Source organism: Primorskyibacter sedentarius (assembly GCF_004342065.1).
GTDB lineage: Bacteria > Pseudomonadota > Alphaproteobacteria > Rhodobacterales > Rhodobacteraceae > Primorskyibacter > Primorskyibacter sedentarius.
In genome coordinates this window covers 1-57,671 of sequence record NZ_SLZU01000004.1, presented here as the reverse complement: position 1 = coordinate 57,671, position 57,671 = coordinate 1, and the positions used below count along the sequence as shown (strand labels likewise).

Annotated in this window: 46 protein-coding genes and 2 pseudogenes (1 of these 48 running past the window's edge); 27 read left to right on the top strand and 21 right to left on the bottom strand. The window is 62.1% G+C overall.

Going from position 1 to position 57,671, the window contains the following annotated elements:
* A protein-coding gene (locus EDD52_RS08385; protein WP_132243814.1) for an NAD(P)H-dependent oxidoreductase subunit E crosses the window boundary here: on the bottom strand, positions 1 to 1,126 show its 5' portion. 566 nt of this gene lie to the left of the window's left edge; 1,126 of the gene's 1,692 nt are visible here — the first part of the coding sequence; it begins with the start codon at positions 1,124 to 1,126; its stop codon lies off the left edge, out of view.
* Between the two features lie 152 nt (positions 1,127 to 1,278).
* On the opposite strand from EDD52_RS08385, the gene EDD52_RS08380 reads away from it, so the two are divergent.
* Positions 1,279 to 1,506, top strand: a complete 228-nt coding sequence (locus tag EDD52_RS08380) for a sulfurtransferase TusA family protein (protein WP_132244128.1) — start codon at positions 1,279 to 1,281, stop codon at positions 1,504 to 1,506.
* 3 nt (positions 1,507 to 1,509) lie between these two features.
* Here the strand turns inward: EDD52_RS08380 and EDD52_RS08375 are convergent, their stop codons facing one another.
* From EDD52_RS08375 to EDD52_RS08360, 4 genes are read right to left on the bottom strand one after another with little or no spacing between them, the layout of a single operon-like run.
* Complete coding sequence (locus tag EDD52_RS08375; RefSeq protein WP_165907486.1) at positions 1,510 to 3,642, bottom strand: molybdopterin-binding protein; 2,133 nt, start codon at positions 3,640 to 3,642, stop codon at positions 1,510 to 1,512.
* Positions 3,639 to 4,133: a molybdopterin-guanine dinucleotide biosynthesis protein B gene (gene mobB, locus EDD52_RS08370; RefSeq protein ID WP_132243812.1), complete on the bottom strand. Its 495-nt coding sequence runs from the start codon at positions 4,131 to 4,133 to the stop codon at positions 3,639 to 3,641. The genes EDD52_RS08375 and mobB overlap by 4 nt, the downstream gene beginning before the upstream one ends.
* Complete coding sequence (gene mobA / locus EDD52_RS08365) at positions 4,130 to 4,759, bottom strand: molybdenum cofactor guanylyltransferase MobA (protein ID WP_132243810.1); 630 nt, start codon at positions 4,757 to 4,759, stop codon at positions 4,130 to 4,132. The genes mobB and mobA overlap by 4 nt, the downstream gene beginning before the upstream one ends.
* The gene (locus EDD52_RS08360; RefSeq protein ID WP_243651877.1) at positions 4,756 to 5,628 is read right to left on the bottom strand and encodes a formate dehydrogenase accessory sulfurtransferase FdhD; all 873 of its coding nucleotides are present in this window, start codon (positions 5,626 to 5,628) and stop codon (positions 4,756 to 4,758) included. The genes mobA and EDD52_RS08360 overlap by 4 nt, the downstream gene beginning before the upstream one ends.
* Here EDD52_RS08360 and EDD52_RS08355 point away from each other — a divergent pair.
* Positions 5,627 to 6,205: a DUF2478 domain-containing protein gene (locus EDD52_RS08355; protein ID WP_341539836.1), complete on the top strand. Its 579-nt coding sequence runs from the start codon at positions 5,627 to 5,629 to the stop codon at positions 6,203 to 6,205. The genes EDD52_RS08360 and EDD52_RS08355 overlap by 2 nt on opposite strands.
* A gap of 27 nt (positions 6,206 to 6,232) precedes the next feature.
* Here EDD52_RS08355 and idi read toward each other — a convergent pair whose 3' ends face one another.
* Entirely contained in the window at positions 6,233 to 6,751 is a 519-nt protein-coding gene (idi, locus tag EDD52_RS08350) for an isopentenyl-diphosphate Delta-isomerase (RefSeq protein WP_132243804.1), read from the bottom strand.
* Positions 6,752 to 7,083: 332 nt separating this feature from the next.
* Here idi and EDD52_RS08345 point away from each other — a divergent pair, with 332 nt between their 5' ends.
* From EDD52_RS08345 to EDD52_RS08330, 4 genes are read left to right on the top strand one after another with little or no spacing between them, the layout of a single operon-like run.
* Positions 7,084 to 7,701: a CDP-alcohol phosphatidyltransferase family protein gene (locus EDD52_RS08345; RefSeq protein ID WP_132243802.1), complete on the top strand. Its 618-nt coding sequence runs from the start codon at positions 7,084 to 7,086 to the stop codon at positions 7,699 to 7,701.
* 44 nt (positions 7,702 to 7,745) lie between these two features.
* Positions 7,746 to 8,936, top strand: a complete 1,191-nt coding sequence (locus EDD52_RS08340; RefSeq protein WP_132243800.1) for an ABC transporter substrate-binding protein — start codon at positions 7,746 to 7,748, stop codon at positions 8,934 to 8,936.
* Positions 8,933 to 10,639 carry an ABC transporter permease gene (locus EDD52_RS08335; protein ID WP_207905989.1) on the top strand — a complete coding sequence of 569 codons (1,707 nt, stop codon included), beginning with the start codon at positions 8,933 to 8,935 and terminating at the stop codon, positions 10,637 to 10,639. Before EDD52_RS08340 ends, EDD52_RS08335 begins: the two co-directional genes overlap by 4 nt.
* Entirely contained in the window at positions 10,636 to 11,301 is a 666-nt protein-coding gene (locus tag EDD52_RS08330; RefSeq protein WP_132243796.1) for an ATP-binding cassette domain-containing protein, read from the top strand. Before EDD52_RS08335 ends, EDD52_RS08330 begins: the two co-directional genes overlap by 4 nt.
* 21 nt (positions 11,302 to 11,322) lie before the next feature.
* On the opposite strand, the gene EDD52_RS08325 is transcribed toward EDD52_RS08330, so the two are convergent.
* Together EDD52_RS08325 and EDD52_RS08320 are read right to left on the bottom strand one after the other, a co-directional pair.
* On the bottom strand, positions 11,323 to 13,836 hold the full coding sequence (locus tag EDD52_RS08325; protein ID WP_132243794.1) for a cation:proton antiporter: 2,514 nt from the start codon (positions 13,834 to 13,836) through the stop codon (positions 11,323 to 11,325).
* Positions 13,837 to 14,010: 174 nt separating this feature from the next.
* Positions 14,011 to 15,237, bottom strand: a complete 1,227-nt coding sequence (locus EDD52_RS08320) for an acyl-CoA dehydrogenase (protein WP_207905988.1) — start codon at positions 15,235 to 15,237, stop codon at positions 14,011 to 14,013.
* A 249-nt stretch (positions 15,238 to 15,486) separates the two neighbouring features.
* On the opposite strand from EDD52_RS08320, the gene EDD52_RS08315 reads away from it, so the two are divergent.
* From EDD52_RS08315 to infB, 5 genes are all read left to right on the top strand, one after another.
* On the top strand, positions 15,487 to 18,699 hold the full coding sequence (locus EDD52_RS08315) for a 2Fe-2S iron-sulfur cluster-binding protein (RefSeq protein WP_132243792.1): 3,213 nt from the start codon (positions 15,487 to 15,489) through the stop codon (positions 18,697 to 18,699).
* 150 nt (positions 18,700 to 18,849) lie between these two features.
* Positions 18,850 to 19,416, top strand: coding sequence for a ribosome maturation factor RimP (gene rimP / locus EDD52_RS08310; protein ID WP_132243790.1), 567 nt, complete (start codon positions 18,850 to 18,852; stop codon positions 19,414 to 19,416).
* Positions 19,417 to 19,421: 5 nt separating this feature from the next.
* Positions 19,422 to 21,062 (top strand): transcription termination factor NusA, encoded by a 1,641-nt coding sequence (gene nusA / locus EDD52_RS08305; RefSeq protein ID WP_132243788.1) that lies wholly within the window; start codon positions 19,422 to 19,424, stop codon positions 21,060 to 21,062.
* Positions 21,063 to 21,087: 25 nt separating this feature from the next.
* Positions 21,088 to 21,723 (top strand): RNA-binding protein, encoded by a 636-nt coding sequence (locus EDD52_RS08300; protein WP_132243786.1) that lies wholly within the window; start codon positions 21,088 to 21,090, stop codon positions 21,721 to 21,723.
* 9 nt (positions 21,724 to 21,732) lie between these two features.
* Positions 21,733 to 24,219, top strand: a complete 2,487-nt coding sequence (gene infB / locus EDD52_RS08295) for a translation initiation factor IF-2 (RefSeq protein WP_132243784.1) — start codon at positions 21,733 to 21,735, stop codon at positions 24,217 to 24,219.
* A gap of 384 nt (positions 24,220 to 24,603) precedes the next feature.
* On the opposite strand, the gene mutT is transcribed toward infB, so the two are convergent.
* From mutT to EDD52_RS08280, 3 genes are all read right to left on the bottom strand, one after another.
* Positions 24,604 to 25,002 carry an 8-oxo-dGTP diphosphatase MutT gene (gene mutT, locus EDD52_RS08290; RefSeq protein ID WP_132243782.1) on the bottom strand — a complete coding sequence of 133 codons (399 nt, stop codon included), beginning with the start codon at positions 25,000 to 25,002 and terminating at the stop codon, positions 24,604 to 24,606.
* A 73-nt stretch (positions 25,003 to 25,075) separates the two neighbouring features.
* Positions 25,076 to 26,305, bottom strand: coding sequence for a bifunctional glutamate N-acetyltransferase/amino-acid acetyltransferase ArgJ (gene argJ / locus EDD52_RS08285; RefSeq protein WP_132243780.1), 1,230 nt, complete (start codon positions 26,303 to 26,305; stop codon positions 25,076 to 25,078).
* Positions 26,306 to 26,308: 3 nt separating this feature from the next.
* The gene (locus EDD52_RS08280; protein ID WP_132243778.1) at positions 26,309 to 27,160 is read right to left on the bottom strand and encodes a peptidylprolyl isomerase; all 852 of its coding nucleotides are present in this window, start codon (positions 27,158 to 27,160) and stop codon (positions 26,309 to 26,311) included.
* 177 nt (positions 27,161 to 27,337) lie between these two features.
* Between EDD52_RS08280 and secA the strand changes: the two genes are divergently transcribed.
* Both secA and EDD52_RS08270 read left to right on the top strand, forming a co-directional pair.
* On the top strand, positions 27,338 to 30,082 hold the full coding sequence (secA, locus tag EDD52_RS08275; protein WP_132243776.1) for a preprotein translocase subunit SecA: 2,745 nt from the start codon (positions 27,338 to 27,340) through the stop codon (positions 30,080 to 30,082).
* 146 nt (positions 30,083 to 30,228) lie between these two features.
* Positions 30,229 to 31,785, top strand: a complete 1,557-nt coding sequence (locus tag EDD52_RS08270) for a phosphate ABC transporter substrate-binding/OmpA family protein (protein ID WP_132243774.1) — start codon at positions 30,229 to 30,231, stop codon at positions 31,783 to 31,785.
* Between the two features lie 58 nt (positions 31,786 to 31,843).
* Here EDD52_RS08270 and radC read toward each other — a convergent pair whose 3' ends face one another.
* A complete protein-coding gene (gene radC, locus EDD52_RS08265; RefSeq protein ID WP_132243772.1) occupies positions 31,844 to 32,608 on the bottom strand; it encodes a RadC family protein in 765 nt (254 codons plus the stop codon).
* A 121-nt stretch (positions 32,609 to 32,729) separates the two neighbouring features.
* Between radC and EDD52_RS08260 the strand changes: the two genes are divergently transcribed.
* Positions 32,730 to 33,488, top strand: coding sequence for a sulfite exporter TauE/SafE family protein (locus tag EDD52_RS08260; RefSeq protein WP_132243770.1), 759 nt, complete (start codon positions 32,730 to 32,732; stop codon positions 33,486 to 33,488).
* 79 nt (positions 33,489 to 33,567) lie between these two features.
* Here EDD52_RS08260 and lpdA read toward each other — a convergent pair whose 3' ends face one another.
* From lpdA to EDD52_RS08225, 7 genes are all read right to left on the bottom strand, one after another.
* Positions 33,568 to 35,334: a dihydrolipoyl dehydrogenase gene (lpdA, locus tag EDD52_RS08255; protein ID WP_132243768.1), complete on the bottom strand. Its 1,767-nt coding sequence runs from the start codon at positions 35,332 to 35,334 to the stop codon at positions 33,568 to 33,570.
* 12 nt (positions 35,335 to 35,346) lie between these two features.
* Positions 35,347 to 36,609 carry a dihydrolipoyllysine-residue acetyltransferase gene (gene aceF / locus EDD52_RS08250; RefSeq protein ID WP_132243766.1) on the bottom strand — a complete coding sequence of 421 codons (1,263 nt, stop codon included), beginning with the start codon at positions 36,607 to 36,609 and terminating at the stop codon, positions 35,347 to 35,349.
* A 27-nt stretch (positions 36,610 to 36,636) separates the two neighbouring features.
* Complete coding sequence (aceE, locus tag EDD52_RS08245; RefSeq protein WP_132243764.1) at positions 36,637 to 39,294, bottom strand: pyruvate dehydrogenase (acetyl-transferring), homodimeric type; 2,658 nt, start codon at positions 39,292 to 39,294, stop codon at positions 36,637 to 36,639.
* A 369-nt stretch (positions 39,295 to 39,663) separates the two neighbouring features.
* Positions 39,664 to 40,836: a DNA recombination protein RmuC gene (locus tag EDD52_RS08240; RefSeq protein ID WP_132243762.1), complete on the bottom strand. Its 1,173-nt coding sequence runs from the start codon at positions 40,834 to 40,836 to the stop codon at positions 39,664 to 39,666.
* On the bottom strand, positions 40,833 to 42,674 hold the full coding sequence (mutL, locus tag EDD52_RS08235; RefSeq protein WP_132243760.1) for a DNA mismatch repair endonuclease MutL: 1,842 nt from the start codon (positions 42,672 to 42,674) through the stop codon (positions 40,833 to 40,835). The genes EDD52_RS08240 and mutL overlap by 4 nt, the downstream gene beginning before the upstream one ends.
* Before the next feature lie 132 nt (positions 42,675 to 42,806).
* On the bottom strand, positions 42,807 to 44,132 hold the full coding sequence (locus tag EDD52_RS08230; protein ID WP_132243758.1) for an ammonium transporter: 1,326 nt from the start codon (positions 44,130 to 44,132) through the stop codon (positions 42,807 to 42,809).
* Positions 44,133 to 44,162: 30 nt separating this feature from the next.
* Positions 44,163 to 44,501 carry a P-II family nitrogen regulator gene (locus EDD52_RS08225; RefSeq protein WP_132243756.1) on the bottom strand — a complete coding sequence of 113 codons (339 nt, stop codon included), beginning with the start codon at positions 44,499 to 44,501 and terminating at the stop codon, positions 44,163 to 44,165.
* A gap of 254 nt (positions 44,502 to 44,755) precedes the next feature.
* Between EDD52_RS08225 and EDD52_RS08220 the strand changes: the two genes are divergently transcribed.
* Positions 44,756 to 46,930 (top strand): transglycosylase domain-containing protein, encoded by a 2,175-nt coding sequence (locus EDD52_RS08220; RefSeq protein WP_132243754.1) that lies wholly within the window; start codon positions 44,756 to 44,758, stop codon positions 46,928 to 46,930.
* A gap of 142 nt (positions 46,931 to 47,072) precedes the next feature.
* Here EDD52_RS08220 and EDD52_RS08215 read toward each other — a convergent pair whose 3' ends face one another.
* Entirely contained in the window at positions 47,073 to 47,660 is a 588-nt protein-coding gene (locus EDD52_RS08215) for an MlaC/ttg2D family ABC transporter substrate-binding protein (protein WP_132243752.1), read from the bottom strand.
* A 4-nt stretch (positions 47,661 to 47,664) separates the two neighbouring features.
* The gene (locus tag EDD52_RS08210) at positions 47,665 to 48,429 is read right to left on the bottom strand and encodes an MlaA family lipoprotein (protein WP_132243750.1); all 765 of its coding nucleotides are present in this window, start codon (positions 48,427 to 48,429) and stop codon (positions 47,665 to 47,667) included.
* A 185-nt stretch (positions 48,430 to 48,614) separates the two neighbouring features.
* Here EDD52_RS08210 and EDD52_RS08205 point away from each other — a divergent pair, with 185 nt between their 5' ends.
* The 12 genes and pseudogenes from EDD52_RS08205 to tnpC form a co-directional block, all read left to right on the top strand.
* Positions 48,615 to 50,348, top strand: coding sequence for a type I secretion system permease/ATPase (locus EDD52_RS08205; protein ID WP_132243748.1), 1,734 nt, complete (start codon positions 48,615 to 48,617; stop codon positions 50,346 to 50,348).
* 1 nt (position 50,349) lies between these two features.
* Complete coding sequence (locus EDD52_RS08200) at positions 50,350 to 51,657, top strand: HlyD family type I secretion periplasmic adaptor subunit (protein ID WP_132243746.1); 1,308 nt, start codon at positions 50,350 to 50,352, stop codon at positions 51,655 to 51,657.
* A 242-nt stretch (positions 51,658 to 51,899) separates the two neighbouring features.
* The gene (locus EDD52_RS08195; RefSeq protein ID WP_132243744.1) at positions 51,900 to 52,364 is read left to right on the top strand and encodes a RidA family protein; all 465 of its coding nucleotides are present in this window, start codon (positions 51,900 to 51,902) and stop codon (positions 52,362 to 52,364) included.
* Positions 52,364 to 53,122, top strand: a complete 759-nt coding sequence (locus EDD52_RS08190) for a glycerophosphodiester phosphodiesterase family protein (RefSeq protein WP_207905987.1) — start codon at positions 52,364 to 52,366, stop codon at positions 53,120 to 53,122. Before EDD52_RS08195 ends, EDD52_RS08190 begins: the two co-directional genes overlap by 1 nt.
* A gap of 45 nt (positions 53,123 to 53,167) precedes the next feature.
* The gene (locus EDD52_RS08185) at positions 53,168 to 54,352 is read left to right on the top strand and encodes a GNAT family N-acetyltransferase (protein WP_132243742.1); all 1,185 of its coding nucleotides are present in this window, start codon (positions 53,168 to 53,170) and stop codon (positions 54,350 to 54,352) included.
* On the top strand, positions 54,349 to 54,645 hold the full coding sequence (locus EDD52_RS08180; RefSeq protein ID WP_132243740.1) for a 4a-hydroxytetrahydrobiopterin dehydratase: 297 nt from the start codon (positions 54,349 to 54,351) through the stop codon (positions 54,643 to 54,645). Before EDD52_RS08185 ends, EDD52_RS08180 begins: the two co-directional genes overlap by 4 nt.
* Positions 54,646 to 54,648: 3 nt before the next feature.
* Complete coding sequence (locus EDD52_RS08175; RefSeq protein WP_132243738.1) at positions 54,649 to 55,503, top strand: mechanosensitive ion channel family protein; 855 nt, start codon at positions 54,649 to 54,651, stop codon at positions 55,501 to 55,503.
* 93 nt (positions 55,504 to 55,596) lie between these two features.
* A pseudogene (locus EDD52_RS23835) lies at positions 55,597 to 55,797 on the top strand (recombinase family protein); the annotation flags it as partial.
* Positions 55,798 to 55,884: 87 nt separating this feature from the next.
* Entirely contained in the window at positions 55,885 to 56,286 is a 402-nt protein-coding gene (tnpA, locus tag EDD52_RS08165) for an IS66-like element accessory protein TnpA (protein ID WP_132243736.1), read from the top strand.
* Positions 56,283 to 56,636 carry an IS66 family insertion sequence element accessory protein TnpB gene (gene tnpB, locus EDD52_RS08160; RefSeq protein WP_132243734.1) on the top strand — a complete coding sequence of 118 codons (354 nt, stop codon included), beginning with the start codon at positions 56,283 to 56,285 and terminating at the stop codon, positions 56,634 to 56,636. The genes tnpA and tnpB overlap by 4 nt, the downstream gene beginning before the upstream one ends.
* Positions 56,637 to 56,691: 55 nt before the next feature.
* Positions 56,692 to 56,829, top strand: a complete 138-nt coding sequence (locus tag EDD52_RS23640) for a hypothetical protein (RefSeq protein ID WP_165907485.1) — start codon at positions 56,692 to 56,694, stop codon at positions 56,827 to 56,829.
* Between the two features lie 48 nt (positions 56,830 to 56,877).
* Positions 56,878 to 57,671 (top strand): annotated as a pseudogene (gene tnpC, locus EDD52_RS08155) (IS66 family transposase); the annotation flags it as partial.

Here is a 57,671-nt window from a genome sequence, read left to right as displayed (position 1 = left end):
AGTGCAGGGTTTCGATATTATGGACCAGCGTCGGCAATCCGAAGATGCCATCCTGCGCGACATAAGGCGGGCGCAGGCGAGGGATGCCGCGCTTGCCTTCAATCGATTCGATCATCGCGGATTCCTCGCCGCAGATATAGGCACCCGCGCCGCGACGCAGGTCGATATATCCGGGCTCCACGATGCCCGCCGCTTCCAGCGCGGCAATCTCGGTGGCGAGGATCTTCAGAACGGCGGGGTATTCGTCGCGCATATAGAGGTAAATGCGCTCCGCCTTGACCGCCCAGGCGGCGATCAGCATGCCCTCCAGCACCAGATGCGGCGTGCGTTCGAGGTAATAGCGATCCTTGAAAGTGCCCGGTTCGCCCTCGTCCCCATTCACGGCCATCAGGCGGGGGCCGGGATTGGCGCGCACGAAGCCCCACTTTTTGCCCGAGGGGAAGCCCGCGCCACCCATTCCGCGCAGACCTGCACTCGCCAGATCGTCCTGCACCTTTTCCCAGTCGCCATTCGCACGCAGGGCTTTCAACTCGGCATAGCCTCCGCCCGCGACATAGGCGTCAAAATCTTCGTAATCCGGGATCACGGGGTGGAAATCCCCCGCGTCGATGGTCGCTTCGATGGACGCAAACGTTGCATGGTCCACATGACGGTGGCCGATCTCTACCACGGGCGCGGTATCGCAACGCCCCATACATGGCGCGCGCAGCACCCGGACGCGGGACGGATCATGCCCATCGCTCAGCGCCTGATACAGCGCCTCGGACCCGGCCAGTTCGCAGGACAGGGAATCGCAGACACGGATGGTCAGGTCGGGTGGCGGCGCCTCGCCTTCGCGCACAGTGTCGAAATGGGCGTAAAACGTGGCAACTTCCCAGACCTCGGCCATGGAAAGGCGCATTTCTTCCGCCAGCGCGCGCAGATGCGCGGCAGACAGGTGACCGTACCGATCCTGTATCAGGTGCAGAAATTCGATCAGAAGATCGCGCCTGCGGGGGCGATCACCCAACAGCGCGCGGACCTCTTCCCATGCCGCATCGTCAAGCTGTCTTCCCTTGGGCGTGGCGCGGCCCTTGCCGCCACCCCGGCCAGATTTCCAGACGCCTTTTTGCTCATCCAATGCCATCTTGTCGCGTTCCACCCGTCAGAGATCATCTTGTGGACCAAGCCCACAGGTTACCCTTATGGTCAATATCGAAATTCCGTCATTCAATAGAGATACTCTATCAAACATGGCAGCGATGGACAGCCCCGCCCGGCAGCCATATGTCTGTGCAGATGGAATGGGATCAAGAACTCGACGCCAGCGGATTGCTGTGCCCGCTGCCCGTGCTCAAGGCACGCAAACGCCTGCAAGCCATGGCGCAGGGGGAAGTCCTGCGATTGCTTGCGACCGACCCTGCCGCCGTGATCGATGTGCCGCATTTCTGCACGGAATCAGGGCATGAACTGGTCGGCACCGAGGATGATGGCGAAACACAGATCTACCTGATCCGCCACGCCTGAGCCTCAGGTCAATCCGAGACTGGAATAGGGCAAGTAGCGTACCGGCGTGCCGGGCGTGATCTGAACGGCCCCGTCAGGCAATTCGACCAATCCATCAGCCCATGAAAGCCCGCTGATCCGCCCCGATCCTTCCGAGGCAAACACCTCTGCCGCGCCGTCCGCATTCAGGCGCGCCCGCAGGTATTCCCGACGTCCCGGCTTCTTGGATTTGGAAAAGGCCGCGGGCACGGTAAAGCCTTGCGGGTTCAGCCAGCCCGCCCCCGCCATCAGAGAAAACGCCGGCCGTGCGAAGATCAGCGCACAAATCAGGGCGGCCACGGGGTTGCCCGGAAGGCCGAAAACCGGCGTACCCTCCCAAAGCGCCAGAGCCAGAGGACGCCCCGGTTTCAATGCGATGCGCCAGCTTGACAGCGTGCCACGGGCGCGCAGCAGGGCCGAGACGTGATCCTCGTCCCCTGCCGATGCGCCGCCAGATGTCAGGATCACATCCGCCCGTTTCGCGCCATCGCTCAGCCGCGCGGCAATCTTTTCGGGATCGTCCGTCGCATGGCCCAGATCGACCGCTTCATAACCCCAGTTCCGCGCCAAGGTCAGCAGCATCGGGCGGTTGGCGTCCCAGATCTGATGCGGCAATGCTGGCAGGTGGGGGGCGGCGATGATCTCGTCCCCGGTAGAAAGCACCCCCACGCGCAGGGGCCGGAATGTCTGCACCTCGGCAACGCCAAGCGCCGAGAGCAACGCGATATCGGGCGCGCGCAGACGGTGACCTGCGGGGAGGGCCAGCGCGTCCTCCATCACATCTTCGCCCGCCTTGCGCGTGTTGGAGAAGGGCTTTACCGGCCCATCAAAGACAACCGCCGCACCATCGCTGGCAGTGTCTTCCTCCAGCACGACAGTGTCCACGCCGTCGGGCAGGATCGCGCCCGTCAGGATGCGGACGGCAGCGCCCTGCGGAACCGTGCCATCATAGGGTTGGCCAGCGGCGGCACGTCCATCAACCAAGGGCAGGCGCTGCGGCCCTTCACTCGTCGCGGCATGGGCAAAACCATAGCCATCCACAGCAGAGTTGGGCCGGGGCGGGTTTGACCGGCGGGCAAAGCAGTCCGCGGCAAGAACGCCCCCGGCCGCGTCGCCGATGCGGCAGGTTTCCTGCGTCGTGATCGGCTTCAACGCGATGCGCAAGCGCTCCAGCGCCTCGTCCACGGGCACCCAATCAACCCCCTGCGGCATGGCAAAGCAATCGTCCCGCAGACGCGGGGGCTCTTGCATGGCAGGGACCGCGCGTCGCAGCGCCAGCTGATGACCGGCGCCAAGTATCCACCCTTCCTCTACCAGCAGCTTCGCATCTTCCCGCAGGTCCATCAGTTCAGCCGTGTCTGACAGGTTCAGAAGAGCTGAGGCCAGCACCCGCACCTGAGCCTCGTCAGTGACCATGTCGGGGTTGGACGCGCAAAGCGCCTTGCATTCGGCAGATAGCATCGAGGGGTAAACCTCGGCCACGGTGACGGGTGCATTGGCCTCTTCGAACGGCCAGACGAAGAGATGCTCTGGATACCGCAGCCGCAACCGGTGCAGCATCGCCATGCCCATCAGGCCCTGCGCACCGACCGCCCCGGCACCGGAAAGCTGCCAGGTGGATTTGGGCCGGGAGCCGGGGCCAGTCGCTGCAATCTCTGTCCGGCGTGCGGCAGACAGACCTTCGGGCAATTCGGGCCTGGTGCGCGGAAGGCCTGCCACGTCTTCCTTGCGCCCATTGCCCCAGAACGGGCCCTGCCCCGCAAAGGCGGCGTTGGCCTCTGCCGCGACGTGGGGCAGGTTGTGGGCATTGTCAGACCCGTCCGTCACCCGCGCGGCCAGCCATTCCCAGACCGGCGCTGCGCGCGCGTCTCCGGTCAGCCGCTTCGCAAACCCCGCCGGGAAGCCAAGGTTGAAATCCACACCGATCAGCAGCTTTTCGTTATCCGCCTGCGCCTCGTCAATCAGGGCGCATAGCCGCGCCTCTGCCTGCGCCCGCGTCGGCAGGTTTTCAGCGATGACACCAGAGGCATCCGCCACGCCCAGCCAGATCGAATCCTTGCCAACACGCGGTTTGCCGGCGGTCGACCAATCCAGAATAGCGACGCGGTCCACCCTCACAGCCCGACCTCCTGCAGGATGAAATCCGCGATTGCCGCGGTATCGTCCAGATCAAAGCAGGGCAACGCCAGGGCGGGCTGCGGCACGTCCGACGCCACGGCGCGAATGGTCGCGTTCCGATCGGCCAGCAGGGGTTTGCCTGTTACCGCTCGAAAGGCCTCGATCTTGGGGTGGTCCTCGCGCTTGTAACCTTCGATCATTACCAGATCGACGGGCGACAGCTTTGCCAAGAGCTCTGCAAGTGGCGGTTCCGGCGCGTCGCGCAATTCATGCATCAGGGCCCAGCGGCGCGGCGAGGCCAGCAGAACCTCTGACGCCCCGGCTTCGCGGTGGCGAAAACTGTCGCGGCCGGGCTGATCCACATCGGTGTCGTGATGGGCGTGCTTCACGGTGGAAACGGACAGCCCCCGCGCGGTGATTTCGGCCACCAGCCGCTCCATCAACCCGGTCTTGCCCGCGTTCTTCCAGCCGGTGACGCCGTAGACCTTCATAGCAATTCCCGCGCGCGTTCCAGATCTTGGGGCGTGTTGACATTGAAGAACGGATCGAACCGGGCGGATGGGAACAGCGCCTCTCGCCCGCCGTGCTGATCAGTCCAGAGCACGACCTTTTTCAACCCGCCCAGCAAGGCGGCGCGCAAGTCATCGCGCAACGCAACCGGCCAGAGGCCAAAGGTCGGGTGGCGGATCAACCCGCTGCGCGATTTCGATTTGGTCTGGGCATCGCCCTTGGTGGCGGCCAGAACCAAAGGCTGGTCCTGCCCTTCAGAGGTGAGCAAGAGCTGCGGCACCAGATTACCCGGAAAGAAGGGCGTGTCGGCGGCCACGGACACCACCGTGTCGGCGCCCTGTGCTGCAGCCCAGTCCAGCCCGGCAAGAACCCCGGCCAGCGGACCGGGGAAGCCATCTATGCTGTCGGGAAGAACCGGCAGGCCGAAGCGGGAAAAGCGATCCGGGTCGCCATTGGCGTTCAGCGCAAGCCCGTCCACCTGAGAGGCCAGCCGGTTGATGACATGCGACAGAAGCGGCTTGCCTCCCAGATCCAGCAGCGCCTTGTCGCCACCGCCCATACGGCTGGCGAGGCCGCCGGCGAGGATGATGCCGAAAGGTTGTTTCATGTGGCCGACTTACGCCGGGAGCGCGCGCTTTCCTCGGGAACGCTGGCAGGATCGACATCGCGCACCAGCCTGTCCTCACCGCTGAGGCAGACAAAGCGCTGGCCACGCATCCGCCCGATCAGGGTCAGCCCAACTTGCTGGGCGATTTCAACGCCCCATGCGGTGAACCCGGAACGGGAGGCCAGCGCGGGAATGCCCATCAGCGCGGTCTTGATCACCATTTCCGAGGTCAGCCGCCCGGTCGTGTAGAGGATCTTGTCCTGCGCAGAAACGCCATGGCGGAACATGAACCCCGCCACCTTGTCGACGGCGTTGTGGCGCCCGACATCCTCCATATAGACCAATGGCTGGTCGCCCTGGCACAGCACCGTCCCGTGGATCGCACCGGCCTCCAGGTACAGCGAGGGCGTGGTGTTGATCTGCCGCGCCAAAGCATAAAGCCAGCTTGTCCGGATCTCGGCCGCAGGCAGGGTCAGCCCCTCCAGCCCTTCCATCATGTCGCCGAAAACCGTACCGACCGCGCAGCCGCTGGTGCGGGTCTTCTTTTGCAGCTTTTCCTCGTAAGTGGTCTCGCGCGCGGTGCGCACAACGACGGTCTCGATCTCTTCGTCGTAATCGACGCCTGTCAGCGCGTCATCGTCGCGCAGCATGCCCTGATTTCGCAGGAACCCCAGCGCCAGATATTCCGGGTGATCGCCGATGGTCATCGCCGTGACGATCTCTTGCCGGTTGAGGTAGATCGTCAGGGGGCGTTCCTCGACCACGGCAATCTCGGTCGCCGCGCCGGTATGGTCCGTGCCGGTGATCCGGCGGGTCAGCCGGGGATTGCCCGGATCGGGCAGCACGGGATAGGCGGGCGGCTGTATCATGAGGTCACTTTCCTGTTCGGCGGGCATCATGTATTCCGGTCGGCAGAGTTGCAAGGGACGGAATATGCTGGGCTACGTGGTTGCTGACGGACGAGGTGCCGCGGATCTTCTGATCCGGGACGTGGCCCTGCGCCTGCAGGCAGAAGGGATGCGACTGGCCGGAGCCGTTCAGGTCAATCCCGAAGTCGACCCCGACCGCAAATGCCACATGGACCTGCATATCCTGTCGGGGTCAGACGTGGTGCGGATCAGTCAGGACCTTGGTGCGCTGTCGCAGGGGTGCCGTCTGGACCCTGACGGGCTGGAACGAGCCGTCGGGCTGGTGGCTGCCGCGCTCGACAACGGTGCCGATTTGCTGGTCGTCAACAAATTCGGCAAGCAGGAAATCGACGGGCGGGGGTTTCGCCCCGTGATCGGCGAGGCTTTGTCGAGAGGCACCCCGGTGCTGGTCGCGGTCAATCCCGGATCGCTTGACGCTTTTCTTGCCTATGCCGAGGATCTGGCGCAGCCCCTGCCACCGGAGGCTACGGCCATCACCGACTGGTGCCTGCACCACCGCGCTGCCGATCCTGCCTGAGCCGCCCTGCCCCGGGCCCTGCCATCGTCACTTGGCAAAGATCTCGCTCATATGGTCGCGCAGGTAGATCCGCAGCCAAGGGGTGTATCGCTCGGGCGCTCTTTCGATCCCGGCCAGCAGAACGTCCATATCGACCCAGGCGACCTCTGCCACCTCGTCCGGATTGGGCGCCATCGCCATCTTGTCCGGTGCCTCGGCGGTGAAAACCTCGACCACTTCATCCTCGACCAGCCCGCCCCCCACATCAGCGCGATAGCTGATCTGGCCACGATGTCCGGGGGTCAACCCTTCGATGCCAAGCTCTTGCTGCAACCGACGCGGGGCGCAATCCTCTGCCGTCTCTCCCCAAAGCGGGTGCGTGCAGCAGGCATTCGCCCAAAGACCGGGCGTGTGATATTTCGACAGGGCGCGCCGCTGCAACAGCGTCTTGTTGCCTCGCATCACGAAAACCGACACCGCCTTGTGGCGCAGCCCCCGGCGATGCACATCAAGCTTTTCGACGGGGCAGAGCTCTCCGTCCACCCATGCCGGGATCATGTTGTCCATTCCCTGCCGTTCCCTTCAGCGACACGCAGCCTGCCGGACAGCCGCCCGGCATCAGGGCGCTCGCTTAGCACGGCATGGCGAAGGGCGTCCATATCCCTTGCCCCTGCGGCAAGGGTGCTCCGTTTCGTACACCATGTCGTGAAGCCGCTGGAACGGTGGGTTTGCGCGTGCGAATGTGGCCAGAATTCGGGCTATGCCGGAAATGACGAGTGGAAAGACAGAAAGAGTGAACAAGCCGATGCGTCGAAACAGCTATGACCGCAGGTCAAAGCCAAACGCGGTTGCCCGCCACTGGCGGGCTGTCTGCCGCCTTCGGGTGACAGGAGCATGCGATGATTGACGCGATGCTCTTGCCGTTCCAGCGCCGGCTGCTTGACCCGGCGGCCCATACGCTCGCCCGCAAGGGGGTGACGGCCGACCAGCTGACACTTGCAGGATTCGGGCTTGGCCTGCTGGCCATCCCTGCGCTTGCATTCGGGCTTTATGGCGTGGCACTTGTGTTCATCCTGCTCAACCGTCTGGCAGATGGGCTGGACGGTGCCGTGGCGCGGCTGACCACGCCCACGGACCGCGGTGCCTTTCTGGATATCGCGCTGGATTTTGCCTTTTACGCGCTTGTCCCCGTGGGTTTTGCGCTGGCAAGTCCCGATCAGAATGCCCTGCCCGCCGCCGTTCTGATTGCGGCATTTGTCGGCACCGGATCATCCTTTCTGGCCTTTGCCGTCATCGCAGGACAACGCGGGCTTCGGCCCGAAGCCTATCCGTCAAAGGGCATCTATTACCTTGGCGGGTTGACCGAAGGCGCCGAGACCATCGCGCTTTTCATTGCGATGTGCCTGCTGCCGGGGCTGTTCCCGGTGCTGGCCTATCTCTTCTCTGCTGCTTGCCTGATCACCACGCTGACACGCTGGTGGCAGGGGTGGCAGGCCTTCGCGGACGAGCCCGACTGACCCAAATGAACACCACACTCACGATCACGAAAAGGACCACTCACATGCGCCAGACCCTAAGCGCGGCCCTTGCCGCCGCCCTGATTGCGACCCCCGCACTCGCCGACAGCTGGCAAGACACGCTGGACGCAGCGGGCGGCCAGACCGTGTACTGGAATGCGTGGGGCGGGGACGAACGCACCAACGCCTTCATCGCCTGGGTCAGCGAACAGACGACAGACCTGTACGGCGTCTCTGTCCGGCAGGTGAAACTGACCGACACGGCAGAGGCGGTCACCCGCGTCATCTCGGAAAAGGCGGCAGGCAAGGACGCGGGTGGCTCGGTCGACATGATCTGGATAAACGGGCCGAATTTCCTGTCCATGAAGGAACAGGGCCTGCTGCACGGGCCGTTCGTGGCCAACCTGCCAAATTCGAAATACCTCGACCTGTCCGGCAATTCGCCCAATTCGGTCGATTTCACCGTGCCGGTCGATGGCATGGAAAGCCCCTGGCGGCTGGCGAAATTCGTGTTCAACCATGACAGCGCGCGGGTCGAAACTCCGCCCGCGTCCATGGCCGGGTTCGTCGATTGGGCGGCTGACAATCCGGGGCGCTTCACCCATCCTGACCCGTCGAACTTCATGGGGGCCACCTTTCTCAAGCAAGCGCTGATAGAACTGACGCCGAATGCCGCCGTCCTGCAAGAGCCCGTGACGGATGCCAATTTTGACGCCGCCACCGCGCCCCTTTGGGATTGGTACGATGCGCTGCGCCCGAACCTCTGGCGCGGAGGCGAGGCGTTTCCGGAAAACCAGTCGGTACAGGATCGTCTGCTGAATGATGGCGAGATCGACATCGCCATGTCCTTTGACCCCGCGTCGACCGCAGGCGGGATCGCGGCGGGGCTCTTGCCGGAAACCACACGCGTGTTCGTGCCCGAAAATGGCACTATCGGCAATGTCAGCTTTGTCGCCATCCCCTACAATGCGGCCAACCTCGAGGGTGCGATGGTCGTCGCGAATTTCCTGCTGGCCCCCGAAACACAGGCGCATATGCAGAATATCGAGGTTCTGGGCTCTTATTCGGTGCTTGACCCGGCAAAGCTGGATGAAGCGTCCCGCGCGGCCTTCGATGCTCTGCCAACTGCGCCCGCCTTGCCAGAGCTTGACGCGCTTGGCCCAACCCTGCTGGAGCCTCATGCAAGTTGGATGGCGCGCCTGACCGCTGAATGGGCGGAGCGCTACACCAAGTGACCCCGCGCGACGGGAAAGCCCTGCGCGCCGTCGTGCTGGCGGCGCTGATCCTCGGGCTGATCGCGCCGATCGCCATCGGGCTGGCGCAGACAACGCGCGCCGCCTTTGGCGTGATGCCCGTGCTTGGCGCCATCACGCCCGGGCTGGATCCGTGGCGAGACCTGTTTGCGATTCCGGGGCTTTGGACGTCCGTCCGCATGACGCTGTGGACCGGGCTTGCCTCGACCCTGCTGTCGCTGATGCTGGCCATCGGCTTTTGCGCCGTTGCGAATGACCGCATGTCACACAGCGCCGCCGCGCGATGGCTGACGCCGTTTCTTGCCGCGCCGCACGCGGCCATGGCGATCGGATTGGCCTTCGTGCTGGCGCCGTCCGGGTGGATTGCGCGGCTTTTGTCACCGCTGATCGGGTGGGACCGGCCGCCCGACCTGGCCATCGTGAACGACCCATGGGGGATTGCGCTGATCCTTGGTCTGATGATCAAGGAAGTGCCTTTCCTGCTGCTTGTCATGCTTTCGGCGCTGACTCAGGTGCCATTGCGCCAACACATGGCCGCAGGGCGGATGCTGGGATATGGCCGGGGGCTGGTGTGGATGAAGATCATCGCCCCGCAGGTCTGGCCCCTGATCCGCCTGCCGGTGATGGTGGTGCTGGCCTATGCCATGTCGACCGTGGATATGGGCCTGATCCTGGGGCCGTCCAATCCGCCGGTTCTGGCCGTATTGCTGACGCGGCTGTTCTTCGACCCGGACGTTGCGCAGATCCTGCCGGCCTCTTCCGGCGCCATATTGCAGGGACTGCTCGTCGCACTTGCCTTCCTCGTGCTGCGTCTGGGCGAAGTGGTGTGCCGCCGCGTCGGGCTTTGGTGGTTGCGCAGCGGCGGGCGTGGCAGCACCGCAGAACCGCTGCTACGCGTGGCAACGGTTGGCGTATTGGGGCTTTTCGCCTTGGGAACGCTGGCGATGCTGTCACTGCTTGTCTGGTCACTGGCCTGGCGTTGGCCCTGGCCCGCGCCCCTGCCGCAAAGCTGGTCGCTGAAGCCCTGGACCAGCCCCGGCGCTGGCTGGGGGAATGCGCTTGGCAACACATTGCTTCTGGCCGGTGCCAGCACGGCGGTGTCATTGGCGATGGCAATCGCCTGGCTGGAGGGCGAGGACCGCGCCCAGCGCGGCCGGGCCGGATGGGCCGAGGCGCTGATCTACCTGCCGCTTCTGGTGCCGCAGATCGCCTTTCTTTACGGGCTGAATGTCCTGTTCCTGCGGATCGGCATCAGCGGTGGGCACATGGCCGTGATATGGGCGCAGGCGCTTTTCGTGTTCCCCTATGTGATGATCACCCTCTCGGATCCGTGGAGGGCGCTGGACCCGCGCCTCACGCGCGCTGCGGCGTCGCTGGGGGCGGGGCCCTGGCGGCGTCTGTTTGCGGTGAAGCTGCCGGTCCTGCTCATGCCCATACTGACTGCCGCCGCCATCGGCATCGCGGTGTCGGTCGCGCAATATCTGCCCACGCTTTTCATGGGGGCGGGTCGGGTGGCCACGCTCACCACCGAAGCCGTGACGCTGTCCTCGGGATCAGACCGACGGGTCACCGGGGTCTATGCCAGTCTGCAGGCCGGGTTGCCACTGGCCGCCTATGCCATAGCGTTCCTGATCCCGGCCCTGTTGCACCGGAACCGCGACGCATTGAAGGGAGCCTCTGCATGAGCCTTTGCCTCACCGGCCTGACCGTGTGTCTGAAGGACACGCCGCCGCTTTTCCCACCGCTGACGCTGTGCATAGAGCCGGGAGAGGTTGCCGCGGTCATGGGGCCGTCCGGGGTTGGCAAGTCAACGCTGCTCAATGCCATCGCGGGGCTGCTGTCGCCGGGTTTCGCGCTGATGGGTGGGATCACGCTTGACGGCACGGACCTGGCCCCCCTGCCCGCCGAGGCGCGCCGCATCGGGTTGATGTTTCAGGATGCCGTGCTTTTCCCGCATCTCAGCGTTGGGGACAATCTTGCTTTCGGCCTGTCGCGCAGCATCCGGGGCCGCAAGGCAAGGCGCGCTGCGGTGGACGAGGCACTTGTCTCAGCCGGGCTTGCCGGGATGTATGACCGCGACCCCGCGAGCCTGTCGGGCGGGCAGCGGTCGCGTGCCGCCTTGATGCGCACACTGCTGGCTGACCCCGCCGCCTTGTTGCTGGACGAACCCTTCTCGAAGCTCGACACCGGATTGCGCGACGAAATCCGCGGGTTCACCTTTTCGCATATACGAGAGCGCGGCATCCCCGCCCTGCTGGTCACGCATGACCCGGAAGATGCAGCAGCGACCGGCGGGCCGATCATCACGCTGCCAAGCCCGGACAGACCGGTGCCAAAGCGCCCCTGAACGCGGGGCGACACGTTACGCTCAGACGTCCTTTTGCAGATCCGGCATCAGCGCGCTCGGCTCGATGCCGCGCTTCTCGGCGCTTGCGCGCACGGCTTCCTGCAGGGCCTTGCTGCGTTTGAGCAGGCGATGGAACCGCGTTTCGTCCAGCGCGAGTATGGTTGAAGGCGCCATCACACGGGCCTCGATCCGGCGGGGGCGTTGCATCAGCAAAGCCATCTGCCCGAACATTTCACCGCGCCCCAACCGCCATGTCTGCCCCGCGCTCGCCAGTTCGACCGCGCCCGAGGCAATGAAATACACGCTCTTGGCGGGGCTGTCCTTGGACAGAACAATGTCACCGGCGTTGAAGTAATGGGTTTTCAGGGCGCGGCCCAAACGCTTCAGCGCGGCCTCATCCAGATCGGCGAATAGCGGGAATTGCCGCACAAGCTCTGGCCGTTGCAGCGCGATGTCGAGCCGGGGGCGTTCTTCGGCCCGTGCGCGCCGCGCGGCGATATCCTGCATCAGCGCGGTGTGAAGCTCTGCCCCGATCAGGGCGTCCTCGCGCATGGTGGTGTATTCGCGCTCTTCCAGCCGCAAAGCGGTGCGCCGGATGAAGCGACGCTCCAATTCTTCGGCATAGCCGGGATATTGCAGGCGAAGCCCTTCCAGTGCGGCCTCGACAGTTTCAATCCGGCGGCTCAGCAATTCGTGCAGGAGTTCGGCAACCCGGCGGCCGTGGATCCGGCGAATACGCCCGTCGATGAACATGCCCAAATCGCGCAGGATCAGCCGCTGCGAAAGCAACAGTTCAAACCGGTCCGCGGTCAGCGCGGCCAGAGGCCATGAGATACGCAGCCGGTTGTGCAGCATAACCGCGATGCGGAAGGCGGGCCCGTAGGTCAGGCTGCGACCCGCGGCCCGACGATACCCGCTGCGACCCCCGGTGCGGGCGCCTTCGATCACCCTGCCCGCATGGGACAACACCTGTTCGCTCATCCGGGCAGAGATCGTCCGTTCGCGCATGCTGGCAAGGATCGTGTCACGCTCGGCACCTGCCAGCGCGATCAGGCCCAGGGTGATCCGGTCCCTGTCCAGAATCTCGTCGCTTTCCTCGGCGGATTTCACGACATCGTCCAGACGTTCGCCGAAAAGCTTGGCTTCGGAACGCACGATTTCGCGGGACAGTTCGTAATTCTCCGTGGTCCGCGACACGTCTTCCCGGACGGTCTGCAGGGCGACGGCAACCACCTGCCGGGAAAGCGCCTGATCGAGGGGCGAAAGGCGATCAAGGCCCAGCCTGCGGATCACCAGGCGCAACGTGGTGCCCTGCACCAGCAGCGTGAACAAGGTAAAACCGGTGGCAAGGATCGCGACGACACGCTTCACCTCGACCGGAACACGAAAGCTTTCGGTCACGGCGAGCGCCAGCGCAAGGGTGACCGCGCCGCGCAATCCGCCCCAAAGGATCGCGGCACGGTAGGGGCGTTCGACATTCGGAGACATGCGCAGCTTTGTCAGCAGCGGCATCAATCCGAACAACACCGCCGCGCGCGCCGCGATTGCTGCCAGAATGACCACACCCAGCAGGGCGAAGTCGGAAATGCGCACCTCTTCCAGCATCCGTGGGATCAGAAGGGCCGCGAGGATAAAGATCAACGCGCCGGCCCAATGCGCCAGCAGGTCCCAAACCTCTCGCAGCATGGCCCAGGCCGCGGGGGGAAGCCGCCCCGGCCCGGTCAGGTTCAGCGTAAGACCGGCCGCCACGACCGCAATGACGCCGGATGCCCCGACGCTTTGCTCCGCCCCGATATAGGCCAGGTAAGGCAGCGCAACCGAGATCGAGATCTGCGCCAGTTCAAATTGCGCAAACATCGCCATGATCCAGATTGCAATCCGCGCCGCCAGCCATCCGGTCAGCGCCCCACCCAGTATCAGCATCGGAAACTGCGTCAGCGCCGCACCCAATGTCGGGTTCGGGACACCAAGCATGACAAAGCTCATGAACATGCCGAACAGGGCGATGGCGGCCGCATCGTTCAACAGGCTTTCGCCCTCGATGATCCGACCCAGCCGTCGCGGGGCAGATATCGAACGGAAGATACTGACGACGGCCGAGGGGTCGGTGGTCGAAACGATGGCCCCGATCAGCAGGCAGGCAACCAGCGGGATCGAACTGACCCAAGCGAGCGCGTAACCGACCGACACCGTGGCCACGACCACCGCCACGACGGCAAGCACGAGGATCGGCACCCAGTCATCCAGCATTCGGCGCAGGTTCATGCCCAGCGTCGCCTGAAACAGCAATGTCGGCAGGAACACGTAAAGAAAGACGTTCGACTTGATCGGCAGACCCAGGATCGCCTCTGACACCGGGTTCAGCGCGTCGGTAATCTCGGTCCGCAGGAAAAAGATGGCGCTTGCACCGATCAATATGCCGACAACGGCCAGAATAACCGTGAAGGGCAGGCGCAGACGCGCGGCCAGCGGCTCTGCCAACCCGATGATCAGGAAGAGCGACGCGATGATCGTGGTGACAATGACGATATCCATATGTGCGGATTAACTCAGTTGCTGGCTCAATTGAAACGAAACCCGCACGGGCCGTGGCGCTGGATGGCATCGGCTGATTTTGCAGGCAGGCAGAACATATCATACGGCAAAGGCGGCCCGTTCCGGCGCCGCCTTCGACATATCATGCAGGAATTTGCCGACAATAACCTGCGTTCAGAAAAACGCCTGCAGTCCGGTCTGCGCACGGCCAAGGATCAGCGCGTGAACGTCATGCGTGCCCTCGTAGGTATTCACCGTCTCAAGGTTCTGGGCGTGGCGCATCACCTGATATTCGATCTGGATGCCGTTGCCGCCATGCATGTCGCGGGCCATGCGTGCGATATCCAATGCCTTGCCGCAATTGTTGCGCTTGATGATGGAAATCATCTCGGGCGCGAACCGCCCCTCTTCCATCAGCCGTCCGACACGCAGCGAGGCTTGCAGCCCAAGCGCGATATCCGTCTGCATATCGGCCAGCTTTTTCTGGTAAAGCTGCGTCGCGGCCAGTGGGCGTTTGAACTGCTTGCGGTCCAGCCCGTATTGCAGCGAGCGATGCCAGCAATCCTCTGCCGCGCCCATGACGCCCCAACTGATGCCATAGCGCGCGCGGTTCAGACAGCCAAACGGCCCGCTCATCCCTTGCGTGTTGGGAAGGATCGCGTCCTCGGGCACCTCGACACCCTCCATCACGATCTCGCCGGTCACCGAGGCGCGCAGCGACAGCTTGCCACCGATCTTGGGCGCGCTCAGCCCCTTCATGCCCTTTTCCAGCACAAAGCCGCGCACCTTGCCGTCATGCGCATCGGATTTTGCCCAGACCACGAACACATCCGCCAGCGGCGCGTTCGAGATCCACATCTTTGATCCCGACAACCGGTAGCCGCCGTCGATCTTTTCCGCCCGCGTTTTCATGCCACCGGGGTCAGAGCCGGCATCGGGCTCGGTCAGGCCGAAACAGCCGATCCACTCGCCAGACGCCAGTTTGGGCAGGTATTTGCGGCGCTGCTCTTCGCTGCCATAGGCCTGGATCGGGTACATCACCAGTGACGACTGCACCGACATCATCGACCGATAGCCGGAATCCACCCGCTCGATCTCGCGCGCGACGACGCCGTAAGTGACATAGCCCGCGCCCAGCCCGCCATATTCTTCGGGGACCGTGATGCCCAGCAGGCCGGCCTCGCCCATTTCGCGGAAGATCTCGGGGTCGGCTGCCTCGTTGAGATACGCCTCTGTCACACGCGGGGCCAGCTTGTCGGCGGCAAAGGCGGCAGCGGCATCGCGGATCATCCGCTCATCCTCGGTCAGCTGATCCTCCAGCAGGAAAGGGTCGGCCCAGACGAAAGGCTGGCCTTCACCCGGCTTGGCGGTCTTGGGCATCTGGCTTGCGTCATTGGGCATCTGGATCTCTCCCTTGGATCAACAGTCGGGTCGCAGCGGCCCTTATGGGCCGAGTCGCGCCATTTCATCACCCTTTGCGCCGGGGGTCCAGAAGCCCTGCACCTTCTGCTGAACTAACCCCTTTGGGGCGCCCCGTGCCGCGGCGGGCCGCGCGCCCGGTTTCCGCTCACGCTATGGCCCGGAAATCACCCGCCTCTGCTTGACCTTGCCCCACCCTTGGGCAAGGCTCCGCGCCGGGGAGATCACATAATGACCATCCGGTTCTTTTCCGACAAGCGGCGCCCGGTGCATATGGGGCCCTACCCATTGGAACGGCTCGCGCGGCAGGACCGGCCCGTGGCGACAGATGCCCTTCCCACTTTCGAGCCTGTCAGCTTTCACCGGCCCGAGGACCCGCACAGTCTGGTCAATGCCATGCGTGAACATCAGGCAATGATGGATGCGATCCGCGACGGGCTGGTGAACAAGGCGCGGGCGGAAATTCCCGAAGATGTGCAGGAACGCGCCGATCACCTGAAGGCGTTCGGCTATTTCTCGGACGCGTCCATGGTTGGCATCGGGCCGATCCCGCCCGACTGCCTGCTGCCACACCCGGTGCAGAACCCCGATATCGACCGCCTGCGTCATGATCTGAAAACCCGCCAGACCAAGACGCTCGCCTCTGGCATCGACATGATCATGGCCGATCTGAAAGAGTCGATGGAGGCGCCGCCCTCCACCATCGGCGGCCACCGCCATGCGCTGGTCTTTGTGTACGAATACCCGCGCGATCCCCGGCCAGACGAACCCGGCGCGGACTGGATACAGGATGCGCAGCCGCAACGCGCCTGCCTGCGGGCCAGCGAAACCGCCGTGGTCATCGCCAATTACATCCGCCTTCTGGGCTGGGACGCGAAGGCCCATACCGGCAGCTCCACGGATGTGGACCTGCATCGCCTGACGGTCGCCGCCGGTCTGGCGACGGTCGAGGATGGTCGGCTGACCAACCCCTATCTTGGCGACCGGTTCGGCGTGGCGGTGGTGACAACCGATATGGAGCTTGCCCATGACAAGCCGCTGAAACCTCTGGCCGCGCAACCCGGCTGGAAGACCAAAGGCCCGGCCTGGTGGCTGGGCGCAGGCTTTGCCAAGAACGCGCTGAACCGCGAGCCGTTTGCACGGCGCGACTATGTCGATGGCGCGCATCCGTTCGAGCGGCTGAAACGTGTGGACGACCCCACGACCTATATCGACGAGGCGCGCGTCGCCCGCGTGCCCAAACGTGCCGATATGTTCGCCCGCGCCCAGTTCGGCGATATGGGCAAGGCGGTGCAGGATGGTGCCAAGGGTGGGCATTACGCGCGTAAATCCGCGCCCTCGATGGGGCAGCGGCGGGTGCTGGGGGCTTTTGTGCTGCTTCAGGACGGCGCGCCGGGTCCCGGCCCGCGCCCGACAGACGCGCAGCGCAATGCCCATGCCGTCAAGGCTGCGAGCTATTTTCTGGGCGTCGACGCCGTGGGCCTGTCGCGCTGTCCTGATTGGACATGGTATTCGCATGATGCCACCGGCGCGCCCATCGATCCGCCCCACGATCAGGCAATCAGCATGATCATCGATCAGGGCTATGAGACGATGGAGGGGGCCAGCGGCGATGACTGGATCAGCGTCGCGCAGTCGATGCGGGCCTACCTGCGCTTTTCGCTTCTGGGCGGGGTGATCGCCAAGCAACTGCGCAATCTGGGCTACAAGGCCAAGGCGCATACCGTTCTGGACGGCGAGGTGCTGCAACCGCCGCTATTGCTGCTTTCCGGGCTGGGAGAGGTCAGCCGCATCGGCGAGGTCATCCTGAACCCATATCTCGGCCCGCGGCTGAAATCCGGGGTGGTCACGACCGATATGCCAATGGCGCATGACAACCCGATTGATTTCGGCCTGCAGAAATTCTGCGAGGCTTGTAACAAATGCGCCCGTGAATGCCCGTCGGGGGCGATTACCGCCGGTCCGAAGCTGATGTTTAACGGCTACGAGATCTGGAAATCCGACAGCCAGCGTTGCGCAACCTACCGGATCACGACCCCCGGCGGCGCGATGTGCGGGCGCTGCATGAAAACCTGTCCGTGGAACCTTGAGGGCATCTTCGCCGAGGCACCGTTCCGCTGGGCCGCGATGAACATCCCCAAGGCCGCACCGGTTCTGGCCCGGCTGGATGACGCGGTCGGCAATGGCGGGCTGAACGACGTCAAGAAATGGTGGTGGGATATCGAGCTGGAGCGCGATGGCGCCTATCGCCCGACCCGCCACCCGGTCAATCGCCGCGATCTGCAACGGGATCTTGACCTGCGATACGAGGATCAGACGCTGGCCGTCTACCCGGCCCCGCTTGCGCCGCACCCCTACCCTTACCCGTTCCCGATGGACCGGGAAGCCGGGATAGAGGCCTATCAGGCGATGGTGACAGCCGAGGAATATCGCAACCGGATGGCAAACGGCGACATGTCGATGGTGCACCACTACGCAGCTGCTGGCGAATCGCCTGTGCTGCGGGTCGAGGTGGCGCGCGCCGAAAAAATGACCGGGGATGTGACCAAATTCGAATTTCGCAGCCTTGATGGCAGCGACCTGCCGGAATGGACGGCGGGCGCGCATCTGGACATTGTCGTGGCACCGGAATTCCTGCGGCAATATTCGATGTCCGGCGACCCGGCGGACCGGTCAAAATACCAGATCGGCGTGTTGCGTGAAGACACAGGCCGGGGTGGATCGGCGCTGTTGCACCGGATTTTTTCGCAAGGCCGCAAGATCTTTATCTCCAAACCCATCAACCATTTCCCGCTGGTAGAGTCCGCGACCAAAACGCTGCTGATGGGCGGCGGCATCGGGATCACGCCGATGATTGCCATGGCGCACCGGTTGCACAGCATCGGGGCTGATTTCGCGCTGCATTATTCCATCAAATCGCGCGATGCGGGCGGTTACCTGCACGATCTTGTCAATGCCCCGTGGGCCCGCCGCGTAACACTGCATATCTCCGATCAGGGCGGGCGCGCCGATCTTGCGGAAATCCTGTCGGGCTACAGGGATGGGTGGCATGTCTATACCTGCGGGCCGGATCGCTACATGAACGGGGTCATCGACGCGGCCACGCAGGCTGGCTTTGCCGAAGACGCCATTCATTTCGAATATTTCTCGGTCCCCGAGCAGCCCGACTACATCAACCACCCGTTCACCCTGCGGCTTGCACGATCGGGCCGCGACCTGCCCGTCCCCGCCGACAAGAGCGCGACGGATGTATTGGCAGAGAACGGCATCGCGATAGATGTCAAATGCTCGGACGGGATCTGCGGCGTGTGCCGCTGCGGGCTGGTGTCGGGCGCGGTTGAACACCGTGATTTCGTGCTGTCCATGGCACAGCGCAAGGACAGCATCATCCTGTGCCAGTCGCGCGCGGCAGAGGCGGGCGGCATGGTTGAGGTCGACCTCTAGCAAGCTCTTCCCGTAAAGGTCTTGCAGACTCGGGCCCGGGGGCGTATATGCCCTTCAACAGCGGCGCGTTCGGGTCCTGATCCGAAAGCACCACCGGAATTTCCGAACGGGCCGCGCGCCCGTTTTTTTGTATCTGGAACGCTGATACGCATGTCTGATCTGATCGCCAAAGCCGCCATGGACAAACGCCTGGCCGAAATCGTGACCCCTGTCATAGAGGACATGGGGTTCGAGCTGGTGCGCATCCGTCTGATGGGTGGCAACACGCCGACCCTGCAAATCATGGCCGAACGTCCCGAAGGCGGGATCGAGGTCAACGACTGCGCCGATATCTCAACCGCCATCAGCGCCACGCTGGATGTCGAAGACCCGATTCTTGACGCCTACACGCTGGAAGTGTCCAGCCCCGGCATCGACCGCCCGCTGACCCGGCTGAAGGATTTCGATACCTACGAAGGCTACGAAGCCAAGCTGGAGACCGCCGAATTGCAGGGCGGACGCCGCCGGTTCAAGGGTGTGCTGGCAGGTGTCGAAGGGTCCGAAGTGCTGATCAATATCGATGAGGGCACGGTTGGCCTGCAATTCGATTGGCTGTCCGAGGCCAAGCTGGTCCTGACCGACGAGCTCATCAAGGAAATGCTGAAGGCCCGCAAGGCATCGGCTGTGAACGAAGACCAGTTTGACGCTATCGAGGCGGAAACGCCCGAAGAGGAGTAAGATAAATGGCAATAACCTCTGCCAACCAGCTAGAGCTTTTGCAGACCGCCGAGGCGGTTGCACGCGAAAAGATGATCGACCCCGGTCTGGTCGTCGAAGCGATGGAAGAGTCGCTCGCCCGTGCCGCAAAAAGCCGCTACGGCGCCGAGATGGACATTCGCGTCAACATCGACCGCAAGACCGGTCGCGCGAAATTCACCCGCGTGCGCACCGTGGTCGATGAAGAAGAGCTGGAAAACTATCAGGCGGAAATGACCGTTGAACAGGCCAGGCAATACATGGCGGACCCCCAGATCGGCGACACGTTCGTCGAAGAGGTCCCCCCGGTCGAGATGGGCCGGATCGCGGCACAGTCGGCCAAGCAGGTGATCCTGCAGAAGGTTCGCGAAGCAGAGCGTGACCGCCAGTACGAAGAATTCAAGGACCGCGCAGGCACGATCATCAACGGTCAGGTCAAGCGCGAGGAATATGGCAACGTCATCGTCGATATCGGCCGTGGCGAAGGCATCCTGCGCCGCAACGAAAAGATCGGCCGCGAAAGCTACCGCCCCAACGATCGTATCCGCTGCTACATCAAGGATGTGCGCCGCGAGGTTCGTGGCCCGCAGATCTTCCTGTCGCGCACCGATCCACAGTTCATGGCAGAGCTGTTCAAGATGGAAGTGCCGGAAATCTATGACGGCATCATCGAGATCAAGGCCGTGGCCCGTGACCCCGGTTCGCGCGCGAAGATCGCCGTGATCAGCTATGACGGCTCCATCGACCCTGTGGGTGCCTGCGTTGGTATGCGCGGCAGCCGCGTGCAGGCTGTCGTGAACGAGCTTCAGGGCGAAAAGATCGACATCATCCCCTGGAACGAGGACATTCCGACCTTCCTTGTGAACGCGCTGCAACCGGCCGAAGTGTCCAAGGTTGTCTTCGACGAAGATGCAGAACGTATCGAGGTCGTGGTGCCGGACGAGCAACTGTCGCTCGCCATCGGTCGTCGCGGTCAGAACGTGCGTCTGGCCAGCCAGTTGACCGGTCTTGATATCGACATCATGACCGAGGAAGAAGAATCCGCCCGGCGTCAGAAAGAGTTCGAGGAACGCACGAAGCTGTTCATGGAAGCGCTGGATCTGGACGAATTCTTTGCACAGCTTCTGGTCGCCGAAGGCTTCACCAACCTCGAAGAAGTGGCCTATGTCGATCAGGACGAACTGCTTGTGATCGATGGCGTGGATGATGCCACGGCGCTGGAACTTCAAACCCGCGCCCGCGAGCATCTTGAAGCGCAGGCACGCAAGGCTCTTGAGGCCGCGCGTGAACTTGGCGCCGAGGACAGCCTCATTGACTTCGACGGGCTCACCCCCCAAATGGTAGAGGCATTGGCGAAGGACGGCGTGAAGACGCTGGAAGATTTTGCCACCTGCGCCGATTGGGAACTGGCAGGCGGCTGGACCACGGTCGAAGGTGAACGTGTCAAGGATGACGGCATTCTTGAACCCTTCGAAATGTCACTGGAAGAGGCACAGACCCTCGTCATGACGGCCCGCGTTCTGCTGGGCTGGGTTGATCCTTCGGAACTGAACCCGGAGGTCGACGAAGATGGCGAAGCGGAAGAAGGCGCAGACGATGCCGATCCGACCGAGGAGACCGGCGCCTGAACGGGGCCGGTAGCGGGGGCGTAGAATGACTCGTGGCGGACGCCAGAAGGACCGTGAGGACGGACCGGAGCGCAAATGCATCGCCACGGGCGAAGTACAACCCGCGGCGGGGCTGATCCGTTTCGTGGTCGGTCCGGAGAACCAGATCGTCCCCGACATCCTGGGGCGCCTGCCCGGTCGGGGCATCTGGGTAAAGGCCGACAGGGCCGCGATTGAAAAAGCGGCTGCAAAGGGTCTGTTCGCGAGGGCCGCAAAGCAACCGGTTCAGATACCGGACGGTTTGGCGGATCTGGTAGAGACATTGCTGGTGCGACGGGTCGTGGACCTTGTCAGCCTGGCACGCAAATCCGGCGGCGCGGTCGCCGGGTACGAGAAGGTGAAGGACTGGCTGTCAAAGGAAGAGGCACAGGTTCTGATTCAGGCCAGCGACGGGTCTGAGCGCGGGAAGTCCAAGCTCAGCACGCCGCATTATGGCAATTTCATTGGTTGGCTCACTTCGGAAGAGCTGGGCTTGGCGTTCGGACGACAAACTGTGATACATGGCGCGCTTGGCGCTGGTGGACTCACGCAACGTGTTGTAGAGGATGCCCAACGACTGAAGGGCATGCGCATCGGCGCGTCCGATGCAGATCGCGGCGGCAGGGGCCGTCGGAAAGGATAAGAGAGCTTTATGAGCGATAGCGACGGTAAAAAGACTTTGGGTTTGCGCGGTGGTCCCCGGTCAGGGAATGTGAAGCAAAGCTTCAGCCATGGGCGGACAAAGAACGTCGTGGTTGAGACCAAGCGCAAGCGCGTTGTGGTTCCCAAGCCCGGTGCGTCAAAGCCAACGGGCGGCAGCGGTTCTGTCGGTGGCAAGGGTCCGCGTCCTGCGGGGATCTCCGACGCCGAAATGGATCGCCGCCTGAAGGCCGTTCAGGCCGCCAAGGCACGCGAAGTCGAAGAGGCCGCCAAGCGCGCGGCTGACGAAAAGGCACGCGCAGAAGAGCGCGAGCGCATGCGTGCCGAAAAGGAACAGAAAGAGCGCGAACAGCGCGAAGCCGAGGAAAAGGCCCGCCAGAAGGCGGAAGAGGAAGAGCGTCGGGCCCGCGATGCCGCCGCAGCCGCCTCCAAGGCCGCCGAAGAACCGGCAGCGCCCAAGCCCGAAGCCGCTCCGCGTCCCGCGAAGACGGCCGGTGGCCCCTCTGCGCCGACGACGGCCCGGAAGAAAGGCCGCGATGACGATGATCGCGGTGGCCGCAATAAATCTCGCGACGACGGGCGCAGGTCCGGCAAGCTGACGCTGAACCAGGCGCTGTCTGGCGAAGGCGGTCGGCAGAAGTCGATGGCCGCGATGAAGCGCAAGCAGGAACGTGCCCGCCAGAAGGCGATGGGCGGTCCGGTCGAGCGTGAAAAGGTCGTGCGCGACGTGCAATTGCCCGAAGCGATCACGGTGGGTGAACTTGCCAACCGGATGGCAGAGCGCGTGGCCGACGTGGTCAAGGCGCTAATGCAGAACGGCATCATGGCGACCCAGAACCAGTCGATCGACGCCGACACTGCGGAACTGATCATCGAAGAGTTTGGTCACAAGGTGACCCGCGTCTCCGATGCCGATGTGGAACAGGTCATCGAACAGGTCGAGGACAAGCCCGAGGATCTGAAGCCGCGTCCGCCGGTCATCACGATCATGGGCCATGTCGACCACGGCAAGACGTCGCTGCTGGATGCGATTCGTGACGCCAAGGTCGTCGCGGGCGAGGCTGGCGGCATCACCCAGCATATCGGCGCCTACCAGGTGACTACCGATAGCGGTGCGGTGCTGTCATTCCTCGACACGCCCGGCCACGCGGCCTTTACCTCGATGCGCTCACGCGGTGCTCAGGTGACGGATATCGTGGTGCTTGTGGTGGCGGCCGATGACGCGGTCATGCCGCAGACCATCGAAGCCATCAACCACGCCAAGGCTGCCGACGTGCCGATGATCGTGGCGATCAACAAGGTCGACAAGCCTGCCGCCAACCCGGACAAGGTGCGTACCGATCTGCTTCAGCACGAGGTGATCGTCGAAAAGATGTCCGGCGACGTGCAGGATGTCGAGGTTTCGGCCATCACCGGTCAGGGGCTCGATAACCTGCTCGAAGCCATCGCGCTTCAGGCAGAGATCCTCGACCTCAAGGCAAATCCAAGCCGCGCCGCTCAGGGTGCCGTGATCGAAGCGCAGCTCGACGTGGGCCGTGGCCCCGTAGCGACTGTTCTCGTTCAGAACGGCACGTTGCGGCAGGGCGATATCTTTGTTGTGGGTGAGCAGTACGGTAAGGTCCGCGCGCTTATCAACGATCAGGGCGAACGTGTCACAGAGGCAGGTCCGTCGGTTCCGGTCGAAGTGCTTGGCCTGAACGGAACGCCAGAGGCCGGCGACGTGCTGAACGTCACTGCGACAGAGGCTCAGGCCCGCGAAATCGCAGAATACCGTGCCAGCGCCGCCAAGGAAAAGCGCGCCGCAGCGGGTGCCGCGACGACGCTGGAACAGCTTATGGCGAAGGCCAAGGACGACGAGAACGTCAGCGAGCTGCCGGTTCTGGTCAAGGCCGACGTACAGGGGTCTGCCGAGGCGATTGTCCAGGCGATGGAAAAGATCGGCAACGACGAGGTGCGCGTGCGCGTCCTGCATTACGGTGTGGGTGCGATCACGGAAACCGATGTCGGGCTGGCCGAAGCCTCCGGCGCGCCGATCATCGGCTTCAACGTCCGTGCCAATGCCAGCGCCCGGAACACGGCCAACCAGAAGGGCGTGGAGATCCGCTACTATTCGGTGATCTACGACCTCGTGGACGATGTGAAAGCTGCCGCGTCCGGCCTGCTGTCCAACGAGATTCGCGAGCGGTTCATCGGCTATGCGAAGATCAAGGAAGTGTTCAAGGTCACCGGTGTCGGCAAGGTTGCCGGCTGTCTGGTCACCGAAGGCATCGCGCGCCGCTCTGCCGGTGTGCGCCTGCTGCGCGACGACGTGGTGATCCACGAAGGCACGCTGAAGACGCTGAAACGCTTCAAGGACGAAGTGCCAGAGGTGATTTCGGGTCAGGAATGCGGCATGGCCTTCGAAAACTACGACGATATTCGTCCCGACGATGTCATCGAGATTTTCGAGCGCGAGGAAGTCGAGCGCAAGCTCGACTGATCCAGCGCACCGCGACAAATTGATAAGGGGAGGCAAATTTGCCTCCCCTTTTTCTTTGGATCGCGTTTTCTACGTCAGGCCGTCGCCATTTGACTGCTTGAAACGCTCAGGACGCGTGCGACGCAGGAACGCCGGTAAAGACTTGGCTCCCGACACGCACGGCAATCCGCCCGTCCGAGAATGTGGTCTCAACCGTTCCCTGAACTGATACGCAGCTTCCAACTATGATGGTTTTCACCATGTCAGCTCTTCCCCAATTTCAACGACAAGTGGAAAGTACGAAGCAATGGTTAACGAACTAGAAGCAAGTTTATCGATATGAGGACATTTCAGACGAAATGTCCATTTTTTTGGCGCAAGACTGACGCTACGGCAGCTTTTTGCCTATAACCAGTCGCGAAGTATTGCAATCAGCGGAATATCTGCGGGTGGCATGGGGTAGTCGCGCAGGTCCTGCGGGCGCACCCATTTCAGGGTTTGGCCTTCTTGGGCGCGCGGAATCCCCTCCCACTTGCGGCAGGCAAAGAGCGGCATCAGAAGGTGAAAATCGTCATAGCCGTGGCTGGCAAAGGTCAGCGGGGCCAGACAGCTTGCCCATGTATCGATACCCAGTTCTTCCTGCAATTCCCGGATAAGCGCGGCTTCGGGTGTCTCGCCCGGCTCTACCTTGCCGCCTGGAAACTCCCACAGGCCGGCCATCGATTTACCTTCGGGCCGCTGCGCAAGCAGCACCCGTCCGTCGCGGTCGATCAGGGCGACAGCGGATACGAGAATGGTCTTCATCACTGTCCTTGAATTTAAGGCGGGGACAGGGGCAAGCCCCTGCAACCCTTGGATTTTTGCGCCACGATAACGCTCAGGACCGATAATCGGCGTTGATCGAGATGTAGCCGTGGGTCAGGTCGCAGGTCCAGACCGTCGCCGAGCCCTGACCAAGGCCAAGCGTGACATTGATCGGAATTTCGGGCTGCTTCATGACGGCCGCGCCCTGCTCCTCGCGGTACTCGGGTGACACCCAGCCGTTTTCCGCGACCAGCACATCCCCGAAACGGATGGTAAGCAGGTCCCGATCTGCCGCAGCACCGGATTTTCCGATCGCCATGACGATCCGACCCCAGTTCGGATCCTCGCCCGCGATGGCGGTCTTCACCAGCGGCGAATTGGCGATGGCCAAAGCGTGGGTGCGTGCATCGGCGTCCGAGGCAGCACCCGTCACGTTGACCTCGACGAATTTCGTGGCCCCTTCACCGTCGCGCACAACCTGATGGGCGAGGTCCAGCATGACCTTGTGCAGCGCGGCGCGGAAGGCGTCATTCCCCGCCTCGACTGCCACGCCAGACGCGCCCGTAGCGGCCATCAGAAGGGTGTCCGAAGTTGATGTGTCGCTGTCCACGGTGATGCAGTTGAACGTGCTATCGCTGATCTCCGACACCATGGGCTGCAGGGCATCGAAGCCGATCTTTGCATCGGTAAAGATATAGACCAGCATCGTGGCCATATCCGGGGCGATCATCCCCGACCCTTTGGCAATCCCGGCGATCTGCACCGTCCCGCCGGGCAGCGTCACCGTCGCGGCGCTGCCTTTCGGGAATGTGTCCGTGGTCATGATCGCACGGGCCGCGGCCGCGATACCGCCGGGCGCGAGCGCGCCTTTCAGCTCGTCAAGCTTGGCCGTGATGCGGTCATGCGGCAGGGGCTCTCCGATCACGCCGGTGGAGGAGCTGAAGACCCGCGTTTCGGGCAGATCAAGCGTTGCCGCCACAGCCGTGGTCACCGCGCGTGTGGCATCGACCCCGTTGCGCCCGGTAAACGCGTTGGAGTTGCCGGAATTCACGATGATCGCCGCCCCGGATGCCTGATCGCCGCCCAGCTTTTCCTGACAGTCGAGCACGGGGGCCGACCGCGTGGCTGACCGGGTGAAGACGCCCGCAACCGTGCTGCCCGGCACCAGCCGGGCCAGCATCACATCCGTGCGCCCGGCATAGCGTACGCCCGCCTCGGCAACAGCGAAATCCACGCCGCCGATCACGGGAAGCTCCGGAAAATTGGCCGGAGCGAGAGGAGAGACCGCGAGAGTCTTCGCCATGGATCAGTCCTCGAGCAGGCTGAGATCGTTCAGCGCGTTGACGTCGATCTCTTCCTTGGAGACCTTTTCGACCTCGGAGGCCTCGACCAGTTCGGTGATCTTCGCCTCTACGGCGGCGCGCTGAACCTCTCCGGTCAGCTCATCGCGAACGGCATCCAGTTCAGGCGCCGCCAGGGCGCGTGTCTCGTTCAGCTTGATGACATGCCAGCCGAAATCGGTCTGGACCGGGCCAGAGATCGTGCCTGCTTCGAGGGTTTCGACGGCCTCCTGGAAGGGTGCCACCATCATGCCCGCGCTGAACCAGCCAAGCTCGCCCCCGTTGGGACCGGAAGGGCCAGTCGATTTCTCGCGTGCAAGCTCCGCGAAATCGGCACCGCCGTCGAGCTCTTCGGCAATGGCCGCGGCCTCTTCTTCGGTCGCGACAAGGATATGCGAGGCGTTGTATTCCTGTCCCAGCTCTGCACTGGCGTATTTCGCGTCGTAAGCCGACTGCAACGCCTCTTCGCTGACCGCTGCGGTGGCGACCTGCTCGATGGCTTCGCTCGCCAACAGGGTGCGGCGCTCATTGTCGAGCGCGATCTTCACCCGCCGGCTTTCTTCGGCCCCTTCGGACTGCGCCAGAGCCGCTTGCTGGACCAACTGCTCAAGGATGCCGTCGAACAACACTTCGGCAGGCACCTGCTGGTACTGCTCGGGCAGTCCGGCACGCACCATGATCATGTGACCAAGCGTGATCTCGGTGCCGTCCACAGTGGCAACAACCGTATCGGCGGTGGGGGCGTCAAGGGCCTGCACCGGAAGCGCCGTTGTGCAGAGCAGCGCGATTGTCGACAGTTTAAGGAGGTGTTTTGGCATTGTTTCGTCCTTCTTGGGCGGATGCGCCCTTGGGCGGCGTTGACACTTTTCCGACCGACCCTTACATCGCCGAAGGGCCTTTGCCGGGCCGGTCATTCACCCGACTCATATGGGGTGTACGCGGGGCGGGCAAGCAGGATGCCACACACGATGGCGTCAGAAAGCGACGGAGAGACCATGCTGGGAATCGGAAAACTCGCGCGGAAGGTATTCGGAACCCCGAATGACCGCCAGATAAAGGCGACCCGACCGCTGGTCGAAAAGGTCAATGCCTTGGAGCCGGAATTCGAGAAACTGTCCGACGAGGGGCTGATCGAGAAGACCGAGGAGCTGCGCAAGCGGCTGGCCGACGGCGCCAAGCTGGATGATCTGCTGCCAGAAGCCTTCGCCAACTGCCGTGAAGGCGCCAAGCGCGCTTTGGGCCTGCGCGCCTTTGATGTGCAGCTGATGGGCGGCATCTTCATGCATCAGGGCAATATTTCCGAAATGAAGACCGGTGAGGGCAAGACGCTTGTCGCGACCTTCCCGGCCTATCTGAACGCACTCACCGGCAGGGGCGTGCATATCGTTACCGTCAACGACTACCTCGCCCGTCGGGATGCCGAGTGGATGAGCAAGGTTTATGCCGCACTAGGCATGACGACCGGTGTCGTCTACCCCCAGCAGCCCGAGGAAGAGAAGCGCGCAGCCTATGCCTGCGACATCACCTACGCGACGAACAACGAGCTAGGCTTTGACTATCTGCGCGACAACATGAAGTCAGAGCTGAGCCAGATGAGCCAGCGCGACCACTATTTCGCCATCGTCGACGAAGTGGACAGCATCCTGATCGACGAAGCGCGGACGCCTCTGATCATTTCGGGCCCGGCGCAGGATCGGTCCGAGCTGTATGTCAGCATCGACCGTTTGATCCCCGATCTGACGGACGAACACTATACGATCGACGAAAAGACGCGGAACGTGACCTTCACCGACGAAGGCAACGAGTTTCTGGAAAAGCATCTGCTCGCCCGCGGAATTCTGCCCGAGGGGCAATCGCTTTACGACCCCGAGAGCACGACAATTGTTCACCATGTGAACCAGGGTCTGCGCGCGCATAAGCTGTTCCAGAAGGACAAGGACTATATCGTCCGCGACGGCAACGTGGTCCTGATTGACGAATTCACCGGCCGCATGATGGCCGGGCGTCGCCTGTCCGAAGGCTTGCACCAGGCCATCGAGGCCAAGGAAGACTGCAAGATCCAGCCCGAGAACGTGACGCTCGCCAGCGTGACCTTCCAGAACTACTTCCGCCTTTATGACAAGCTTGCCGGCATGACCGGGACGGCCACCACCGAAGCCGAGGAATTTTCCGAAATCTACGGTCTGGGCGTGGTCGAGGTTCCGACCAACCGTGAAATCGCGCGGATCGACGATGACGACAAGGTCTACCGCACGGCGCGCGAAAAATATGATGCCATCGTTGAAGAGATCAAGCTGGCACATGAAAAGGGCCAGCCGGTGCTGGTGGGCACGACCTCTATCGAGAAGTCGGAAATGCTGTCGCAACTGCTGACAACTGCCGGGCTGAAGCACAACGTTCTGAACGCGCGTCAGCACGAACAGGAAGCGCAGATCGTCGCCGACGCGGGCAAGCTAGGCGCGATTACCATCGCGACGAACATGGCGGGCCGTGGGACGGACATCAAACTTGGCGGCAATGTCGAATTCAAGGTGATGGAGGCGCTCGCAGCAGACCCGGAGGCTAACCCGGACGAAATCCGCAGCCGGATCGAAGCAGGGCATGCCGCCGACGAACAGGCGGTGAAGGACGCGGGCGGCTTGTTCGTTCTCGCGACAGAGCGCCACGAAAGCCGCCGGATCGACAACCAGCTGCGCGGCCGGTCGGGCCGTCAGGGTGATCCGGGCCGCTCTTCCTTCTTCCTGTCGCTCGAAGACGACCTGATGCGGATCTTCGGGTCAGAGCGTCTGGACAAGGTGCTGTCGTCGCTTGGCATGAAGGAAGGCGAGGCGATTGTGCATCCTTGGGTCAACAAATCGCTGGAACGTGCGCAGGCCAAGGTCGAGGGACGCAACTTCGACATCCGCAAGCAGTTGCTGAAGTTCGATGACGTAATGAACGACCAGCGCAAGGTGATCTTCAGCCAGCGCCGCGAGATCATGGAAACCGAGGATCTGTCGGAAATCACGCAGGACATGCGCGAGCAGGTGATCGATGATCTGGTGACCCAATACATCCCGCCAAAGACCTATGCGGACCAGTGGGACATGCAGGGGCTATATGCGGCGGTGATCGAACACCTCAATATCGACGAACCGGTCATTGCCTGGGGCGAAGAGGAAGGTGTTGACGACGAGGTAATCCGCGAGCGTCTGGAAGAGGCCGCGGAAAAGAGCATGGCCAAGAAGCTTGAGGCCTTCGGCGAAGCGACCATGCGCCAGATTGAGAAACAGATCCTGCTTCAGACCATCGACGGCAAGTGGCGCGAGCATCTTCTGACGCTGGAACATCTCCGCTCTGTCGTTGGGTTCCGTGGCTATGCCCAGCGCGATCCGCTGAACGAATACAAGACCGAAGCCTTCCAGCTTTTCGAAACCATGCTGGACAGCCTTCGTGCCGAAGTGACTCAGAAGCTTGGGCAGATCCGCCCGATGAGCGAAGAAGAGCAAAAGGCCATGGCACAGCAGATTGCCGCTCAGCAGGCGATGCTGCAACGGCAGGCCGAAGCCGCCGCCGCGCCCCCGGCCCCGACACCCGACAGCGCCCCGGCATCCGGCGCCGCAGTCGCGACGGCCGCAGGGACCGCTGCAGAGGGTTTCGACGAGGCAAACCCCGAAACCTGGGGCAATCCGGGCCGCAACGATCCCTGCCCTTGCGGGTCCGGCAAGAAGTTCAAGCACTGCCACGGCAAGCTGACCTGACTTGCGACAGGCGAGGCGCTGGCATTCTCCGGCCGTTTGGGGATAACGCACAACACGCGCCTCGCCTGCTGCAGTCCGTGGTTGAAAAGCTGTGGCGAAAGCCCGACACTTGCCGCCAACTGACAGAACGCGAACCGGGAACCGACATGGGATTGATGCGTGCGGCGATGATCGCCGCATTTTTCATTGTGGCTAAGGCAAGTGTCCTGTCTGCGCAGGAAGTTACCCTGACCACGCCGGACGGAAATCTCTCGATTTCCGGGACTGTTCTGGGATTCGACGGCGCCTTATACCGCCTGTCCACCGATTATGGCGAGCTGACTGTCGATGGGACGCGTCTGGTCTGCGTCGGCGACGGCTGTCAGGATCCAGAGACTTACGTGGCGGATGTGCAGATTTCCGGCTCTGCGGCTCTGGGCGGCGTGCTGATGCCCGCCCTGATCGAGGCCTTCGCGCTGCGCAATGACCTCCGGGCTACCCGCGAAACGCTGGACGACAGCCACTTCACCTACCGCATCGCCAACAAGGACGGCCGCGACCTTGGCCTGTTCCGTTTCCGCGTGACCACGACCGATGAAGGCTTTGCCGACTTGCTGGCGGACGAGGCCGATATTGCCATGGCGCTGCGCGAGGTCCGCTCCTCCGAGGCGAAACTCGCCCGTGAGGCTGGGTTGGGCCGCCTGCGCGGAGTGAACCGCAGCCGCGTTCTGGCGCTGGACGCGCTTTTGCCCGTGGTCGCGGCCAGAAACCCGGTGAAGGCGATCAGTCTTGCGGGTCTTGCGCAGGTACTGTCCGGCAAGATCGACAATTGGCAGGCCTTCGGGGGGCTGGACGCGCCGATCAACATATACCTGCCAGAAGGGCAGACCGGGCTTAGCCAATCCATAGAGGACAGGTTGCTGCGGCCCGCCAACCTCAAATTCACGCAGGCCATCAGCAGGCATCCCACCAACCGGGACGTCACTCAGGCCGTGTCGGGCGATCCGCACGGGCTGGGCATCGCCAGCTTTTCGGACCTTGGGACAACCCGCGCCCTGACACTGATCGGTACATGCGGGTTTTCGCAGAGCGCCACACGCCGCGGCGTAAAGACCGAGGACTATCCGCTCACAACGCCGCTGTTTTTATACCTCCCCGCCCGTCGCCTGCCGGAACTGGCACGCGATTTCCTGACCTTCACACGCAGCCAGACGGCCCAGATCGTCATCCGCCGGACCGGCTATGTCGATCAGGCGCCCGAGGAAATCCCGGTGAGTCTGCAAGGTGACCGCTTCGTGAACGCTATCCGCGTGGCCGGGGATGTGGGTGGGCTGGACGGGCTGCGCGAGATGACGCAAAGCCTGAGCGGAATGCGGCGGCTGACCACCTCTTTCCGTTTCGAGCCCGGCTCTGCCGGTCTGGATGCGCAGTCCCGCTCTAACGTGCAACAACTGGCGCGGGCGTTGGAGGCAGGTCGCTATGACAACAGGAAGCTGGTCTTTGTAGGCTTCAGCGACGGTCAGGGCCCGGCCGACACCAACCTGACTATCGCTGCCCGCCGCGCGTTGGTTGTGCGCGATGCCGTCCTGTCAGCCGCCAAAACCGCGCGGATGGACAGTATCGAGATCGAAACCGACGCCTATGGCGAAGCCATGCCAATGGCCTGTGACGATACAAGCTGGGGGCGTCAGGTGAACCGCAGGGTTGAGGTCTGGCTTCAATGACAGGCAACCGTCCTGCCGCCTAATGCGCGTCACGGGGTGGCATCTGGCGGAGCAATGCTCAGAGCAAGCCCTCGGCCCGGAAGCTTAGCTCACGCGACTTTCCGACGATCAGGTGGTCGTGCAGGGTCAGGCCCAACGCCTCTGCCGCTGTCTGGATCTGCCGCGTCATGTCGATGTCGGATTGCGAGGGGGTCGGATCACCGGACGGGTGGTTGTGGACAAGGATCAGCGCGCTTGCATTCAGCTCCAACGCCCGTTTCACGACCTCTCTGGGATAGACGGGGACATGATCAACCGTGCCTTGGGCCTGCGCCTCGTCAGCGACCAGCACGTTCTTGCGATCCAGAAACAGAACGCGAAACTGCTCTGTCTCGCGATGGGCCATCGTGGTGTGGCAGTAATCCAGCAAGGCATCCCAGCTAGAGACGACCTGCCTTTGGATGACTTTTGCGCGGGAAAGACGGTGCGCTGCGGCCTCCACGATCTTGAGTTCCTGTATGACGGCGGGGCCAACGCCCCTGACCTCTTCCAATCGGGTGACCGGGGCAGAGACGACACGGTTGAAATCGCCAAAGGTCTCGATCAGCAATCGGGCCAGCGGTTTGACATCCTGTCTGGGGATCGCCCGGAACAAGAGCAGCTCCAGCAATTCGTAATCCGGCATCGCGTCTGCGCCGCCCGCCATGAAGCGTTCGCGCAGCCGTTTGCGATGGTCCGCCATGTAGGACGGCACCTTGCCGCCCGCGCGGACCGGCACCGGTTCAGCCTCGTCCGCAAGGAAGATCGGCAAGGGCGGTTCGGAGAAATTCTGACTGCGACTCATGGGGAAAGAATGTCGAAGGGACGGTAAGGAAAGCGTTAACGCCTGACGCAGACCATCGGTGCGCTTGCCCTTCGCAGCCATGCCGCGCTAGAGCTTGCAGACGCAGGCCGGGGCAGCATTCATGAGTTTCGATACGATCTTTCTATTGCTGGCCAGCGGTTTCGCGGCGGGTGTTCTGAATGCCGTTGCGGGCGGCGGTACGTTCCTGACTTTTCCCGCGCTCATCTTCACCGGTGTTCCCCCGATCGCAGCCAATGCAACCGCCACGGTTGCGGCCCTCCCCGGCTATTTTGCCAGCGCATATGCCTTCCGCAGCAGTATCGCGCAGGAAGGCGCATTGAGGCTGCGAAACGTATTACTGATCGCGCTTGCCGGCGGATTGGCAGGGGCCATCCTTTTGCTGATCACCCCGTCAAAGCTGTTCTCCGGTCTCGTGCCATGGCTGCTGCTTGTCGCAACGGTCCTTTTCGCGCTCGGTCCCTGGCTGGTGAGGCGTCTGCAACACGCGGGCGTCGGGGAGGCGGGCGCGGCGCTGTCCGTTTTCGCCTTTGGCATCGTCTGCACCTATGGGGGCTATTTCAACGGCGGCCTCGGGATCATTCTGCTCGCCACGATGGGATTGGTCGGCTTCACCAATCTTGACGGGATGAACGGGCTGAAAAACCTGATGTCTGCGGTCATTTCGGTGATCTCGGCAGCGGTCCTAGCACTTGGAGGGCTGATCTGGTGGCCGCAGGCGATGGTGATGGCGGTGGCAGCCATGGCGGGCGGGTTTTTCGGCGGCTGGGCGGCGCAGCGCATAAAGAACAAGGCTCTGCTGCGCGCGGGGATTGTCATGGTCGGGCTGATCATGACCGTTGTTTTCTTCGCGCGGCAATAGCGCCCGCCCACGGCGAAACGAAAAAGGACCGGGAGTTTCCCGGTCCCTTCGTTTAGCCAAAGACCTTACGGCCCGCGGACTAGTGCTTTTTCTTCTTCGGCGGCATCAGGTCGGTGATCGTGCCTTCGAACATCTCGGCCGCGAAGTTCACCGTTTCCGACAGGGTCGGGTGCGGGTGAATGGTGTGGCCCAGATCGACCGCATCCGCGCCCATTTCGATGGCCAGCGCTACCTCGGCAATCAGATCGCCCGCATTGGTGCCGACGATCAACCCGCCAATGATCCGGTCGTCTTCGGGATCAAACAGGAGCTTGGTCATGCCTTCGGAACGGCCATTCGACAGCGCCTTGCCCGACGCGGCCCATGGGAACACGCCCTTTTCGTACTTGATGCCTTTGGCCTTGGCCTCGGTCTCGGTAACACCGGCCCAAGCGACCTCCGGGTCGGTATAGGCAACCGAGGGGATCAGGCGGGCGTCAAAGTGACGGTTCTGACCGGCGCACACCTCTGCAGCGACCTTGCCTTCATGCACAGCTTTATGCGCCAGCATTGGCTGGCCCACGACGTCGCCAATGGCAAAAATATGCGGCACGCCTGTGCGTTGCTGGCCGTCAACGGCGATGAAGCCGCGTTCGTCCACCGCCACACCGGCCTTTTCGGCATCGATCAGCTTGCCATTGGGTTTGCGACCCACAGCGACCAGGATCTTGTCGAACGTGTCGGTGCTGGTCTCGCCCTTGTCATCCTCGAAGGTGACTTTCAGACCCTTCTTCTGGGCCTCGACCGCCGTGACCTTGGTCTTCAGCTTGATCGCCTCGTAGCGGCCTTCGATACGCTTGTGCAAAGGCTTCACGATGTCCTTGTCGGCGCCGGGGATGATTTGATCCATCAACTCGACCACGGTGATCTTGGAGCCAAGCGCGTCATAGACACAGGCCATTTCCAGACCGATGATGCCGCCGCCAAGAACGAGCATGCGCTTCGGGATGTCCTTAAGCTCCAGCGCGCCGGTGGAATCGATCACCCGATCGTCGTCATGCGGGATGAAGGGCAGGTTTACGGGCTCTGACCCGGCTGCGATGATGCATTGATCAAAGCTGACGGTTTTCACGCCGTCATCCGTCGTGACCTCAATCATGTTCGGACCGGTGAAGACACCGTAGCCCTGAACGACCTCCACCTTGCGGCCTTTGGACAGACCTTTCAGCCCGCCGGTCAGCTGACCGACAACGCCGTCCTTGAAGCTGCGCAAGTCGTCCAGATCGATCTTGGGCTTGGTGAACGACACACCATGCGCGCCCATCTCTTCGGCCTCGGTGATCACCTTGGCGACATGCAGCAGCGCCTTGGACGGGATACACCCGACGTTCAGGCATACGCCGCCCAGCGAGGGGTACTTCTCGATCAGGACGACCTTCTTGCCAAGGTCGGCAGCCCGGAACGCAGCGGTGTAGCCGCCAGGGCCGGACCCAAGCACGACGACCTCGGCATGGATGTCGCCTGCACCGGAGGCGGTACCGGTTGCCGCCACGGATGCCGGTGCCGGACTTGATCCGGCACCTTGCGCGGCAGGCCCCGGCTCTTCGGCCGGGGCAGGTTGTGCGCCGTCAGCGGCGTCAGCACCCTCGAAGACCATGATCACTGTGCCCTCAGAGACCTTGTCGCCCTCGGAAACCTTGATCTCCTTGACGGTCCCAGCCGCAGGGCTGGGCACTTCCATCGTGGCCTTGTCGCTTTCTATCTCGATCAGCGGATCCTCGGCGGCGACAGTGTCGCCAACCGAGACAAGAACCGTGACGACGGGCACATCGGTGAAATCGCCGATATCGGGAACTTTAATGTCCATCTTGCGATCTCCTTACCACATCAACTTGCGCATATCGCCGAGCAGCGTCTTGAGCGTCACGGTGAACCGTGCAGCCAAGGCCCCATCGACGGCACGATGGTCATAGGACAGCGACAGCGGCTGCATCAGGCGGGGCACAAACTCCTCGCCATTCCAGACCGGTGCCATCTTGGACCGTGTCAGGCCCAGAATGGCCACCTCGGGTGCGTTGACGATGGGGGTGAAGGATGTCCCGCCGATACCGCCAAGCGACGAGATCGTGAAGGTGGCACCCTGCATATCCTTGGACTTCAGCTCGCCGTCGCGGGCCGCTTTGGACAGGCTCATCAGCTCTTTGGAGATCTCGACAAGACCCTTGCGATCCGCATCCTTGATCACCGGAACCATCAGGCCGTTGGGCGTATCCGCCGCGAAGCCGATATTGTAGAAATCCTTCTTGATCAGTTTGTCCCCATCGGGATGGATCGAGCTGTTGAATTCCCAATGCTGCTTCAGCGCCGACACGCTCGCCTTGATGACAAAGGACAGCAGCGTGACGCGGTAGCCCTCTTCCTTGGCCTGCGTGTCCATCTCCTTGCGGTACTTGTCCAGCTCGGTGATGTCGGCCTCGTCATTATGGGTCACATGCGGGATGTTCAGCCAGGACCGGTGCAGCGCAGGGCCCGAGATCTTTTTGATCCGGGACATCTCCACTTCTTCGATGGGTCCAAATTTGGAGAAATCCACAGCCGGGATCGGCGGGATACCCATACCACCCTGAGCACCACCCGCAGCGGCAGCAACAGGTGCAACCGTGGATTTCAGCGCCTTCATCACGTCTTCGCGCAGGATGCGTCCCTTGCGGCCGGATCCGTTGACCTTGGTCAGGTCGACCTCGACATTCCGGGCAAATGCACGAACCGATGGCGAGGCATGCACCTTGCCAAATCCGGCATCCGTGACCGGCGCGGGCGCCGCTGCCGGAGCAGCCGCTGGGGCTGTGGCGGCGGGCGCGGCAGCCGGGGCCGCAGCAGGCGCCTCTTTCGGGGCCTCTGCAGCCCCTTCCCCTTCAACGATCAGGATCACGGCGCCTTCGGACACGCGGTCGCCTTCGGCAACCTTGATTTCCTTGACGACGCCCGCGGCAGAGGACGGAACCTCCATCGTGGCCTTGTCGGATTCCAGTTCAACGATCGGATCTTCGAGGGCGATTGTATCGCCAACGCTGACCAGGACGGTGACCACGGGGACATCGTTAAAATCGCCGATGTCGGGTACTTTGACTTCAGTTGTCATATTTCTTGTCTCCTCTCGTCCCGCCGGTCACACAAGGCGCGGGTTCGGCTTTTCGCCGTCGATGTCATATTTGCTCAGCGCGGCTTTCAGGTCCTTCTCGGACACGGCACCCTCGCGGAAAAGATCCACCATGGCAGCGGCGGCGATGTGATTTGCGTCCACCTCGAAGAAGCGCCGCAGGTTCACGCGGCTGTCCGACCGCCCGAAACCGTCCGTACCCAGAACCGTGAACCGGTTCGACACGCAGGCGCGGATCTGCTCGGCGTAGTTCTTCATATAGTCGGTGGCTGCAATGATCGGCCCCTTGGCCCCTTCCAGAACCTCGGCGGCATAGGCCCGCTTGGGTTCAGACAGCGGGTTCAGACGGTTCCAGCGGCTGACGTCCTGACAATCGCGTGCCAGTTCGTTGAGGCTGGTGGCCGACCAGATGTCCGAGGTCACGCCGAAGTCTTCCTTCAGCATCTCGGCCGCTTTCAGCGCCTGAATGAGGATCGTGCCAGAGCCCAGAAGATTGACATGCTTCTTGCCCGGACGCGCGGTTTTCTTCATCCGGTAAAGGCCCTTGATGATGCCCTCTTCGACACCCATCGGCATTTCGGGATGCTGGTAGTTCTCGTTCATCAGCGTCAGGTAGAAATAAACGTCCTCCTGATCCTGATACATCCGCTTCAACCCGTGCTGGACAATGACGGCAACCTCGTAGCTGAAGGTCGGGTCATAGCTGATGCAGTTGGGGATCGTGCCTGCAAGAATATGGCTGTGGCCATCCTCGTGCTGCAAACCCTCGCCGTTCAGCGTGGTCCGCCCGGCCGTGCCGCCCAGCATGAAGCCACGTGCACGGCTGTCGCCCGCCGCCCATGCCAGATCCCCGATCCGCTGGAACCCGAACATCGAGTAGTAGATGTAGAACGGGATCATCGGAACGCCGTGGTTGGAATAAGCGGTAGCCGCCGCGATCCAGTCCGCCATGGCACCGGCCTCGTTGATGCCTTCCTGAAGCACCTGGCCGTCCTTGGATTCCTTGTAATACATCATCTGGTCGGCATCTTGCGGGGTGTAGTTCTGCCCCAGCGGGTTGTAGATGCCCACGGACCGGAACAGGCCCTCCATGCCGAAGGTGCGCGACTCGTCAGGCACGATAGGCACGACCTGCTTGCCGATTTTCTTGTCCCGCAGCAGCGTGGTCAGGATCCGCACAAACGCCATCGTGGTCGAGATTTCGCGGTCGCCCGTGCTTTCCAACTGCGCCTTGAACTTGTCGAGCGGCGGGATTTCCAGGCTTGGCACATCGCGCCAGTGACGCTTGGGAAATTCACCGCCAAGCTCTTTTCGGCGTTCTGCCAGATAGGCTTTTTGCGCGTTGTTCAGGCTGACAAACGGCGCCTTGGGCAGGTCTTCGTCCGATACCGGGATCTTGAAGCGGTCGCGGAAGGCACGAAGCTGATCCTCGGCCATTTTCTTTTGCTGGTGGGTGGTGTTCTGGCCTTCGCCGGCCGTGCCCATCCCGTAGCCCTTGATCGTCTTGACCAGCAGGCAGGTCGGCTGGCCCTTGGTCTCGGTCGCGCGTTTGAAGGCGGTATAGACCTTCTGCGGCTCGTGCCCGCCGCGGCGGAGTGACCAGATCTGCTCGTCGGTCCAATCTTCGACCAGCGCAGCAGTTTCAGGGTATTTGCCGAAGAAATGCTTGCGGATATAGGCGCCGTCCTTGGACTTGAAGGTCTGGTAGTCGCCGTCAACGGTTTCATCCATCAGCTGACGCAGACGGCCGGTCGTGTCTTTCTCCAGCAGCTCGTCCCAGCCTTTGCCCCAAAGCAGCTTGATCACGTTCCAGCCGGACCCGCGGAAGTTGCCTTCAAGCTCCTGCACGATCTTGCCGTTGCCGCGCACAGGACCGTCAAGCCGCTGCAGGTTGCAGTTCACGACGAAGATCAGGTTGTCCAACCCTTCGCGGGCGGCAAGGCTGATCGCACCAAGCGATTCCGGCTCGTCCATCTCGCCATCGCCAAGGAAGCACCAGACCTTGCGGTCGGCCATATCGATATGACCACGGTTGTGCATGTATTTCATGAACCGCGCCTGGTAGATCGCCATCAGCGGGCCAAGCCCCATGCTGACGGTCGGGAACTGCCAGTAATCGGGCATCAGCCACGGGTGCGGGTAAGAGGCAAGGCCCTTGCCATTCACTTCAGAGCGGAAGTTTTCCAGCTGCTCTTCGGTGATGCGGCCTTCCATGAAGCTGCGTGCGTAGATGCCGGGGATCACGTGGCCCTGAAAGAACACCAGGTCGCCGCCGTGGATCGCAGATTTGGCGCGCCAGAAGTGGTTAAGGCCCACATCATACATGACCGCCGAGGACGCGAAGCTGGCGATATGCCCGCCATATTCACTGCTTTCCTTGTTGCGGCGCACAACTGTCGCCATGGCGTTCCAGCGGTTGATCGTGCGGATGCGCCACTCCATCTCCTGATCGCCGGGGATCCCCAGTTCGTCGTCCACGCCGATCGTGTTCTGGTAAGGCGTGGTTGACGAAAATGGCAGCATCGCGCCGGCGGCACGCGCCTGGCTTACGGCCTTGTCCAAAAGATAATGCGCACGGTCTGCACCGTCGCGCTGAATTACATCCTCTATCGCATCCTGCCATTCCTGGCTTTCAATCGGATCGATGTCTTGCTGATGGTCGGTCATGCATCCTCTTCCCTAGGTCCCGGTGTCAACGTCACCGGCGTTTTCGTTTAACTTTAAATCAATTCCCCGCGCGGCGCGTTCTTCCGTCGGGTCAAGGTTGTGGAGCGAGTAGCACAGGGGTCGCAACTGATGTAGGCGGCTGAGCGCATAACCTCTTTGCGCCAGACGCATGGCTTAATGTTTAACATTAAACATTTCGCGTTCGGCGCCGTCGTTGCGTTAGAAGAAATCATTCCGCCTCCCATGCACTACCCTGAAAGGTGACATAGAACGCAGCTTCGTCAACCTAAGAAATGCAGATTGGCAATTTGCAACCCGCACCAAAGGCTTAGAAGGTCCATTGGGCGGCGCGCTGCCCTGCCCGGCAGATCAGTCCGAAAGCGCCGGGCTTCCGACGCTTTGTTCGATCGCGTCGCCGGAGAGCTCTTCGAAATCGAAGTTGTCCAGCCGACGCGCGCGACGACCCGCCTTGTCCGCGCTAATTTTTATTTCGGAAATATCTTTCGATGCCTGGCTGAAATGACGGTCCAAATTCTCGACGCGCGTGCCCAGACGTTCAACATCAGAGAAGAGCAGCCCCAACTCCCTGCGGATCGCGCCGGCCTGTTCCCGCATTCGGGCGTCCTTGAGAATCGCACGCATAGTGTTCAGCGTTGCCATGCAGGTCGTGGGGGACACGATCCAGACGCGCGCATCGAACCCCGCGCGCACCAGTTCCGGGAAATTCGCGTGCAGTTCGGCATAGACAGCTTCTGAGGGCAGGAACATCAGTGCCCCGTCAGCGGTCTCGCCCTCGATGATATAGCGTTCCGAGATGTCGCGGATGTGCTTGCGCACCGAAAGGCGGAGGGATTGGGCAGCACGGGCCAGTTGGTCCTTCGTCTCGGCCCGCCGAAGCGCTTCGTAAGCCTCCAGCGGGAACTTGCTGTCGACGCAGATCGGTCCCGGCGGGTTGGGCAGATGGATCAGGCAATCCACCCGACGGCCGTTGGACAGGGTCGATTGCAGGCTATAGCTGTCGGACGGCAACGCCTTGCTGACGATGTCATTCAGCTGGATTTCACCAAAGGCGCCGCGGGTCTGCTTGTTCGACAGGATGTCCTGCAAAGACAGCACATCCCCCGACAGTTTGGTGATGTTTTCCTGCGCCTTGTCGATCACCGAAAGCCGCTGTTGCAGATCACCCAGGCTCTGCGCGGTACGCCGGGCAGAGCCGTGCAGGTTTTCGTTCATCCGCTCCTGCACGTGGGTCAGCCGCTGTTCCATGAGTTGCAACATCTTGGTTTGCTGCGTCGCCTGCGCTTCGGACACATGGTGCAACCCGCCAGCCAGCCGTTCCTGCCCGTCGCCCAGCGCCTGCACACGGCCACCAAGCTGGGTAAGCTGCATGGCCAAAGGTTGCGCCATACGCGCCGACCGGCCTGCCGCCCGCATGGTCACAACAAGCATGAACAGGATAAGCAGCAGCACCACCGCGCCAACCAAGACGGCCAGAACAACGGGATCATTCAGGCTATAGCTTTGCCCGTTCAGCGTGATCATGTGCGCCCGAACAGCCGCTCTATATCGGCCAGTTTCAATTCGACATAGGTCGGGCGGCCATGGTTGCACTGGCCGGAATGCGGGGTCGCCTCCATTTCGCGCAGCAGTGCGTTCATCTCTTCGCCGCGCATCCGGCGGCCGGACCGGATAGATCCGTGGCATGCCACGCGGGACAGGATTGCTTCGATCTTTTCCTGCACCAACGCGCTGGAGCCCTGATCGAACAGCTCGTCAAGGATGTCGAGGATCAGGGCCTTTGCATTGACCTCGCCAAGGATTGCGGGTGTCTCGCGCACCGCCACCGCCCCGCCGCCAAACGGCTCCAGCGTCAGGCCCATGCGGCTCAGGTCGTCTGCCACGGCCAGCAGCCGTGCGGCGTCATCCGGGGACAGATCCACCACCTCGGGGATCAGCAGCGCCTGGGCGGCCACGCCGTTTTCGGCCATCTGGCGTTTCAGCTTTTCATAAACCAGCCGTTCATGCGCCGCGTGCTGATCGACGATGACCATGCCATCGGCCGTCTGTGCGATGATGTAGTTTTCGTGGACCTGCCCGCGCGCCGCGCCAAGAGGCAAGGCCTCCACCGGTTGGGCGGGGTGGTCCGGCTCTGCGTCCGGTTCGACAATCGCTTCCACCCGTGCCGACCAGCTGTCGCGGAGCTCGGCAAATCCGGGCGCCTGTGCCTGGTAGGCCGCCGCGCGCGCGCCCGGGCTGGGCCGGTCCATCTGGTAGACGCGGGGTTGGGTTTGTTCGGGCCGCATCGCGCCCAGCGTCGCCCCCGCCACCGTAGTGGAGGCGCGATGCCCGGCCTCGGCAAGCGCGTGGCGCAGGGCGGATACGATCAATCCACGCACCAGACCGGGATCGCGAAACCGTACCTCTGACTTTGCGGGATGCACATTGACGTCCACCTTATGCGGGTCGCAATCGATGAACAGTGCGGCGGCCGGATGACGGTCGCGACTGAGGAAATCCTGATAGGCGCCGCGAAGTGCCCCGATCAACAGCTTGTCGCGGACGGGGCGGCCGTTGACGAAGAGATACTGGGCGACGGAAGACCCGCGCGAGTAAGTCGGCAGTGCGGCATAGCCTGTCAGGCGAAAGCCCTCCCGCTCTGCATCCACGGCAAGGGCGTTTTCGATGAACTCGCGCCCCATGACCTGCCCCAGTCGACCGCGCAGGGCGTCGAACAGATCACCACTTTGCGGATCGGCGCGAAAGGTCACGCGGTCGCCGCCGCCGGTCACATCGCGCAAGGTGAAGCCGACGGACGGCTCTGCCATGGCCAGCCGCTTGATCACGTCGCCGATGGCCTGCGCCTCTGCCCGGTCGGACCGCATGAATTTAAGCCGTGCGGGCGTTGCGTAGAACAGGTCTTGCAACGCGACGACCGTACCGCGATTAAGCGCTGCCGGTTTTACCCCGGCGACGGTTCCACCCGAAACAGCGATCTCGGCCGCTTCTGCGCCCTCGGCCCTGCTCGTGATGGTCAGGCGCCCGACAGCACCAAGCGAAGGCAAAGCCTCGCCCCGAAACCCGAAGGAATGAATATCCAGAAGGTCCGAGCCGTCGATCTTGGACGTGGCATGACGCGACAGCGCCAGCGGCAATTCGTCGGCAGTCATCCCGCACCCGTCATCCGCCACACGGATCAGGGTCTTTCCGCCGTCTGCATGCGCGATGTCGATGCGCCGCGCCCCTGCATCAATGGCGTTTTCGACCAGTTCCTTGACGGCAGAGGCGGGCCGCTCCACGACTTCACCCGCTGCGATACGGTTGATCGCGGCCTCATCAAGCTGTCGTATAACAGGGCGGATATTGGGGCTGTGCGTATTCATGCCACTAGGTTTAGCATGCGTGCGGCGATTCTGAAACGCCAGATCAGCGCCTTCCGGCCAAACGGCGGATAAAGAAAAACCCGGGCGCGAACGCCCGGGCAGTTGATCTCTGGTACTGATCGGGAGGAGTGATCAGCCCTTAGAGAATTCGGGATAGGCTTCCATGCCCAGCTCGGCCATGTCGAGACCGTTGATCTCGTCTTCCTCGCTGACACGGATACCCACGGTTGCCTTGAAGATCAGCCAGAACGCGGCCGAAACAACGAAGACGAAGATACCGATGGCGATGACGCCCAGAGCCTGTACGCCAAACGACGTGCCCTCGGTGTAGAACGGAACAGCCATTGTGCCCCAGATACCTGCAAGCAGGTGTACAGGGATGGCGCCGACCACGTCATCGATTTTCATCTTGTCGAGCATCGGAACCGCGAACACCACGATGATACCACCGATGGCACCGATCCAGAGCGCACCGAAGAGCGTGGGATCAAGCGGGCCTGCGGTGATCGAAACCAGACCGGCAAGCGCGCCGTTCAGGGTCATCGTCAGGTCGGGCTTCTTGTACAGCACCTGCGTCAGGATCAGCGCGGCAACAGCACCGGCGGCAGCCGCCATGTTGGTGTTGGCGAAGATCCGGCTGATGTCGGTCACGTCACCAACGGTGCCAGCTGCAAGCTGCGAGCCGCCGTTGAAGCCGAACCAACCCAGCCACAGGATGAACGTGCCCAGCGTGGCGAGCGCAAGGTTGGAACCCGGCATCGGCACGGTGCGGCCGTCTTTGTACTTGCCGATACGCGGTCCAAGGATCAGCGCACCTGCAAGGGCTGCAAAGCCACCGGCTGCGTGCACGAGTGTGGAGCCAGCAAAGTCAGAGAAGCCTGCTTCGGACAGCCAGCCGCCGCCCCACTGCCAGGATGCTTCGATCGGGTAGATGAAGCCCGTGAGGACAACAACGAAACCAAGGAAGGGCCACAGCTTGATGCGTTCGGCCAAAGTGCCCGAAACGATCGACGCAGTGGTGGCGCAGAACATCAGCTGGAAGAAGAAGTCAGAAGCGACCGACGCATAGTCAAGCGCCGCTGCCGATGCGTCGAGGCCAACAGGCTCCAGCGCGGTGGGCGAAATCAGGATGCCGACATAGCCCGCGATGGTCCAGCTGTCGCCGGGGTACATCAGGTTGAAGCCGACCAGCCAGTACATGATCGCCGCAATCGAAAAGAGCGCGATGTTCTTGGTCAGCTGCATCGTGACGTTCTTGGACCGCACAAGGCCCGCTTCGAGCATGGCAAACCCTGCTGCCATCCAGAACACCAGGAAACCGCCAATAAGGAACAGCAGCGTGGTAAAGATATATGGGTTGATATCGGGTGCCGCTTCGGCCACCGCCTCCTGGGCGAGGCCAAGGCTGGGCAGCGCGATCAGCGCGGCAGCCGGGGCAAGTGATTTCAGAAGCTTCATTTATTCGTTTCCCTCTGTCTCGGGCGGCCCTTAAAGGGCGTCCTCGTTCATTTCGCCGGTACGCACCCGCACGGCCTGTTCCACATCCAGCACGAAGATCTTGCCATCGCCGATCTTGCCGGTTTGCGCGGTCTTGGTGATGGTCTCGACCACCTGGTCGACCATCGCCGCAGCCACGACGATTTCCAGCTTGATCTTGGGCACGAAGTTCACGGCATATTCTGCACCGCGATAGATTTCCGTGTGACCCGACTGAGAGCCGAAGCCCTTGATTTCAGTGACCATCATGCCGCGTACGCCGATGGACGTCAGAGCTTCGCGGACCTCCTCCAGCTTGAACGGCTTGATCGTTGCAATGATGAGTTTCACCAGTATCCCTTTCGGTTGTCGGGGTCGCTCCCCGTCTTTGCATTCGCAGAAAGCCGAGTGGCGGCCGGTTTTTGAAGTGACCCGCAGGGGAATTGATGATTGTTTTAGCTGCATTCGCTCAAAATTTAAGCGCACAGCATGATCTGCCCAATTTTTGATCGAAACGCGAACGCCAACCACGTCAGGTTTGTGGTCAACATTGCCGATCGTTGAGGGTAAAGTGCCCGCAAACAAAATATCAGGCAGATCGAGTGATGAGTGATTCAGGCAAGGGACGCGGGCGCCTCGTAGCGGACCGCCGATACCCCAAATCGCGGGCGACCGCGAAGGCGGCCAAGAAACCAGTGCGCGCCAAGGCCAAACCAAAGAAGACCGCCAGAAAACGCGCGCCCGCGCGCAAACGCAACCCGATTGCAGCGTTCATCATAGGGATATTCGCCTGGAGCTGGCGGCTGATCTGGCGGCTCACCTCGCGCGTTGCGTTGGTCGTGGTGTTGATTCTGGCGCTGTCTGTTGGATATTTCTACACCAAGCTGCCTGATATCACCGCCCTGCTGGACGGGCGCGCCAGAGGCTCTGTCACGCTGCTGGACCGCAACGGCGAGGTGTTCGCCTGGCGCGGCGATCAATTTGGCGGCGTTGTGACCGCCAGCAGTGTTTCGCCGCATCTCAAGAATGCCGTCGTCGCGACCGAGGACAAACGGTTCTACTGGCACCCCGGCATTGATCCCATCGGGATTGCCAGCGCCATCCGCATCAACCTTCGCGAGGGGCGCGGCCCCCTGTCCGGTCACGGCGGGTCTACCCTGTCGCAACAGACGGCAAAGCTTTTGTGTCTGGGCGTTGAATATGACCCCACCCAATGGAAGGACGAGGCCGAATACGTTCAGGACTGTCGCCGCGGCTCGCTGTCCAGAAAGCTGAAAGAGGCGCTTTATGCGCTGGCGATGGAGGTCAAGTTCACCAAGGACGAGATCCTTTCGATCTATCTCAACCGGGCCTATCTGGGCGGGGGCGCTTACGGTGCAGAAGCTGCGGCGCAGCGCTATTTCGGCAAACCGGCTTCGGCGCTGAACCCGGCCGAAGCCGCGATGATCGCGGGTCTGCTGACCGCGCCGACAACATTGTCGCCCACCAACAACCTTGAACGTTCGCAGAATCGCGCCAATGTCGTCATCGGGTTGATGGAAGCCCAAGACTATCTGACGGATGCCGAGGCGTCCAATGCACGGGCCAATCCGGCACGCCTGTCAGAGGCGGCAGAGGCAAAGGCCGGCGGGTATTTCGCCGATTGGGTCATGGATTCCGGGCCTGAATTCTTCACCCGCAAGACATCAGAGGATGTGATCATCGGCACCACGCTCGACCAGCGGCTGCAGGAAGCGGCAGAGCAGGCCATGATCAGCGTGTTCGAGAACAAGGTGCGCGCAGGATCGAAAGCGCAGGCCGCGATCGTCGTGATGTCCTCGGACGGGGCGGTGCGCGCCATGGTCGGCGGCCGCAAGACCCGCGTGACCGGTGCGTTCAACCGCGCGACACAAGCCCGGCGGCAGGTCGGTTCTGCGTTCAAACCCTTCGTCTTCGCGACCGCTCTGGAACTGGGCTATAGCCCCTATGACACCGTGGTTGACGAACCGTTGACCCTTAACGTTCCGGGGTCCGGCTCCTGGTCGCCCCAGAACTACACCAAGACTTTCAAGGGCCGCGTCACGCTGATCGAGGCGCTTGAAGATTCGCTCAACATCCCCGCCGTGAAGATTTCTGAAAGCGTAGGGCGCGATCTGGTGATCCGCGTGGCAGAGGATTTCGGCTTTGGCAACGATATCTCCGACACGCCCGCCATGGCGCTTGGCACCTCCGAATCGACCCTGCTGGAAATGACGGGCGCCTATGCCGGCATCCTCAATGGCGGATCCTCCGTGACGCCATATGGGCTGGTGGAGCTACATCTGCGCGGCGACGACGACCCGTTGATGGATATCACCGGCGGGATCGGCGAGCGGGTCATCCGCAAGGAAGCGGCAGGCCAGTTGATCTTCATGATGGAGAAGGTCGTGAGCGAAGGCACCGGACGCCGCGCCCGACTGGAAGGCCGCCAAGCCGCAGGCAAGACCGGCACGACGCAGGCCGCGCGCGATGCGTGGTTCGTGGGGTTCACCGCCGATTACGTCGCCGGGGTCTGGATGGGGTATGACGACAATACGCCGCTGACCGGGGTGACCGGCGGCGGTCTTCCGGCAGAGATCTGGCGCGAAACGATGGAGCGTGTGCACGCGGGCCTGCCCGCCCGGCCTCTGCCCATGGTCGTGCCCGAACCGCCCCGCCGCGCCCCGGCGCCTGCCCCGCAACCCGCCCCCCAGCCGCAACCGCAAAGGCGAAAGCAGACCGTGCTGCAACAGCTTTTGAACGACTTGCTGGGCGGGAACTAAGCCGAAGTCACGAAGCGGTTTGGGTGCTTGTCAATCAGATGGCGGGGGGGGGCGTCCCCCGCCATTCATGCGGGAACGGCGCAACTGCTGGCGCAAAGCTGCCCTGTCGGACAAGCGCCCGCAGGCCCTGCCCCGTCGCGGATCAACCGGCCCGGCGCAGGTCCGCGATCAGCGCGTCAATATCCCCACGGCGCCGGTCGAGCATCGCCCCGATCTCTGTCCGCTCGGTCAACAGCATGTTCACCCCTTCGATCTTGGTGTTGAAGAACAGATCCCTTCCGGACCGGTCCGACACCATGAAATCGATGATGAACGGCGACTCTCCGCGCAGATAGGCGGTCGATCGCACGACGTGATATGTCTTTTCGACGAAGACCCGTTCGACCACGATCTTGCCGCCGATGAATTCGCGGAACCGCTTGCCGTATTTCCGCGAAATATAGCCTTTGAACGCAGCCGTGAAGGCGTTGATCTGCGCGGCACTGGCGCGCCGGGCATCCACCCCCAAAGCGTAGCGCGCGATTGTCGGCACGTCTGCATAGCGCGCAAAGATGCGTTCGAATTCGCGGATCATCGCGGCTTCGGACTTGCCGGAAGCGATGACACGGTTGATGTCGGCCACAAGGCTGTCGACCAGCTTCTTTGCCCCCGCATTCGTCAGCGAGAAGGCAGGGATGGGCAGCAAGGCCGCCCCTGCGCCGATCCCCGCAAGCAGATTGCGGCGCGTCATTCGTTCACTCTGAGACATCAGCACTCCCGTAGAGTTCTTCATAGGGGTCTACATTGTCACCGGGCACGTCCTGTCCCAGCTCGAAACGGCGGTTCTGAAGATAGATCAGCCGCGTCTGCGCGTAGCTGTCGGCACTGTCATGCAGGACGGAATCCACCGTGTCGCCGTATTGGCGGCGTTTTGCGGCGCGGGAAACCAGCTTTGCAGCTGTGCCGGAGTATTTTTCGGGCGGGTCAAGGACATAGCCCAAAGGGTTCGTGAAGAGGTCCACCACTGATCCTGCCGTGTCCCGCTCTGTCGAGGGGCCGAGAATTGGCAGGACGTGATAAGCCCCTTCCGGCGCGCCCCAGACATGCAGAGTTTCTCCGAAATCTGTCTTTGACCCTGTCACACCCAGATCTGCTGCGACATCTGCCAGCCCTGCGAAACCAAGCGTGGAGTTGACCGCAAAACGCAGCGTGTTGACGGTGGCCCCGCCAAGATCACCCTGCAGAACCTGATTGACGACGTAACCGGGGGTCGCGAAGTTATCCGAGAAGTTGGAGATGTTCTCCGTCACACCCTCGCGAAACCTGTTGGGCCGCGGTGCGGCCCGCTCGCCGCCACCACCGAAGACGCGCCGATCAACCGTCTGGTTGAACGCATGCACGCGACGGTTCGATGCTTCATACGGGTCGTGGATGCCATCGGGCGCGTCCCCCGGCCCCGGGGTCGAACAGCCCGCAGTTACAATGACGGCTAGGAAAGGAGTGATCTTAGAAAGCTTCACCTGAATACCCGAGTCTGGAATACATGACCTGTAATGGCGGTCTTATCTATGTAGGCTACCAGCATTGCCCAGACGATTCTATTTCAGCATAGGTATTTGTGGCAGAATGGCGACATTGATTGTACCTTAATGACCTGTGCTTTATTCGACATCTAACTTGCACATAGACTGGCGGAAACTCGCTGATGACATCAAATCGAAAAGACGCAGGGCGCGACGAGCTCAGGGCCGCGCGCCGCGAGAGCCGCATTTACTATTGGTTCGTTGCCATTTTCAGCTTCTTCGTGAACCTGTTGATGCTGACCGGACCGATATACATGCTACAGACCTATGACAGGGTGCTTGGCAGCCGGTCGGTGGCCACCTTGATCGCGCTGTCGGTGCTGGTGGCGTTCCTTTACGGAATGATGGGCATTCTCGACTATACCCGCGGGCGGATCATGGGCCGTGTTGCGGCGCGCTTTCAGTCGCGGCTGGACCTGCGTGTCTTCGACGCGGTGGTGCGCCGCTCCGCCGTCATGCCAGACCAGCTTGCCGCGACCGGGCTGCGCGACCTTGAATCCGTGCAGCGGTTGATGGCGTCGCCCGTCCTGATGGCCGTATTCGACATCCCGTGGACGCCTTTCTTTCTGCTAGGCATCATGATCTTCCACCCATGGCTGGGCTACCTGGCGATTGGTGGTGGGCTGGTCCTGATCCTGGTGACAGTGGTCAACCAGATCACGACCCGCAATCCCACGCTGAAATCCAACATTGCGGTGCAACAGGCCGAAACCATCTCTGACCAGATCCGCAACGAGTCGGAAATGGTGCAGTCCATGGGCATGCGCGGCGCCGCTTTCCGGCGCTGGCAGGTGGCACGCGACGCTTCTCTGAAAGGGCAGATCAAGTCCGCCGACCTGCTGGGCACGTTCAGCTCCATGACCAAGACATTCCGCCTGTTCCTGCAGTCGGCCATGCTGGGTCTGGGCGCATATCTGGTGCTGAAGGGCGAGCTGACGCCGGGCGCGATGATCGCGGGTTCCATCCTGATGGGCCGGGCATTGGCGCCAATCGAAATGGCGATCGGGCAGTGGCAGCTTGTCCAGCGCGCCCGTAAGGGCTGGGACAACCTTGCGCAGCTGTTGACTGAAATCCCGGCCGAGGGGGAACGGACTCAACTGCCCAAACCCCGTGCGAAGCTGGACGTGCAGCAGATCACTGTTGTGCCACCGGGCGAGCAACAGGCATCGCTGCGCATGGTCAGTTTCAACGTCAATCCGGGTCAGGCTGTCGGCGTTATCGGCCCTTCGGGTGCGGGCAAATCCACGCTTGCCCGAGCACTCACCGGCGTGTGGCGGCCAGCGGGCGGCAAGATCCGGCTGGATGGCGCCTCGCTGGACCAGTACGGCGCGGATGTTTTGGGCCAACATATCGGCTATCTGCCGCAGCGCGTGACGCTTTTCGACGGGACAATTGCCGAGAATATCGCCCGGCTTTCGATGCAGCCTGACAGCGAAAAGGTCGTCGACGCCGCAAAAAAGGCCGCCGCGCATGAGATGATCCTGAAACTGCCTGACGGGTATGACACCCGCGTATCAGCCAATGGCGGACGCCTGTCCGGCGGTCAGATCCAGCGTATCGGCCTGGCACGCGCCATGTATGGCGATCCGGTGATCCTTGTCCTTGATGAACCGAATTCCAACCTCGACAATGAGGGATCGGAAGCGCTGAACTCTGCCATTCGGCAGATGAAGGAACAGGGCAAGGCCGTGCTGATCATGGCCCACCGCCCCGCCGCCATCAAGGAATGCGACATGCTGCTGATGCTTGAAGGCGGCAGCCGTGCAGCCTTTGGGCCCAAGGATGAGGTGTTGAAGGCGATGGTTCAGAACCACCAGCAGATCCAGAAGGCCGGCACCGCCGGTGGAGTGCGCTGATATGGAAAATTCATCGAAGGAATTCCCGGTCAGGGGCCCGATGTTGCTTGGCCTTTTTGCCCTGGCATTGCTGGTCGGCGGCTTCGGCTACTGGGCGGCCACAACAGAAATCTCGGGCGCCATCATCGCCCCCGGTCAGATCGAGGTGGACCAGAACCGGCAGGTCGTGCAGCACCCGGATGGCGGCGTCGTGCAGGAAATCCTGGTCGACGAGGGCGACACGGTGGAGGCGGGCGATGTCCTGATCCGGCTGGATCCGACGCTGCGCCGCTCGGAACTGTCGATTATCGAAGGCCAGCTTTTTGAACTCATGGCGCGTCGGGCCCGTCTGGATGCCGAACGGGACGAATCGAACGAGTTGCACTACCCGGAAGAACTGCTGACGCGTGCTGCCGAAGATCCGGAAATCAATGACCTGGTACAGGGCCAGCAAAGGCTGTTCGAGGCGCGGCTCGATTCCGTCGAACGCGAGGTCGAACAACTGGCCAAACGCCGAGATCAGATCGTCGACCAGATCATCGGCATCGACGCCCAGCAGGAAGCCCTGACAGAACAGCTGGCCCTGATTGATCAGGAACTCGACGACCAGCAATCGCTGCTTGATCGCGGTCTTGCCCAGGCCAGCCGCGTCCTGTCGCTTCAGCGCGAGCGGGCACGGCTGTCCGGCACCGTGGGGGAATTGACCGCGCAAAAGGCGCAGGCCGCAGGGCGGATGACGGAAATCGACATCGAGATCCTGAAGCTCAGCACTCAGCGGCGCGAGGAAGCGATTACCACGTTGCGTGACCTCGGTTACCGGGAACGCGAGCTTGCGGAACAAAGGCGGGCCCTGATCGAGCAGTTGGACAGAATGGAGATTCGCGCCCCCGTTTCAGGCGTCGTCTACGGGTTGCAGGTCTTTACCCCGCGCTCGGTGATCCGGGCTGCCGATCCGGTACTGTATCTGGTACCGCAGGATCGACCGCTGGTGATCGCCGCGCAGGTGGAGACAATCCATATCGACAAGCTGTTTGTCGATCAGACCGTCTCGTTGCGCTTCTCCGCACTGGACCAGCGCGAGACGCCGGAGTTGTTTGGCAACGTCACACAGATCTCTGCCGACGCCTTCACCGACGAGAATTCGCGCGCCAGCTACTACCGTGCGGAAATCACGCTAAGCGAGGGTGAGATCGACCGCCTGCCCGAGGGAACCATCCTGATCCCCGGCATGCCGGTTGAAGCATTCATCCGAACCGATGACCGAACCCCCTTGGCCTATCTGATCAAGCCTTTCTCGGACTACTTCGCCAAGGCCTTCCGCGAAAGCTGACCGCAGCCTGCCGTAACCTGGCGGAGCGCCCCTTTTAGGGGCGCACAGGTCATCTTTGCGTTGGCACGCAGCCAATGGGGCCGACGCCCCATACGATTGCTTTTGCAATCGTGGCGCTGCCAGTCAGCTCCGGGCCCGGTAGTGTCGCGCATCAAACGCTTTGAGCTGGCGCGAATCCGGGCTTTCCAATTCTGCGGATCGGGCATAGCGTGCGCAAAACCATTCCATTGAAGGAACCGGCAATGTCCAACCCGATCGAAGACCGCCTCACAGCGATGGGCCTCGCGCTTCCGGATGCGGCAGCACCCGCAGCGAATTACGTACCTTTCGTTATGCAGGGCAACACGCTTTATGTCGCTGGCCAGATTTCCAGCGGCCCTGACGGGTTGATCAAGGGAAAATTGGGTGAAGACATGTCGGTAGAGGACGGTGCCCGCGCCGCCCGGACCTGCGGGCTGTCACTGCTGGCGCAGGTCAAGGCCGCGTGCGACGGGGATCTGTCGCGGCTGAAGCGCGTGGTCAAACTGACCGGGTTTGTCAATTCCACCGGTGATTTCGTCGACCAGCCCAAGGTCATCAACGGGTGTTCCGATTTCCTTGTGGAGCTTTTAGGCGATGCCGGGCGCCATTCCCGCTCTGCGGTGTCGGCAGCGTCCCTGCCCCTTGGCGTTGCGGTCGAAATCGAAGGCATTTTCGAGATTTCCTGATGCGTCCGCTTCCTCCTGCCTTTCTTGACCGCCCGATCACCCATCGGGGCTTGCACGCTCTCGGCGACGGGCGACCCGAGAACTCTGTCGCGGGGTTCCGCGCGGCAATTGCGCGCGGCTATGGGATCGAACTGGATTTGCAGCTTTCCGCTGACGGGATTGCGATGGTGTTCCACGATTACGCGCTGGAGCGTCTGACCGACGCGCAAGGCGCAGTGGCCACGCGCACCGCGGAGGAGTTGCAGGCCATCCCTTTGAAAAACGGCGAAAGCGCCTGCATTCCAACGCTGTCAGAGGTGCTGACCGTGGTGGGTGGTCAGGTCCCTCTTCTGATCGAGCTGAAGGATCAGGACGGCGCCCTGGGCCTTGGCATCGGTGCGCTGGAAAAAGCTGTCGCGCATGATCTTCACGGCTATCAGGGCGCGGCGGCGTTGATGTCGTTCAATCCGCATTCCGTCATTGCGCTGGCACATCTTGCACCAGACCGCCCGCGCGGCCTGACAACCTGCGCATTCAGTGCAGAGGATTGGCCGCTGGTTCCCGCTTCGCGCCGGACAGAACTGCGCCTGATCGCGGAATATGACAGCGCGGATTGCTGCTTTGTCAGTCACGACCACCGCGACCTGGCCGCCCCCCGCATCGCCGCACTGGCCGAGGATGGGGCGGCGATCCTGTGCTGGACCATCCGTTCAGCAGAACAGGAAGCCGCCGCGCGCCGCCATGCCCATAACGTCACCTTTGAGGGGTATTTGGCTTGAAAGCCATCTGATCGGCCCCATCTGTGCGATCGAAACGGGGGTCAAATGACCGGGCAGACCATAGAAATCAACGTTGTCCAATCGCTGTCCCAGATCGGCGAGGAAGCATGGGATGCCTGCGCTTGCCCTGAAAGCAGCGATGGGCGTCCCCGTGACCCGTTCACCACCTACCGCTTTCTCAAGGCGCTGGAGGACAGCGGCTCTGTCGGCCCCGGCACCGGGTGGGAGCCGCGTTACCTGTCGGCCAATCTGAATGGGCAGATCATCGCCACAGCGCCGTTATACGTAAAGTCTCACAGCCAGGGCGAATATATCTTTGATCACAACTGGGCCCATGCTTTTGAACGGGCGGGCGGGCGTTACTACCCCAAGCTGCAGATCGCTGTCCCATTCACCCCCGCCACCGGTCGGCGTCTGTTGGCCCGCCCCGGCTTTGACGTATCCGGTATGTCGGCACTGGTGCAAGGCGCGGTTCAACTGGCGGTCGACAATGATTTGTCCTCGCTCCACATAACCTTCTGCACGCAAGAAGAGGCCGAAGCAGGTGAGCAGATGGGGCTGTTGCGTCGGACATCGCAGCAGTTCCACTGGATCAATCAGGATTACGCCAATTTCGATGCCTTTCTCGAAAGCCTGAGCAGCCGCAAACGCAAAGCCATTCGCAAGGAACGCAGACAGGCTCAAGGCTTCGGAGGCGAGATCCGCATGCTGACCGGCGACGATATCGAGCCGGAGCACTGGGATGCATTCTGGACCTTCTATCAGGATACAGGCGCGCGGAAATGGGGCAGCCCCTACCTGACCCGAGAGTTTTTTGAGATCGCCCATGCAACCATGCGCGACGATATTGCGTTGGTTATGGCCAGTCGCGGCGGTCAAGATGTTGCGGGGGCACTGAATTTCATCGGCAGGGACACGCTGTATGGCCGATACTGGGGTTGCACCGAACATCATCCCTGCCTGCATTTCGAGCTGTGCTACTATCAGGCCATCGACCTCGCGATCCGCCTGGGGTTGGACAGGGTCGAGGCCGGCGCGCAGGGCGAACACAAACTGGCGCGTGGCTACCTGCCGGTAGAGACGCATTCGCTGCATTGGGTCGGGGATCGCGGCTTTGCCGAAGCCATCGCGAGGTATCTCGACGAAGAGCGGGCCGCCGTGAACGAGGATATCGAGGTGCTGACAAGCTATGGCCCCTTCAAGAGAGACAGGATCGAGGAACAGCAATGACCGAAAAACTAAGCGATACCGGGCGCAAGACCATGCTGCCGCCGTTGCTGGCCGCAGGCTGGACCCTCGACGACGCGCGTGACGCCATTTCCAAGACCTACAAGTTTGACAGCTTCGTCAGCGCTTTTGGTTGGATGACCCAAGTGGCGATCTGGGCGGAAAAGTGGAACCACCATCCAGAATGGAACAACGTCTACAATTCTGTCACCGTGACGCTGACAACCCATGACGTGGAAGGGCTGTCTTCGCTGGATGCAAAGCTCGCCCGCAAGATGGACCAATTGGCCGGATAAGACATGGACACGATCAACACCTTTCTCAGCACCGAAATCTATGACGGCAAGTCCCTGTCGGATCTTCTGACGCTGGAGTTTCTGGCGAGTGTCGTGGGCAATGTCCTTGCGGCTATCCTGATCCTGCTGATCGGGTTGATGGTCGGCGGATGGGTCAAGCGCCGCATCGTGAACGTTGCCGAGCGGCACGAAAGCCTCGACAATACGCTGTTTCATTTTCTCGGAAACATCGCGAGATATATCGTTCTGGCCTTCGCCGCGCTGTTCGTTCTGAACACGTTCGGGGTTCAGACGACGTCCATCGTGGCAGCGATCGGTGCAGCAGGGTTGGCCATCGGGCTTGCGCTGCAAGGGACACTGTCCAACGTCGCGGCGGGCGTGATGATCATCATCTTCCGTCCGATCAAACTTGGCGATTTTGTGGAGGTCGCGAGCGTCATGGGCACGGTCAAGGATATCACCCTGAACACAACCGAACTGGCCGGCATGTCCAACACCCAGATCATCATCCCCAATTCCGAAGTCTGGGGCAACATCATCACCAACTACTCGGTCTACGACACCCGGCGCGCGGAATGGGTCTTTGGCGTGGATTATGGCGCCAACCTGAAAGCGGCGGAGCAGGTCATCCGCAACACAATCATGTCCGATCCACGCTCATTGGGCGACCCTGAGCCTTTCATTCAGGTCAACAACTTGGGTGATTTCTCGGTCGACTTTCTGGTCCGCGTCTGGGTCAAGTCTGCCGATTACTTTCAATATCAAGCGGATATGAAGCGCCGCGTGAAAGAAGCGCTGGACGAGGCCGGGATCTCCATCCCCTTCCCAACCCAAACGCTGATTCAGGCGGCTGAATGATAAAATCCGTTTTCGAGTATCGACTCAGATTTCCCGGGCACCAGCCTGTTTTAGTCTAGCCCTTCGCCTGCGACCGAGACCAAACGCAAGACGAGCGGGCATTGGAAGCAGAATACGATCAACGGCAATGCTGCGCGCGGCACCGGCATCCTGAACAATGAACTCTATATCGGTCGTCGGGTCTGGACTCGTCTGCGCTATTCGAAGGATCCGATTACCGGGCGGCGGGTCTCGCGTCTCAACCCGCCGGAAAAACTCACGGTGCGGGAGATGGCGCCTGCAGTCAGTGAATGATCGTATGCGGTGTCTGGAACCCACCTTCGTGAGTTTGCTGTGATTTGAGACTCAAGGCCTGTTGGATAGCAGGAAGTGAGTTTCTCGATGGAGACTACGAGAGAGTTTCTCAAAGGTCTGGGTGTCGAAGTCTCAGATAGCGGGCATCGACGGTGGCCAGATGATCTGAAGGCACGGATTGTGGCCGAGACGCTTGTGCCGGGCGCGACGGTGAACGATGTGGCGCGCAAGTATGATCTGCGGCCCAACCACTTGTCGTCATGGCGGCGGATGGCCAAGGATGGTGATCTTGTTCTGCCAGCACCGGACGCCGAGGCGGATTTTGCCCCGCTGGTGGTGTTCGATGTTGATGCTCCGCCCGTGGAAGAGCCTGAAACGGCGCCCCCAGTGATCGAGATCGTGGCCGGGGCTGTTTCTGTCCGGCTGGACAATGCCACGCCCGCGGACCGAATTGCGGACATCGTGCGCGCGCTCGGAGTCGGCGCATGATTTTTCCGTCGAACCGGGTGCGCATACTGGTGGCGACGCAGCCTGTGGACTTCCGTAAAGGGCACGACGGCCTGACCGCGTTGGTCCAGTCGGTTCTGCGTAAGGATCCGTTCACGGGGACAGTGTTTGTGTTCCGGGCAAAGCGGCTTGATCGGTTGAAGCTGCTCTATTGGGACGGCAGCGGCCTGGTCATGGCGTACAAGCGTCTTGAGGACACGACATTTACCTGGCCCGCGATCAAGAATGGGATGATGGCACTGAACCATGCCCAATTAGAGGCGCTTTTTGCCGGGCTTGATTGGCGTAAAGTGAAAGCGCTGGAGACTCGGCCACCCTCTGCGGCGGAGTGAATCAGGGTGTCGAATGCAGCAGTCATAGCCTTGATTGCGGGCTATAAATCCGGGCATGACCGACACCACCAAAGACCTCGATTTATCTGTTCTGCCGCCGGAATACCGCGCCGTGTTCGAAGCGCAGGCCGCCCGCGTGGCGCTGCTGGAGGAGATCAACAAGCGTCAGGAACATCTCCCTTTCGTGGTTTGAAAACAAACCACTGCCGGGCAACGGATCGCCGAGATGCAAAATGCGCTCTACGGCAAGAAGTCCGAGAAGCTGGCCGACGACGACCGGCAGTTGGCCTTCGAAGATCTTGAGGTTGCCATTGCCGAGGTCGAAGAGCGGAAATCGGAGCAGGACCCCGATGACGGCAGGTCCAGGCGCAAAAAGATCGCCAAGCGCAATCGCAGCAACTTGCCCGAGGGATTGCCGCGCATCGAACAGGTGATCGAGCCCGATAGTCTGGACTGCCCATGCGGCTGTGGTGTGATGCACCGGATCGGTGAAGACCGCAACGAGCGACTCGACATTGTCCCGGCGCAGTGCCGCGTCATCGTCACCGTGCGCCCGAAATACGCCTGCCGCATTTGCACCGACGGGATCACTCAGGCACCGACACCGCCCTGGTTGATCGAGGGCGGGCTGCCCACCGAAGGGGCAATCGCGCATGTTCTTGTGTCCAAATACGCGGACCACCTTCCATTGTACCGACAGTCGCAAATCCTGGCCCGGTCCGGCCTCGACATCCACCGGTCAACGCTGGCGGATTGGACGGGTGTGGCAAGCTTCCATCTTGGGCCTGTCGTGGACAGACTGGCTGAGCACCTGAGATCGTCCACGAAGCTGTTCATGGACGAAACCACGGTCCCGGTGCTGGACCCCGGACGCGGGCGCACAAAAACCGGCTATCTCTGGGCCTTGGCGCGCGACGACAGGAGTTGGGGCGGCGATGACCCGCCCGGCGTGGTCTATTTCTACGCCCCCGGGCGCCATGGCGCACATGCCGAAACGTTCCTGGCCGGCTTCAACGGCATCCTGCAGATCGACGG

Excerpts from the sequence above, each read along its gene's own strand:
- EDD52_RS08360 (WP_243651877.1), bottom strand. The coding sequence starts at position 5,628 with ATGATACAGCCGCCCGCCTATCCCGTGCTGCCCGATCCGGGCAATCCC.
- EDD52_RS08205 (WP_132243748.1), top strand. The coding sequence starts at position 48,615 with ATGACATCAAATCGAAAAGACGCAGGGCGCGACGAGCTCAGGGCCGCG.
- EDD52_RS08190 (WP_207905987.1), top strand. The coding sequence starts at position 52,364 with ATGCGTCCGCTTCCTCCTGCCTTTCTTGACCGCCCGATCACCCATCGG.
- EDD52_RS08220 (WP_132243754.1), top strand. The coding sequence starts at position 44,756 with ATGAGTGATTCAGGCAAGGGACGCGGGCGCCTCGTAGCGGACCGCCGA.
- mutL (WP_132243760.1), bottom strand. The coding sequence starts at position 42,674 with ATGAATACGCACAGCCCCAATATCCGCCCTGTTATACGACAGCTTGAT.
- aceF (WP_132243766.1), bottom strand. The coding sequence starts at position 36,609 with ATGACAACTGAAGTCAAAGTACCCGACATCGGCGATTTTAACGATGTC.
- EDD52_RS08355 (WP_341539836.1), top strand. The coding sequence starts at position 5,627 with ATGAGGTCACTTTCCTGTTCGGCGGGCATCATGTATTCCGGTCGGCAG.
- tnpB (WP_132243734.1), top strand. The coding sequence starts at position 56,283 with ATGATTTTTCCGTCGAACCGGGTGCGCATACTGGTGGCGACGCAGCCT.
- EDD52_RS08180 (WP_132243740.1), top strand. The coding sequence starts at position 54,349 with ATGACCGAAAAACTAAGCGATACCGGGCGCAAGACCATGCTGCCGCCG.
- EDD52_RS08195 (WP_132243744.1), top strand. The coding sequence starts at position 51,900 with ATGTCCAACCCGATCGAAGACCGCCTCACAGCGATGGGCCTCGCGCTT.
- EDD52_RS08320 (WP_207905988.1), bottom strand. The coding sequence starts at position 15,237 with ATGCCCAATGACGCAAGCCAGATGCCCAAGACCGCCAAGCCGGGTGAA.
- mobA (WP_132243810.1), bottom strand. The coding sequence starts at position 4,759 with ATGAAACAACCTTTCGGCATCATCCTCGCCGGCGGCCTCGCCAGCCGT.
- infB (WP_132243784.1), top strand. The coding sequence starts at position 21,733 with ATGAGCGATAGCGACGGTAAAAAGACTTTGGGTTTGCGCGGTGGTCCC.
- EDD52_RS08240 (WP_132243762.1), bottom strand. The coding sequence starts at position 40,836 with ATGATCACGCTGAACGGGCAAAGCTATAGCCTGAATGATCCCGTTGTT.
- aceE (WP_132243764.1), bottom strand. The coding sequence starts at position 39,294 with ATGACCGACCATCAGCAAGACATCGATCCGATTGAAAGCCAGGAATGG.
- secA (WP_132243776.1), top strand. The coding sequence starts at position 27,338 with ATGCTGGGAATCGGAAAACTCGCGCGGAAGGTATTCGGAACCCCGAAT.
- tnpA (WP_132243736.1), top strand. The coding sequence starts at position 55,885 with ATGGAGACTACGAGAGAGTTTCTCAAAGGTCTGGGTGTCGAAGTCTCA.
- EDD52_RS08260 (WP_132243770.1), top strand. The coding sequence starts at position 32,730 with ATGAGTTTCGATACGATCTTTCTATTGCTGGCCAGCGGTTTCGCGGCG.
- EDD52_RS08230 (WP_132243758.1), bottom strand. The coding sequence starts at position 44,132 with ATGAAGCTTCTGAAATCACTTGCCCCGGCTGCCGCGCTGATCGCGCTG.
- EDD52_RS23640 (WP_165907485.1), top strand. The coding sequence starts at position 56,692 with ATGACCGACACCACCAAAGACCTCGATTTATCTGTTCTGCCGCCGGAA.
- argJ (WP_132243780.1), bottom strand. The coding sequence starts at position 26,305 with ATGGCGAAGACTCTCGCGGTCTCTCCTCTCGCTCCGGCCAATTTTCCG.
- radC (WP_132243772.1), bottom strand. The coding sequence starts at position 32,608 with ATGAGTCGCAGTCAGAATTTCTCCGAACCGCCCTTGCCGATCTTCCTT.
- EDD52_RS08345 (WP_132243802.1), top strand. The coding sequence starts at position 7,084 with ATGATTGACGCGATGCTCTTGCCGTTCCAGCGCCGGCTGCTTGACCCG.
- mobB (WP_132243812.1), bottom strand. The coding sequence starts at position 4,133 with ATGAAGGTCTACGGCGTCACCGGCTGGAAGAACGCGGGCAAGACCGGG.
- EDD52_RS08325 (WP_132243794.1), bottom strand. The coding sequence starts at position 13,836 with ATGGATATCGTCATTGTCACCACGATCATCGCGTCGCTCTTCCTGATC.
- EDD52_RS08185 (WP_132243742.1), top strand. The coding sequence starts at position 53,168 with ATGACCGGGCAGACCATAGAAATCAACGTTGTCCAATCGCTGTCCCAG.
- EDD52_RS08340 (WP_132243800.1), top strand. The coding sequence starts at position 7,746 with ATGCGCCAGACCCTAAGCGCGGCCCTTGCCGCCGCCCTGATTGCGACC.
- EDD52_RS08315 (WP_132243792.1), top strand. The coding sequence starts at position 15,487 with ATGACCATCCGGTTCTTTTCCGACAAGCGGCGCCCGGTGCATATGGGG.
- rimP (WP_132243790.1), top strand. The coding sequence starts at position 18,850 with ATGTCTGATCTGATCGCCAAAGCCGCCATGGACAAACGCCTGGCCGAA.
- EDD52_RS08175 (WP_132243738.1), top strand. The coding sequence starts at position 54,649 with ATGGACACGATCAACACCTTTCTCAGCACCGAAATCTATGACGGCAAG.
- EDD52_RS08280 (WP_132243778.1), bottom strand. The coding sequence starts at position 27,160 with ATGCCAAAACACCTCCTTAAACTGTCGACAATCGCGCTGCTCTGCACA.
- mutT (WP_132243782.1), bottom strand. The coding sequence starts at position 25,002 with ATGAAGACCATTCTCGTATCCGCTGTCGCCCTGATCGACCGCGACGGA.
- lpdA (WP_132243768.1), bottom strand. The coding sequence starts at position 35,334 with ATGGACATTAAAGTTCCCGATATCGGCGATTTCACCGATGTGCCCGTC.
- EDD52_RS08330 (WP_132243796.1), top strand. The coding sequence starts at position 10,636 with ATGAGCCTTTGCCTCACCGGCCTGACCGTGTGTCTGAAGGACACGCCG.
- EDD52_RS08270 (WP_132243774.1), top strand. The coding sequence starts at position 30,229 with ATGGGATTGATGCGTGCGGCGATGATCGCCGCATTTTTCATTGTGGCT.
- EDD52_RS08200 (WP_132243746.1), top strand. The coding sequence starts at position 50,350 with ATGGAAAATTCATCGAAGGAATTCCCGGTCAGGGGCCCGATGTTGCTT.
- idi (WP_132243804.1), bottom strand. The coding sequence starts at position 6,751 with ATGGACAACATGATCCCGGCATGGGTGGACGGAGAGCTCTGCCCCGTC.
- EDD52_RS08215 (WP_132243752.1), bottom strand. The coding sequence starts at position 47,660 with ATGACGCGCCGCAATCTGCTTGCGGGGATCGGCGCAGGGGCGGCCTTG.
- EDD52_RS08300 (WP_132243786.1), top strand. The coding sequence starts at position 21,088 with ATGACTCGTGGCGGACGCCAGAAGGACCGTGAGGACGGACCGGAGCGC.
- EDD52_RS08380 (WP_132244128.1), top strand. The coding sequence starts at position 1,279 with ATGGAATGGGATCAAGAACTCGACGCCAGCGGATTGCTGTGCCCGCTG.
- nusA (WP_132243788.1), top strand. The coding sequence starts at position 19,422 with ATGGCAATAACCTCTGCCAACCAGCTAGAGCTTTTGCAGACCGCCGAG.